Raw genomic sequence first — 57671 nt, forward strand, 5'->3', positions numbered from 1 at the left:
CTGGGAGGAGGGCAAGGAGTCCGCGAAGAACTGGGACCAGACCTTCACCGAGTCCCTCCGCGACGGCCTCGGCTCCCGTGCCGGTGGCGCGGCACGGCACCACATCGACAACGCGGCCGGCCACGGCGGCTCCGGCAGTTCCGGTGACTCCGGCGGCTCCGGTGACTCCGGAAACCCGAGTGGCTCGGGAGACTCCGGAAGCACGGGCAACTCGGGCGGTTCGGGGAGCACGGGCAACTCGGGTGGTTCGGGGAGCACGGGCAACTCGGGTGGTTCGGGCGGCTCGGGGAGTACGGGTGGTTCGGGTGACTCCGGCAGGTCGGGAAGCTCGGGCAACGGAGGGGGCGGCGACACCTCGGGGTCCTCCTCCAACGGCTCGACGTCCAACGGGTCTGCATCCAACGGCTCGGGGGCGAGCGGTTCCTCGGACTCGCCGACACCCACACCGACGCCGTCGGCCTCGGTGCCGCGGCCCGCCTCCGCAGGCGACGGCGGTTCGGGTTCCGACTCGGGCTCGGGCCAGGGCGGTCCGTCCGCGGACACCGGGTCAGGGCGTGCCGCCGACGGCTCGGGTACGGGTGACTCCGGCACGGGCGGCGACCGCGGCGACAGCCGGCCCGCCGCCCAGCAGGCCTCGGACCACCGCAGCGCGGCGCCCCTGGACCCGTTCGGTACACGCCTGACGACGGACTCCACCCCGGCTGCGTCCGGCCCCACGCCGAGCGGCGGCGACGGCCCGGCGCCCGCCTCCCAAACGCCTTCCGCCGACACCGGCACCGACAGCCGTCCGGCGCCCACCGCGGACGCCCCGGCCCACACCGGTACCGATGCCCGCTCGGACCCGGCGTCCGACGCCGGTGCACGGCCGTCCGACGGCGGGCCGCGGTCGGACGCTGCCGCGCCGCCGCCGCACACCACCGGTGACGCGCGCCCGGCCCACACGGTGCCGGATTCGTCGCCCGCACCGACCCACGCGTCCGCCGACGCCGGTCCGCGCCCTACGGGCACGGACGGCCGTACGACGGCCGATTCCTCGCCCGCACCGGCGCACACCGACCATGCGGGTCACGGCGACAGCCGTCCGACCCCGTCGTACGGTCCCGTGCGCGGAGGCGACGACGCGTCCTCCGGCCCGGCGCACACGGCTCCCACGCACACGGCTCCCGCGCATGCCGCGCCCGCCCACGGCGGTGACGGAGGCGGGGGAGACCACGCCGGTTCCACCTCGGGCCCCGCACGGTCGGGTGACGGCGGGTCGGCAGCACCGAGCCACCACGGGGACCGCGGTACGCCGTCGTACGGGCCGGTCCGGGGCACCGAGCAGTCGCCCGCCCCCGCCCATCACGCGGCGGACGCCGGCACCCCGCCCCGGACGGACCCGGACGGGCCCGCCCCCCGGCACGAGTCCGCCCCCCGGCCCGATGCCGCCCCGCAGCAGGAGCGGTCGGCGACGCCCGGTCCGGCCGCCGATCCCGCGCAGCACGGCGGCACGGATTCGCGCACCGTGCCCTCGGGATCGGTGCCGCACGTGCCGGCCTCGGACGGCTCGCGTTCGAGCTCCCCGGACGGACCGCACCGCGCGGGCTCGGTCCAGACGGCCTCGACGGGCGTCGCGGAGGCGCCGCCGGTGCACTCCGCCCCGACCCCGGCGCCCGACGCCACCACGGGGCCCGCCGGCCAGCAGAACACCCCGCCCGCCACCACCGGTCCGGTGCCCGCGGGGGGCGTTCCCACCTCCGCCGCCCCGGGCGGCAGCCCCACCGCGACGCGGCCCGGCGGCGGGCCGGTGCCCAGCAGCGCACCGTCCGACCGGCCCTCGACGGACCGTCCGACCGTGCCGGGCCAGGGCCCTCACCGGGACGCGCCGGACCGCCCGGGCTTCGGCGACCGCCCTGCCCGCGGCACCGACCGACCGGACCCGCGCACCTCGGACCCGCGCACCTCGGACCCGCGCACCTCGGACACCTGCCCGTCCACCGACCGGCCAGGCACGGACCGGCCCGCCGCGACCCCGAACCCGGAGGCCGGTCCCCGGCCCGACCGTCCGACCACGGACGACCGCCCTGCCACGGACGACCGTCCGACCACGGACGACGCCCGGGCCGACGAGCACGCCGGCCCCGCCGCGGACGACCGCCCCGCGGACGACCGTCCTGCCGACGACCGCCCCGCCGACGACTCCCGCCCCGCCGCGGATGACACGCCCGCGCACGAGCGGCCGCTGTCGGAGAGCCGTCCGCACGACACGCCGGGTGGACTGGCCCCGGTCGATCCGCGGCACCAGCAGGAGCTGGAGAGCCGGATCCCGAAGAACCCGGACGGCACCCCGCAGCGCCACCCCGACCCGGCCGGTGACTGGCCGGGCGCGGTGAACGGCGACGGGCACCGCACGCCCGGCCGTGACAACAACTGCCTCGACGTGGCGCTCTCCAGTGCCGACACCTACAGCGGCAACCCCACCGCCGCCGCCCCGCGCACCGACGACGGCACCGGTGACGGCGAACACGGCGGACGCGACCGGGCGGAGCGTCAGCTCGGCGCACCCTTCCGGGATCTCGGCAACGGCGACCAGGCGTTCCACCGGCTGGAGGACCAGCTCCGGCAGTCCGGCCACGGGTCGCAGGCCGTCATCGTCACCCAGGACGCCCACGGCCGCGCCCACGCCTGGAACGTGGTCAACCACAACGGGAAGATCACCTACCTCGACAACCAGACCGGCGCCCGCAGCGACAAGCCGCTCCACAACGGCGACCACGGCGTCTGGGCGATCCCGCTGGACTCCGACCGCCGCCCGCTGACCCCGGACGGCGACGGCACCCCCCACCGCGACGGTGCTGACGGCGCCGACCGCACCGCGGACACCCCGGGAGGTTCCGACCGTCGCCCCGAGGACCCGGCGGGCAAGCGCACCGCCGACGATGCGGACGCGGAGGCCGACGACGCCGGCGAGCCCCAGGCAGGACCGTCCGAGGAGCGACCGCCCAAGCGGCAGAAGCCGAACGACGACGCCATGGACATCAGCAGCTCCGACGGCACGAACGACGGCACGAACGACGCCACCCAGACCGAGCCCCCCGCGACGCAGCACGACGACGCGAGCGACGCGAGCAGTGACCTCACCGAACTCAGCGACACCGAGAGCGAGCTCACCGAACTCGACGACAGCGACGACGACGGCGACGGCGGCGACCCGGACGACAAGCTCGGGTCCACGCCGTACGACCAGGCCCAGGACTCGGACCACACCCACCGCAACATGCTCGGCGACGGCGAGCAGCAGGGGCTCCGGGACCGCCCGAACGCGACCGTCAAGCAGTCCGACCTCGACGTGGCGCACGACTTCCTGCGGGACAGGGCCGACGACAAGTCGCTCGGCGACTTCCTGCAGGACACTGCCGACCGGGTCAAGGAGAACCGGACCGGCGACGAGCCGTTCCAGGTCGGCTTCGACAAGAACGAACTGGAGCAGAGGCTGCCGGGCTTCGCGGACCTGAACCGCGACGAGCAGGGTGCCGTCCTGGCGTCCCTCGGACGCCTGAGCCTCGCCGTGCACTCCGACTACGCGGTCGGTGCGAGCCCCGAGCACCTGCCCGACGCGTACGCGGCCCCGCACGCCGACAGCCAGGACACCGACAGCCAGGACGGTGACGGCCAGGACGGTGACGCCGACGGTCAGGACGGCGACGGCGGCCACGACTCCGACACGGACATGCCCGATGCCGACGGCGGCAGCCAGAGCGGTGACGGTCACGACGGTGACGGTCACGACGGCGACAGCGAGGACAGCGGCACCACCGAGGAGCACACCGAGGGCTCCCGCGGCGTCAACCTCCACGAACGCCACGACTTCTGGGGCGGCGACCGGGGCAACGCCCACAAGGACCCCTCGGAGCTGAAGGAGGGCGAGAAGATCCGGGAGCCGGACCCGGCCCGCCTGGTCCGCGAGCACCTGACGGCGCGCTACCAGGATGAGCACAACGGGATGGCGGAGAAGCAGGCGGAGCGGCTGCTGCGCAAGGAGACGAAGGCGTTCGTCGACGGCGAGCACCGGCCCGACTTCTCGGGCAAGAACTACGCCGTCATCGAGACCGTCGACTCCGACGGCAACGTCCGCTACGTCGTCGACAGTTCGATCCCCGTGAACGGCTTCGGCTGGCAGTCGGAGCACTCCGAGCCGCACCTCGGCAACTGGATCGACCGCGTCAACGCCAACGCCGACACCGACAACTACACCATCAGCCACCTCTGGACGGAGCGCGAGCCCTGCGGCGGCGGGCAGGGCCACGGGCACTGCTCGGCCTACCTCACCAGCTCCATGCCCGACACCGACGTCGGCTACGGCGTCGGCTACCGCAAGGGGCAGATGGCCGAGGGCTTCAACACCCCGGAGGACCGGGCGGCCGCCGCCGAGGGCATGAAGCAGGACATGCAGGACCACCTGAACGATCTCGGCGACCTCTGGTACGACCTGGCGACCTCCGGAGAACTGAGCCCCGGCCGCGCGAGGAACCAGTACCAGGCGGCCGCCGAGTGACAATCGGGACTGCGCCGCACACCGTGGGGCCGCACACCACGATGCCGCCGCGCGACGCCGGCCCGACGCCCTGACGGAGAGATCGCATGACCACCGGATCCGAGCCGACCCACCCCGACCGGCCGTTCGACCCCGCCGACCTGCCCGCGCTCGTCGACGACCCGGTCTTCCTCGCCGAGGTCGGCCGGGCCGGCCTGCTCGCCGGGATGGCCGCCTGCTGGCCGGACGGGGTGCCCCGCGGCACGCTCGCCGAGGACATCCACCACCTCGACCGGCTGGGCGTCAGGCCCGGCCCCGGGCAGCACCCGGAGTGGCTGGCCTGGCTCCACCTGCTGCTCGTCAGCCACGGCCGGGACGCCGACGCCGCGGCCCTCCTCGCGGCCGCGCCCCGGCTGCCCTGGCGCACCGTCTGGTCGCGGTGGGTGCCGCCGGGCGCCCGGTCGGGCCGCCCCGCCCCGGGAGGGCAGGTCGTGGGGCTGCGGGCCGTCGAGCGGGACGGCGAGCCGCTGCTCGCCGTCCACGAGGCCTTCGTGCTCGCCCGGCTGGAGCGCGAGGAACCGGACGACGAGGAGGGGTACGAGGAGTACGCCCTCGCACCGGGGACCGGCCGCGTCGTCGCGGGCCCGAAGCTGTACCGCCCGTACGCGCACGACGAGTACCCGGGCCCGTACGTGCCCGTGGTGGCCGCCGGCCTGCCCGAGGCGGGCAGCCCCGCCCGCAACACGCCGGAGGGCTGGCAGGGTGCCGGCGCCGCCGGCCTGCCGGCCTGCCACGCGCAGGTGACGCACGCCGTCCGGCTCGACCGGCTGGCCGTGCTCGGCGGCGGCTGGGGCTGCTACGCCGTCGAGACCGCGGAGGACCCGGCCCCCGCCGGCCCCGCAGCATGGCCGATGCCCGCCGCGGACACCCTCACGACCGTGCTCGCCCCCGCGGCCCTCCCCGCCGGGGCCGCCGCGCCGGACCGCGCCTGGCTCGCCGCCTGCTTCGGCGAGCAGCACCTGTGGACGCCCGCCCCGGACACGCTGCCCGCCGGTCTCGAACACGGGCCCACCCGGGACTTCCTGACCGGCCCCGGCTTCCCGGCGTTCAGCAGCGCGCTGCTGCAGCTCGGCTCCGATCACCTGCGCACCGACGGCCTGGTCGAGCTCCGCAACGCCGAGCTCTACGCGTCCGACGACCCCGAGGCGCAGGAGCACGGCACCTACTCGTACGTCCTCGCGCGGGACGGGCTGAGCATGTTCGCCGTCGACGGCACCAGCGGCCGGGTCACCCTCTACGACCCGGAACGCTGGGAGGGCGACTACGACTACGGCGTGGTCGCCTCCTCGGCGGAGCGCTTCGCCGCGCTGCTGCGCCTCTACACGACCTACTACTACGGGACGGGCCCGGAGGAACTCGCCGACGCCGGGCGGCTGCTGCGCGACTGGGCGCAGGAGCTCGACCCCGTGACCGCGTCCTCGCTCTTCTGGCAGGAGGTCTTCCAGGACCGCGAGGACTTCGTGTAGCCCGGAGGGCGCCCCGGCGTCCGCCCGCCCCCATTCGCCCGTACCCGAACAGCACCTGCACGTGTCCCACGACCCTGGAGCCCGACCGTGACCGATCAGGCCGACCACCGGCCCCACCCCTACACCGGGGGCCGGGCCGCCGCCCTGCGTGAGCTCGCCGCCTGGCACGCCGGCCTGCCGTCGGCGCCGAAGGTGCTGCTCGTGACCGGTGCGCCGGGCAGCGGCCGCTCCCGGCTGGTGACCGGCTTCCTGATGCTCTGCGACCCGGCGCAGCGCGCCCGGATCGCCGTCGACACGCTCGACCCGGCCACTGTGCCGCCGCCCGGCCTCCCGGCCCCGCTGGTCTTCCCCGCGACCGGGCTGACCGCCGCGCAGCTGCTGTGGTCGGTCGCGGACGAGTTCGGCATGGAGGTGGAGCGCAGTGCGGACGTCCGCCGGCTGCTCCGTGAACTGCCCGGCGAGGGGGTGCCGCTGGTGCCCGTCGTCGTCCCGGACGTCGACCGGGCCGGCGTGCTGCGGGCCGCGGCCGGTGCCGCCGAGGTCGCCGCGGACGTCCTGGTGCCGCTCGCGGAGTGCCCGGCGGTGCGGCTGCTGGCCGACGTGCCGCGGGAGCAGGCCCGGTGGCTCGCCGAGCACCTGCCCGCCGACCGGCTCCGGGTCCTCGACCTGGACGAGGAGCCGTGGACCGACCGGCAGGCGCTTCTGGTGCAGGCCGAGCACCTCCTCGACCGGCCCGACGACGCCGCCCGGCTGGCCGCGCGGGCGGCCGGCCCGCTCGTCGTGCGGCTCGCCGCGTGGTCGCTGCGGTCCGCGCCCGAGGGCGGCACGGCGGCCTTCCCCGCCGACGTCGGCGACGCCCTCGACCTGCACGCCGAGCGGTGCGGCAGCCAGGAGCTGGTGCTGCGCCGGCTGCTGGCGCCGCTGGCGCTGACCGGCACCGGCGCGGCGCTGCCGTCGGCGCTCTGGGCGCCGCTGGCCTCCGCCGTGGCGGGCCGGGACGCCGGTGCGCTGCTCGCCGGCGGCCGCGCCCTGCTCGCCCCGTTCGTCGAGCCGGCCGGGCGCGCCGAGGAGCCGGGTGTGCGCCTGGTGCACCCCGCGGTCGCGGACGAGGTGCGCGAGCGGTTCGGCACGACCGTCCGTGAGGTGCAGCGCCGGATCGCGACCGCGCTGGTCGCGACCCTGCCCGGCACCGACGCGGGCCCCTCCCGGTGGGCGTCCGCCCCGGCGTACGTCCGCGAGCAGCTCGTCGGGCACGCCCTGGAGGGCGGGGTGCTGCCCGAGCTGCTGGCCGACCCGGGGTTCCTCCTCCACACCGACCAGGTGCGGCTGCGGACGGCGGCCGAGCAGCTGGCCGCCGACGGCGTCGCACTGCCTGCCCTGGCCCGTACGTGGCTGCGGCTGGCACCGGTGTTCACCCGCAACCGGCCGGACACCGTGCTGCGGGCCGCGCTGCTGGAACACGCGTGCCGCCAGGACGGCCTGCCCGTGCCGGACTTCGGTCTCGACCTGCCGTGGGAGACGCTCTGGGCGCGGCCGCTGCCCGGTGCGCGGGCGGTGACGTTCGCGTCGACCGCCGACGGCACCCCCGTGGTGGCGGCCGCCGGTGCGGAGCCCGGCCTGGTCGCGTACGACGTCCGCACCGGTGAGCCGGTGGCGGCCGATCCGCAGGCACTGCTGCCGGCGACGGACGAGCAGCGCGCGGCGTGCCCGGTGCGGCTCGGGGTGGGCGGCGACTACGTGCGGATCTGGCCGCGGGACGGCGGCGCCCCGCTCGCCGCGTTCGTGTCCCCGCAACCGCTCGGCGGCGCGGACGTCACCCCGGACGGCCTGCTGCTGCTCGCCGACGCCCGCGGGGTGGCCGCGCTGCGGCTGGCCGTGCCGGTGCCGGGGTGACCGGCCCCGGGGCCGCGCCGGGCACTGCGGCTACTGTGAACCATTCCATCCGGCTCCGAAGGAGAACGAGCGCGTGACGACCCGTGAGCAGGCGATCGAGGCGGCACACCACTGGATCAACGGTGCCCTGCCCGAGGAGCAGTGGCACCGGATCGGCGTGCACGAGTTCGACCTGGGCTGGGTGCTCTGGGCCGAACGGCAGCCCGTCGAGGCGGACCCGGCCGACCCGGACGGCGGCGCCCGGCGGGCACCCGCCGACATCGGCTCGGCGTCCGCGGTGGTCGACCGGGAGACGGGCGAGCTGACCACCTGGCCGTCCGTGCCGGTCGACGAGGTCGTGCAGCTCTACCGGGACAAGCTCGGCGCGGGCTCGTACGACCCCGCGCTGCGGCCCGCCGTCGGGCCGGGCGCGACGGCCGTCCTCACCTACCGGGACGCGCAGGGCGCCGAGCTGAGCCTGTTCCGGATGTCCGCCCCCGGCACCGGCCACCCCGAGGCCGAGGCGTGGCGCGAGCTGCAGGCGCAGGGGGTGCGGCCGGAGGACGTCCTCGCCGTCCACACCGACCTGCGGCCCTGCGAACTGCCCGGCGGCTACTGCGCCGCCCTGCTGCTCGCCGAACTGCCGACGGCGTCGTTCTCGTACGGGCACGACCACGGTCCGCGCTACGACCGGCGGGCCGCCGGGGTGCGGGCGCTCACGGAACAGGCGGAGAAGCTGTACCGCGACGCGGGCCGGCCGGCGCCGCCGCGACCCAACCGGGTGCCGTTCCCGCGGGCCGTGCCGGCCGCCGCGCCGGAACGCGACGCGGCGCTGGGCCGCCGCCTGGCCGAGCAGTTCGGCCCGGACGGTGTGCACCGGGTCGACGCGGACGACGCAGCGCGCGCCCCGCTCCCGGAGGCTGCCCGCGGCACCCTCGTGTGGGCGGGCGTGCCGGCGCACGTCGACGGCTTCTTCACGGCACTGCCGGGTCTGACCGACGTCGCCGCGCACCTCGCGGCGACCGGCCGCGGCACCCGGGTGGGCGAACAGGCCCGCGGCGTCCTCGCGGAGTACGTGCTGCTGGGCACGGACGGCCACGCGCTGGTCGCCGTGCAGTGCGGTGACGGCGGCACGGGCACCGGCGCGGGCGTCGGCCGGATCTGGGCCGTCGACCCCGACAACGGCACCGGCCGCTACCTGAACGCCGACCTCGCCTCGTACGTCCGCTGCCTGGCTCTGCTCGCCGCGCGCCGACCGGCCCTGCGGGGCCTCGACCCGTACGCGGCGGCGGTCGCCGTCGACGCGTTCCAGCAGGAACTCGCCGCGCTGGACGGCACGGTGTTCGAGGACCCGGAGAACTGGTGGGCGGTCGTCGTCGAGCAGCTCTGGGACGGCATGCTCTGAGGCATCCGCGGCGCGGACGGGCGGCCCGGAGGGGGCGGCCCGTCCGCGGCCGGGACGGCGTGCTCGGGACGGCGCGGCCGGGATGGCGCGGCCGGGATGGCGCGGCCGGGACGGCGTGCGCGGGTGCCGGTCGCCCGCTGTGCCCTGTCGCACCGGCGCGCCGCCCGGCGCGCCGTCGGGGCCGTCCGCGGCTAACCTCGGCTCAGGTCATGTTCCGCCGGCGAGAGGATCCGCGACGTGTTCGTCCCCGGCGAGGAACCACTGCCCGACCGGTACGCGGACCGCGCCGGCCTGAAGCCCCCGGTCGGCACCCGGGACGCGGTCGTCCTCGACGGCGTGTCCCGGCCCGGCGGGCACCCGCTCTTCCAGGACGGGCCGCGCCTGGTGGTCGAGTGGGACGGCCGGACGTGGCAGCCCGTGGCGGTCGCGGACACCTACGTCGCGGCCTGTCAGATGATCACCGCTGACGGCAGGCCGCCGCTCTTCCCGCAGGCCCAGCCGCCGACGGCGCCGCTCCGGCGCGACACGGACCGCCCCGGGCAGCACTGAGCCGCCCAGGTCCGAGCGGCGGCGGGGGGCACGGGGACGCCGTGGCCGTCGCGCCCCCGCCCGGCCGGGGCAGGGGCGCACCGTACAACCGGCCCGGTGTCAGCAGCCGTTGAGCACGCCGGTGAGGGCGTTCTTCTCCGCGGTGTCGACGGCCAGGCCGTAGTAGTACTTGACCTGCACCCAGGCGCGGACGTACGTGCAGCGGTAACTGCTCACCGAGGGCAGCCAGGTGGCCGGGTCCTGGTCGCCCTTGGACTGGTTGACGTTGTCGGTCACCGCGATGAGCTGCGGGCGGGTGAGGTCGTTGGCGAACTGCTGCCGCTTGGCGCTCGTCCAGGCGGAGGCGCCGGAGTCCCAGGCCTCGGCGAGCGGCACCATGTGGTCGATGTCGAGGTCCGACGCGTTCGTCCAGGTCGCACCGTCGTACGGGGAGTACCAGGAGCCGGAGGTGGCCGAACACGAGGAGTTGGTGACGACGTTGGAGCCGTCGCGCTTCAGCACGGTCTCGCGGGTGTCGCAGGAGCCGGAGATGGTGATCCAGTGGGTGAACAGGTCGCGGCTGTAGCCGGTGCGGTTCTCGGTCTTGACGGCCAGCGAGGCGAGGTAGGTACGGGCGGTCGCGGCGGAGACCGGGGTGGGGAGGGCCGCGTGCGCGGTGCCGGTGGTGGCGGTGAGCGCACCGGCGGCGAGGGCGGCGGTGGCGAGGGTGCTGGCGATGCGGCGTATGGTTCCGGGCATGACAGATCGCTCCTGCGGCAGGGGGAGTCGGACGGGGCGAGCAGTGCCGGACCAGGATGGGGCTCGCAGGGTCTATGCGGGTAGATGTCTGCGCGTGAATTGTTCATGACCCGCGCGTTTCCAGCGGTCGCCCCGGCGCCCGGAGACCGGCCGAAGGTGCAGAACCGGTCGCTCCGGGGCGAATCGGGCGAACGCCGGCGCGGTGCGGCCCGCGGCAGGGCGCCGACTGCCGTCGGCAGAAAGGGAGTTGCCCGGGCCGCGGGCAAGTCGGCGGTCAGGAAGGGCTGTTCACCTACCCCCGGCCGACGTGCAACGGCCGCGCCCGGCAGAAACCCCCGGGCGCGGCACCCGCCCGCGCGTTAGCCTCACCGCATGGAAGCAGGGGACCGACTGCCGCCTCCGGACGGGGTGGAGCGCACGCCCGTCGTGATGATGTGCGGCCTGCCCGGCTCGGGCAAGAGCACCTACGCGCAGGCACTCGAACGCCGCGGCTACACCCGGCTGTCGATCGACGAGGCGGTCTGGGCACGCATCGGCCGCGACGCGGCCGAGCTCGACCCGGAGGAGTACGACCACCTCAAGTCCGCCGTCGAGCAGGAGCTCTGGGGCGAACTGATCCGCCTGATGACGGCGGGGCAGCCTGTCGTCATCGACTACAGCTTCTGGAGCCGTGCCACCCGGGACCGGTACAAGGCCGTGATCGAGCAGCACGGATGCAGGTGGCAGCTGATCCGCCTCAAGGCCGACCGCGAGACCCTGCGACGCCGGCTGGCCCACCGCAACCGGCAGACCGGAGCGAACAGCGTCACCGTCTCCGACGAACTCCTGGAACGCTACGCCGCCGCCTTCGAGGAACCCGTCGGCGAGGGCGAGCACGTCGTCGTGCAGGAGTAGGCCCGCCGGCCGGCCGTGCCGTCAGGGGCCGATCCCCAGGGTGCCCGGCGGGGAGGGCAGGGGGCGGCCGTCGAGGATCGCCGCCGCGAACTCCGCCGTCAGGCGGTGCCAGTGGCGGGCGCCGCGCAGCATCGTGTGGCCGCCGCGGGGCATGGCGACGGCCCGCACCCGGGCCCCCGCCCCGGCGGCGCGGGCGCCGAACACCCAGGTGGCGCGTGCGTCGGTGACCCGGTCGTGTTCGTCGTGGAGCAGGGCGAGCGCCCGGCCGTGCAGGTGCGCCGTGTCGTCGTCCGGCCGGCACCAGGGGGCGAGCGCGACGACGCCGGCCACGAGCGGGTGCCCCGCGGCGGCGAGTGCCGCCCGGCCGCCCATGGAGTGGCCGACGAGCACGACGGGGGCGCCGCCGAGCAGGGGCGCCAGCTCGTCCAGCGCCGCCCGGGCGTCCGCGGCGGCGTGCGCGTGCCTGCCGTTCCACCCGCGGTGCCGGTAGCGCACGGACGCGGAGACCACCGGCCGGTCGCCGAGCCCCCGCCGGACCGCGGCGCGGAACGGCCGCATCCGCAGCGCGGGCAGGCCGACCCGGGGTGGCGGAGCAAGGCCGTCGGCCCGGCCCCCGTGGAGGAAGAGCACCGCCCCGCACGGCTCCCCGGGTGCCCGGTGCACGTCGAGCCGGCCGCTCCCCGCCCGTACGGACCCGGTCCCCGCCGCCATCGCCATGCTCTCCTCCGTGGTCGCGGACGGCCCGTGCGGCCGCCCCCGAAGGATCCGGAGCGGACGGCCCGGCGGATTGGCCCGGAACGGCAGCGGCGCGGCAGGGCGGCGAGGCGGCGAGACGGGGCGGTGGGGCGATGGGACGGCGGGGGCGGGGGCCGGTCCCGCCGACGGGCGGGCGTCACCCGTGTGGACCTACCCTGAGGAGCGGTGCACGATCGGCCGCGGCCCCGCCCGTACCGCGCGCGGCGGGCGTTCGCGCGAGGACGGCGGTGGGACGCATGTGTCGATGGCTGGCCTATTCGGGAACCCCGATCCTGCTGGAGGAACTGCTCTACAAGCCGGCCCACTCGCTGATCGACCAGAGCCGCCACTCCCGGATGGGCGTCGAGACGACCAACGGGGACGGCTTCGGCATCGGCTGGTACCCCGACGAACGGCGCGGGCCGCACGGCCCCGGCGAGCCGGCGGTGTTCCGCGGGGTCGGCCCGGCGTGGAGCGACCGCAACCTGCACGAGCTGGCGCACTGCGTGCGCTCCCCGCTGTTCGTCGCGCACATCCGTGCGTCGACGGGCACGGCGGTGCAGCAGACGAACTGCCATCCGTTCCGGCACGGCATCCGGCTGTGGCAGCACAACGGGGCCGTGCACGGCTTCTCCGAGCTCAAGCGCGACCTGATGCTCGCCGTCGACGCCTCGCTCTTCCCGTCGATCGAGGGGTCGACCGACTCGGAGCTGATGTTCCACCTGGCCCTCACGTTCGGGCTGGAGGACGACGTGCCGGGGGCGGTCGAGCGCATGATCGGCTTCATCGAGGCGACCGCCGACCGGCACGGTGTGCCCGACGTCCTGCAGATGACCGTCGCCGTCTCCGACGGTGACCAGCTGTGGGCCTTCCGCTACTCGACCGAGCGGCACTCGCGCTCGCTGTTCTTCAGTTCCAGCGTCCATGCGCTGCGCGCCCTGCACCCCGACAACCCGGTGCTGCAGGAGGTGTCGGAGGAGACCCGGGTCATCGTCTCCGAACCGCTCGGCGATCTCCCCGGGGCGTGGAACCCGGTGCCCGAGTCCTCGTACGGCACCGTCCAGGACGGGCAGGACTCGCTGCGTACCCTGCATCCGCGGCGTCCCTGAGCCCGGTAGCGCTGCAGCCCTGGGCCTGGGGAACCCCGGGCCCGGCCCGGGCCGGCGCCCAGGTGCCGTCCCCAGCCCTGCCCCGGCCCCGCCCCGCCCCCGGAGGCGGCTGCCGGTGGTGCGCGATCCGTCCCGTTCGGGGAAAGCAGGCCGGGCTGGCTAGAATTGCCCTTCGGCCCGATAATCGACGGCCCGGCCCGGCAGGTGCGGAGCGGCGTCACCGGCCCGATGCCCGCCTACCCGAGGAACACGTGAGCAGCGAACAGTCGATCCCCGTCCTGCAGGTCCTCAACGAAGCCGGCCGCCGCCGGACCTTCGCCGTGATCAGCCACCCGGACGCCGGCAAGTCCACCCTCACCGAGGCGCTGGCGCTGCACGCCCGCGCGATCACCTCGGCCGGCGCGGTGCACGCCAAGGGCGGGCGGCGCGGCGTGACGAGCGACTGGATGGAGCTGGAGCGCGAGCGCGGCATCTCGGTGACCTCGGCCGCCCTGCAGTTCGGCCACCGCGGCCACGTGATGAACCTCGTCGACACCCCCGGCCACGCGGACTTCTCCGAGGACACCTACCGGGTGCTCGCCGCCGTCGACTGCGCGATCATGCTGGTCGACGCCGCCAAGGGCCTGGAGGAGCAGACCCGCAAGCTCTTCGCGGTCTGCCGCCACCGCGGCGTCCCGGTGATCACCTTCATCAACAAGTGGGACCGCCGCGGCCGCGAGGCGCTCACCCTGCTGGAGGACATCGAGACGCACCTCGGCATCACCCCCGTGCCGGTGGTCTGGCCGGTCGGCAACGCGGGCAACCTCCGCGGGCTCGTCGAGGCCGAGAACACCGACCAGATGCTGCGCTACACCAAGGTGCCGGCTGGTACGCACGCCGCGATCGAGGAGAAGCTCACCGCGGAGCAGGCCACCGAGCAGGAGGGCGAGGACTGGCAGACCGCGCTGGAGGAGCTGGAGCTCGTGCTCTCCTCCGGTCCCGGCTACGACCGCGAGGCGTTCGAGTCCGGCAAGATCACGCCGGTCTTCTTCGGTGCGGCGCTCACCAACATCGGTGTGAAGCTGCTGCTCGACGCCGTGGTCGACCTCGCGCCGGCCCCCGGCCCGCGTCCGCTGGCCAAGGGCGGCGACCGCGAGGTCGGCGAGGACTTCTCCGGCCTCGTCTTCAAGATCCAGGCGAACATGGACCCGGCCCACCGCGACCGGATCGCCTTCGTCCGGGTCGTCTCCGGCGTCTTCGAGCGCGGCATGAACGTCACCCGTGCCGCGAGCGGCCGCTCCCTCACCACCAAGTACGCGCACACCGTCTTCGGTGCCGAGCGCACCGTCGTCGACACCGCCTACCCCGGCGACGTCGTCGGCCTGATCAACGCGGCCGCACTGCGCGTCGGCGACACCCTCTACTCCGGCCGGAAGGCCGAGTTCCCCGGGCTGCCGGCCTTCGCCCCGGAGTACTTCGCGGTCGCCCGGCCGAAGGACATCAGCCGCTCCAAGCAGTTCCGCAAGGGTGTCTCGCAGCTCGACGAGGAGGGCGTCGTCCAGGTGCTGACCTCCGACCGGCGCGGCGACCAGGCGCCCGTCATGGCGGCCGTCGGCCCGATGCAGTTCGACGTCGTGCTGCACCGCATGGAGCACGAGTTCTCCTCGCCGATCACCCTCGACCACCTGCCGTACCGGCTCGCGCGGGTCACCGACCCGAAGGGCGCCGAGGTGCTCGGCAAGGACCGCCTCACCCAGGCCGAGGTGCTCACCCGCCGCTCCGACGACGTGCTGCTCGCCGTCTTCGCCGACAAGTGGCACCTCAACTCCTTCCAGCGCGCCAAGCCCGACGTGATGCTCGAACCGCTGATCGCCACCGCGGACTGACCCCCGCCCGGCCGTCCACGGGTGCCCCGTCCCGCGCTCCTGCGGGCCGGGGCACCCGTGCGTGCACCTAGCGGGCCGGCACCGCGCCCGGGGCCGGGGCGTAGCCGGTGGCCCGGGTCGTGAACGTGCCGCGCCCCTGCGTACGGCTGCGCAGACGCGTCGCGTAGCCGAACAGCTCGGCCAGCGGCACGGTGGCGGTGACCACCGCCGTGCCGCCCCGCGCCGTCGAGCCCGACACCCGGCCGCGCCGGGCCGCCAGGTCGCCGAGCACGCCGCCCACGGCGTCGTCCGGCACGGTGGCCGTCACCTCGACGACCGGCTCCAGGAGCTGCATCGCGCACGCCCGCAGCGCCTCGCGCAGCGCGAGCCGCCCGGCCGTGCGGAACGCCATCTCCGAGGAGTCCTTGCTGTGCGTGGCGCCGTCGGTCAGCGTCACCCGCAGCCCGGTCACCGGGTGGCCGCCCAGCGGACCCTCCGCCAGCGCGTCCCGGCAGCCCGCCTCCACCGCCTGCACGTACTCCTTCGGCACCCGGCCGCCGACGACGACGGACGCGAAGGCGAACCGTTCCCGGCCCTCGTCCGCGCCGGCGCCCTCCGCCGCCGCCATCGGCTCGACGTCGAGCACCACGTGGGCGAACTGCCCGGCGCCGCCGTCCTGCTTGACGTGCCGGTAGACCAGGCCCGACACGCCCCGGGCGACCGTCTCCCGGTACGAGACCTGCGGCCGGCCCACCCCGACCTCCAGCCCGTGGGCGCGGCGGATCTTCTCCACCGCGACCTCCAGGTGCAGTTCGCCCATGCCGGACAGCACGGTCTGGCCCGTCTCGCGGTCCGTCCGGACCGACAGCGACGGATCCTCCTCCACCAGCCGGGCCAGCGCGGACGCCAGCCGGTCGGTGTCGGTGCTCCGCGCCGCCTCCACCGCGACGGAGACCACCGGGTCGGCCACCGAAGGCGGTTCGAGCACCAGCGGTGCGGCCGGGGCGCAGAGCGTCGCGCCGGCCCGGGCCGCCTTCAGCCCGATCACCGCGACGATGTCGCCCGCCACGGCGGCGTCCACCTCGGCGTGCCGGTCGGCCTGCACCCGCAGGATCCGCCCGATGCGCTCGGTGCGCCGTGCCACGGCGTCCAGCACCACGTCCCCCTTCCGGACGGTCCCGGCGTACACCCGGACGTACGTCAGCCGGCCGGTGGCCGTCGAGTTGACCTTGAACACCAGCCCGGCGAACGGTGCCGCCGGGTCGGCGGCGCGCTCCTGCACCGCACCGCCCGGGGTGCCGTCGGCGGTGCCGCGCACCGGCGGCACGTCCCGGGGCGACGGCAGGTAGGCCACGACGGCCTCCAGCAGCGGCTCGATCCCGCGGTTGCGGTAGGCGGAGCCGCAGAGCACGACCACGGCCTCGCCCGTGCGGGTGAGGTCGCGCAGCGCCCCGGCCAGGGTGCCCGCGGAGAGCGTCCCCCGGGTGCAGAACTCCTCCAGCGCGAGCGGGTGCAGCTCGGCCGCGGCCTCCTCCAGCACGCGGCGGCGCCGGACGGCCTCCTCGCGCAGCCCGTCGGGCACCTCGCCCTCGGTGTACGTGTCCAGGCCGTCCGCCCAGACCAGGGCCCGCATGCGCAGCAGGTCGACGACGCCGGTGAAGCCGTCCTCGCTGCCGATCGGCAGCTGCACCGCGAGCGGCACCGGGTGCAGGCGCTCCCGGATCGAGGCGACGGCCGCGTCGAGGTCGGCACCCGCACGGTCGAGCTTGTTGACGAACGCGATCCGCGGCACGCCGTGCCGGTCGGCCTGGCGCCACACCGACTCGCTCTGCGGCTCGACGCCGGCCACGGCGTCGAACACCGCCACCGCGCCGTCGAGCACGCGCAGCGAGCGCTCCACCTCGTCGGAGAAGTCGACGTGGCCCGGGGTGTCGATCAGGTTGATCCGGTGGCCGTCCCAGCTGCAGCTGACGGCCGCGGCGAAGATGGTGATGCCGCGGTCGCGCTCCTGCGGGTCGAAGTCGGTGACGGTCGTGCCGTCGTGCACCTCGCCGCGCTTGTGGGTGGCACCCGTGAGGTAGAGGATCCGCTCGGTGACGGTCGTCTTGCCGGCGTCCACGTGGGCGAGGATGCCCAGGTTGCGGACGGTGCTCGCAGCAGCAGTGGCAGTGGTGGTGGTGAGCTGGCGGTGAAGGTCGGTGCGCACGGCCCGTGGCCTTTCGGGGGATCCGGGAAAGGGGCGGCGCGATTGCCGGACGGAACGGCGCGGCCCTGCCGCGCGGGGACGTGCCCCTGCTCGGGAGAGGGCGCGGTCGGAGGCCTGCCGGGGACCTCGCGGGACCTCGCGGGACCTCCGGTCCCGAAGGGCTCCCGGTGCGGTCCCCGGTGGGGCCGACGGGCCTCAGGCGTTCGTCACGGACATCCGGTGCAGGCCGCGCAGCGTGCACCGGGCGGACGGAGACACCAGGATCACCTCGTGGCGCGACAGCGAGGCGACGGCGGCGATGCGGTCCTGCACGGCACGTCCCTCCTCGGCTGGGTCACGGTGCGCGCCGCGGTCCTGGGCGGTGCGGTGCGCTCTGCCGGTGAGTGTAGGGACGGGCGAAGGGCGGCCGCACCCGGTTTTCGTGACGGCCCGTCCGCCGGCGGTGACCGACGGACGGGCCGTCACGACCACCGACCCTGTGCACCCGCATGTTCGCCGTACGGCCGGGCAGGCGCTGCCCCGAACCCGGTACCCGGCGCGCCCGGCCGGGGCGCACCGTACGCACACCCGACCGCGGAGGACGAACACCGATGGACCCCGTCTCGCGCCTGCCCGGAGCCTTCGAGCACCACTGGAACTGGCAGCTCCACGCGGCCTGCCGCTCGCTCGACAGCAGCCTCTTCTTCCACCCGTCCGGGGAACGCGGCCGTGCCCACGACGGCCGTGAACGGGCGGCGAAGGCGGTGTGCGGGGGCTGCCCCGTCCGCGAGGCGTGCCTGGCGCACGCGCTGCACGTCAAGGAGCGCTACGGGGTGTGGGGCGGTCTCACCGAGGACGAGCGCCAGGACCTCGTCGGCCCGGCCCGGCGCGCACCGCGGCGGCGCAGGGTGCCCGCCGGACGGTGAGGCGGCCGCGTGCACCTGCGCCCCCGGCGTTCCGGTGCCCCGGCGTTCCGCGCGGCATTGTCGGTGCCGGTTGCGATGCTGACCGGCATGGACGAGGAACTTCTGCGCGGCCGCGTGTACGGCGCCGACTACGACGACCCCAACCCGAGGCCCGGGCACGTCTACCGCGAGCTCGTGGCGGGCCCGCTCGACGGCCTCTTCCTCGACGTGACGGGCCGGAGCCCCGCCGAACTGGCCCAGGGGGCGGCCCTGCGCACCGAACTCGGCGCCCACGGCCCCGGCGGCCGGGCCCGCTACGCCCCGCGGGACGGCGACCCGCTGCGGTGGGACTGGCAGGGCGACATCCGCTGACCGGCGGCCGCGCCACCGTGAGCCCGCCGAGGCGGCGCCCGGGTGGCACGATGGCCGGATGCACATCCGCGCCGCACGCCCGGCCGACCTGCCGCTGCTCCAGGACATCGAGCGGGCGGCGGGTGAGGCGTTCCGTGCCATCGGCATGCCGGAGATCGCGGACGACGAGCCGTTCACCGTCGCGGAGTTGTCCCGGTACGCGCAGGCCGGGGCGGCCTGGGTCGCCGCGGACGACGCGGACACGCCGGTCGCCTACCTCCTCGCGGAGACCGTCGACGGCTGCCTCCACGTGGAGCAGGTCTCGGTGCACCCGTCGGCAGCGCGCCGGGGGGTCGGCCGGGCGCTGCTGGACCGTCTCGCCGGCCTGGCGGCCGCCGACGGCCTGCCCGCGCTGACCCTCACCACGTTCGCCGAAGTCCCGTGGAACGCACCGTACTACGAGCGCTGCGGCTTCCGCCTGCTTGCCGACGCCGAACTCGGACCCGACCTGCGGGAGGTCCGCCGACGGGAGGCGGACCACGGCCTGGACCGCTGGCCACGCGTCTGCATGCGCCGCGACGTCCGCCCGCCCGGGCACCCGTAGCGGAGGGTGCCCGGGCGGGCCGCCGTCAGACCGTCGTCGGCGTCGTCCTGACGGCGGCCGGCTGCCCCCGTCGGGCCATGCGGGTGTCGAGGTGGGCGAGCACCCCGCTGTGGAAGCGCTCGACCGCGGCGTCGACGCTGCGGATGAAGCCGGTCTCGGCGTTGCCCCGGCTGCTCCCCGTGCTCTTGGAGAGCGAGAGCCGGAAGCCCGTGATCTGCGCGGCATCCTTCGGGAGGAGATCGCCGGGCTCGGGCCGGAGCCGCTCCAGGGTGCCCCGCGGCCCGGGCCCCGGGCCGTCCGTCAGTGTCTCGACGTGCAGGTCGGCCGGGGCCTCCGCGAGCTGCCGGACGAGTCGTTTGGCCCAGGACAGCGGGTAGCCCTGCTCCGGGGCCGGGATCTCGACGGACGTCCGCAGGCGCCCCACCCGCAGGTCCGCGGTGATGGCGACGGTGCCGACCGAGTCGTCGATCTTGATCTCGGCCTGCAGCCGGCCGTCCTCGCAGAGCCCGTCGGCGAGGGCCGCCCGTCGGAGTCCCGGGTCCTCGCCGCGCCGTGACCGCTGGACGGGCAGCACCTTGACGCCGAGTTCCCCGCCGAGCTGGAGGCAGACCTGTCGGATGAGCCGTTCCCAGCTCTCCACGACCTGCCTGGCGCGGTCGTCGCCGCGGCACAGTGTCTCGTCGTCGATGCCCTTGCGTACAGGCACCCAGGCCGGGCCCATGTTCTGGAAGCCGTGGCAGCCGGAGTTCTCGTGCTGGAGGTAGTGCAGGAGCTCCTGCAGCAGCCATGCGTGGGCGGGGTTGCCCACGCCCTCGTGGCGGATCAGCATCTTCGCCTGGTAGGCGACCTCGGCCCAGGACAGGTGCCGGAGAGCCACTTTGTGCCGTCGGCGCCCGTCGATCTTCACCGGGACGAGCGGACTGCCCTCCAGGGCCACGTCGTTGGAGATCGTCAGGACCACCTCGTAGCCGCGGCGTGCTGCGATGTCCATGTAGTCCTGGACCTGTTCGGTGCGCAGCGGGTTGCCGTTGGTCTTGCTCTCCACCAGGGCCGTCCAGAGCCGCCCGGCCCGCTCCACGCGGATGACGCCGTCCGGCCGCCGGGGCGTGTCGCCGTGGGGCAGCGTCACCTCGGTGAAGGTCTCCATCCGTCCGGCCGGCGCTCCGAAGGCCGCGGTGAGCCGGCGGCCGAACTCCGGCACCTGTGCCATGACCGACAGGAGGACGGAGGTCGCGCGGAGCTCGCGCTCCCGGTCGCTCTTGAGCGTCGTGGCGGGGAAGAGGCGTGCCGAACGCCAGCCGTCGTTCTCGGCGAGGGAGGGCTTCTGCACCTTCGGCAGCGTCACCTTCTTCCTCGCCGTGCGCAGCCGCTTGGGCGCCGGTGGTGGGGCGGTGGCGTCCACCGGGGTCTGGGCCTGGGCCGGTTCCGGTGCCTGCGGCAGGGCGGGTGGGGCCGAGGCCTCCGCCGGGACGACGGCCCCGGCGGGTGCGTCGGCCGGGGCCGTCGGGGCGTCGGATCCCCTGGGCTCCGGGGCCGTGGCATCCGCCTCGGCTTCGGCGTCCGCGTCGTCCTCGTCGATGTCGATGCCGAAGTCGGTGGCGAGCCCGGCGAGTCCGGTGTCGTAGCCCTGGCCGACGGCCCGGAACTTCCACTCCGCGTTCCGCCGGTAGATCTCCCCGAACACGAAGGCGCTCTCGCGCCCGGCATCGGTGATGGAGAAGCCGAGGAGCGACTCGCCGCCGCCGTCGGCGAGTTGCAGTCGCAGATCCTCCAGCTGGCCGAATTCTCCGCGCTGGTGCCGGCTGGCTGCGACCACGAGGCGCTCGATCCCGTCGGGCACGGCCGTGAGGTCGAGCCGGATGCGGTCCTCCGTGCCGTGTTCGGTCGGCGTCTGGCCGAGCAGCTCCACACTTCCGTCGGCCGCGGTGGGGTTGTTGTAGAAGTAGAAGTCGGCGTTGCTCCGCACCTTGCCGTCCGCGGTGAGGAGGAGGACCGAGACGTCTGCGTCCCCGTCCCCGCCGGGACTGTTCCAACCCAGGCTCACCACGAGGGAGTCGGTGTTCCCACCCAGTGCGGCCAGTCCCACGTTGGAACCCTTGACCATGTCCTGCACGGATGTCCCCCACTGTGCCGGGCCGATTCCGGAGCCGGGATCCGGGCGCCGTCGGCCGCTCTGCGGCCGCTGATGCAGGCCGCAGGCCCCGCGATGCCGGGGTGCACGAAGCCTAGTGCCCCCGAGCGCACACGGAACGTGCACAGTAAAGATTTTGTGAGTGCGATCGCTTCCGGCTCGGCGGCGGCCCGGGCCGGCAGAGGCGCGGAGCCGGTCCGTCGCTTCCCGGGCTTGGCCGGGGTGCAGGCGCTGTGCCGCGGGTGTCGGTCGCGGACGTACCGCCGGGTGGCGGGTGGGCCGCAGGTCACCGCGGTGCGGCCGGTGTCGCGGTGCGGGGGCGGCCCTGTGTGATCATGGCGAAAACGAACTGTGCGCGATGTCTGGTCAGTCGATCACTCCGCCCCTACGCTGAGCGCCCTACCGAGGAGGGCCTGATGGCTGGCTTGGAGATGACGGCGGATCGGGCGGTGTCGCGGTCCAGGAACAAGGTGGTGTACGCCGTGGTCGGCGGGCTGCTGGTCGCGGGCGGCGTGGGCTGGTGGGCGCTGGGCGGTGAGGAGCACAGCCGGGAGGTCTCGGCGTCCACGGTGTCGCCGTGGCCGTTCACGGTGACGTCGGGCACGCTGAACTGCCGTACGGGAGGTCTGCTGACCTTCGAGTCGGGCGGTACCGAGTACGGCCTGAACGGGCCTGCGCAGGACGCCGGTTATCCGGCGCCGCTGCCGGTGTGGGCGGACGCCCAGGGCGGCGGCGGTCTGCACATGGACCTGCTGCCGGCCCTGGACGCGGCCCAGGCGCTCTGCTGACCGGAGCCCCCGGGCCCGGGTCGGCCGCCGACCGGGACCGTCCGGCCCGGCCGCCGGCGCACACCGGACGGGCGCCCTGACCCTGCGCGCCCGGGCGGCGCCCCGCTCAGCCGCGCGCCGCGGTGGCGGACGCCGCGGCCCCGGTGGGCACCGGCGGCGCCTTCGGCGGCAGCGGTACGGCGGAGGGGTGGCGCTTCTGGACGGCGTCGAGCAGGGGGCCCGTCATGACGGTGGTGACCAGGGCCATGATCACCATCGCGGTGAACATCCGCCGGTCGATGACGTGCAGCGACAGGCCGACGTTGAGGATGATGAGCTCGGTCAGGCCGCGGGCGTTGAGAAGCACGCCCAGCCGCAGCGCGTCGCCCCGGTCGAAGCCGGTGAGCCGGGCCGAGACGGTCGCCCCGGCGAACTTGCCGACGCAGGCCACGACGATGATCGCCCCCAGGGCGACGGCACCGTGCACGCCGAGCCCGCTGAAGTCGACCGACAGGCCGGTGAGGGTGAAGAAGACCGGCAGGAGCAGCGAACCGGTCTGGTCGATGCGCTCGGGCACCTGCGGGGCGATCGCCTCCAGACGGCCGCGCGGCACCACCGCGCCGAAGGCGAACGCGCCGAGCACCGCGTGCAGCCCGATCACCGAGGTGCACCAGGCGCTGAGCAGCAGACCGGCCATCAGCACCGGGTACGCGGCGGCCGCGCCGCCCGACCACCGGTCGGTGGACGACAGCAGCCGCTCCAGCAGCGGCCGGACGGCGTAGCGCAGCACCAGCACGAAGGCCGCGGCCTCGGCGGCGAGGACGAGCAGCGACTGCGGCCGGTCGGCGGTGACCACGGCCACCGCCGCGGCGAGCAGGCACCAGGCGAGGGCGTCCTGCAGGGAGGCGCAGGTCAGGGCGATGCCGCCGAGCCGTTCGCGGTGCATGCCGCGGTCGTTGATGATCCGGGCCAGCACGGGGAACGCGGTGATCGACATCGCGGCACCGAGGAACACCGCGGGCCCGAGCGGCCCGGTGGAGTGCAGGAAGCCGTGGTCGTACCAGGGGTAGAGCAGGTAGGCGAGGCCCGCGCCGAGCACGAACGGCAGCGCCACCGAGCTGAGCGAGACGAGGGTGATCTGCCGGCCGCTGCCGCGGACGTGCGAGGCCTCCAGCCGGTAGCCGATGCCGAACATGAAGAGCACCAGGCCGAACTGCGCCAGCACGTGCAGGAACGGCCTGACGTGCACCGGGAAGAGCACGTCCGTCGGGTTGCCCGGCAGCAGCCCGAGCAGACTGGGTCCGAGGGCGAGTCCGGCGACGATCTCGCCGACGACCGGGGGCTGGCGCAGGCGGCGGGCGAGCCGGCCGAAGAGGTGCGCCACTCCGATGATCAGGGCCACGTCCGCGAGGACGACGGCGGTGGTGCTCTCCAGACTGGGAACGGTCATGGTCCGTGGGCCTTTCTGTGAGGGGGGCGGGGGCTGGTGCCCGTGCCGTCGGCGGGGGCGGGGGTGGGGTCGGGGTCGTCAGTGGGCCCTGCGCCGGCCGCGGTAGGCGGCGGCGGAGGCCCGGTCGGTGCACTGGTCGCAGCAGTAGCGCCGGTTGCCCGGGCGGGTGCGGTCGACGAAGACGCAGGCGCAGGGGCCGGCTGCGCAGCGGCCCAGCCGGCGGACACCCTGTGCCGTGACGAACTCCACGAGCGCGCCCGGCAGTCGGGCCGCCACCGCGGGGTAGCCGGAGCGGTCGGCCCCCCAGGCGAGGCGGGCCGTGCCGTCGGCGGCGGTGGTGAGCTGCGGGACGGCCGCCGCCTCGCGGAGCAGGCCGTTGAGCAGCAGGGCGGCCTCGGTGGCGGTGCCGGCGCCGAACACTCCGCGCAGGCGGTCGCGGAGCAGGCGCAGCGACGGCAGGTCGTGCGCCGTGGTCTCCTGCGCCAGCCGGTGCTCGCCGAGTTCGGTGAACCGCTGCCGCAGGTGCGAGAGGTCGGCCAGCCGGTCCGCGGGGTCGGCCAGCGGGCAGGCGCTGTTGACCAGTTCGACGGCCAGGTCGAGGTCCTCGACCGGCCGGGCGGTGCTCATGGCCGTCCCTGCGGGCGGCCTCCCCGACCGCGACAGCGGCGTTCCACGGGCCGGACGGGCCGGACGGGCGGGGTGGGCCGGACAGGCGAGGGGGGCACTGCGGGGAGCGCGTGCGCCGTGCGCGTCCCTGCACGGCGGGCGCTCACACCAGGCCCCGTTCGGTCATCAGGTGCAGCAGGGCCGCGGCCGCTGCGGGGGTGTCCTGCCCGGCGACGTCGACGTGGGCCGCGGGGCCGGCGGCGGGGGCCGTGCCGCGGCCGACCTGCACCTCCAGGTACGGCACGTCGGCGGCGTCGTGGCGGGCCCGCACGGGGTCGGCGCCGTGCGGGTGCGGTCCCGGGGCGAGGGCCAGCACGGTGACGTCGTTGCGGGCGAGGGTCTCGGCGGCGAGGCCGATCCGCAGGCGGTCGGCGTCGGCGTCGGCGGTGCGGGGTGCCGGTCCGGCGAGCGGCAGGTGCGGCGGCTCGTCGCCGTACAGCACCTCGACGCGCCGTCCGCGGCCGCGGAGTTCGTCGCGGACGGCGCGGGCGAGGGCGGCCTTGCGCGGGCCGGGCGGGCCGGTCAGCCAGACCGTGGCGCCGGAGCGGCAGGTGCAGCGGAGGGTGCCGCCGGGTGGCGGCGGGGCGGGGGCGGGCCCGGCGGTGCGTGCGGTGGTGGCCATCGGTCTCCTCCTTCAGGTGAGGTGGCGGCGGAGCCGCCGTACGGCCTCGTCGAGGGTCTCCTGCCGTTTGCAGACGGCGAAGCGGACGGTGGTGGCCATGGCGGCCGGCGGGTCGGCGTAGAAGACGGACATCGGCAGGGCGGCGACCCGGGCCTCGGCGATGGTGCGGTCGCACCAGCGTTCGGCGTCCTCGCCGACGTCGGCGAGGACGAAGAAGCCGTTGCCGGGTGCGGTGGCGGGCAGGCCCATCGCGCGGAGGTCGGCGACGAAGCCGTCCACCCGGGCCCGCAGGTCGCGGGCCCTGCGCTCCAGGACGGCCGGGGTGCCGGGCGCCTCCAGCACCGCGGCGACGGCGATCTGCAGCGGGGTGGGCGGGCAGAAGGTGACGAACTGGTGGACGGCGCGGATGCGCCGGGTCAGTTCCGGGCCGGCCACGGCCCAGCCGATCCGCCAGCCGGTCGCGGCGAAGCTCTTGGAGACGGAGGAGATCTTCACCCGCAGTTCGGGGTCGGCGACCGCGGCGAGCACGCCGGTGTGCGGGGTGCCGTCGAGGTTGAGGTGCTCGTAGGTCTCGTCGGAGACGATCACGATGCCGCGGCGGGTGAGGTCGGCGACGGCCCGCCACTCGTCGGCGTCGAGGCTGCGGCCGAGCGGGTTCCACGGGGTGTTCACGATCACCGCGCGGGTGGCCGGGGTGACCACCCGGGCGAGGGCACCGGCGTCGATGCGGTCGTCGGGGCCGGCGAGCCGCAGCGCCCGGGTGGTGCCGCCCGCGGAGTGCACGGCGGGGGCGTACTGCTCGTAGGCGGGTTCGACGAGGACGACCTCGTCGCCCGGTGAGACGAGTGCGCCGATCACGCAGTGCAGGGCCTCGGTGGCGCCGACGGTGACGGTGACCTCGGTGTCCGGGTCGACGGGCGTGCCCTCGTGCAGGCGCAGGTACCCGGCGAGGGCGGCGCGCAGCAGCGGGTGCCCGGCGCTGGGCGCGTACTGGTGCTCGGTGCCGTCGCCGAGGGCGGCGAGGGCGTCGAGCAGGGCCCGGTCGGGGCCGTGGTCGAACACGCCCTGCGCGAGGTTGACGGCGCCGTACTTCGCGGCGAGGGCGGGGATGCGGACGAAGACGGACTCTGCGGCGGGGGCGGGAGCGGGAGGCGTGGCGGGGGCCGTGGCGGCCGTGGTCGGGGTCATCGGGGGCTTCCTTCCGGGCCGTGCCCGTGGGCGTCGACGGGTTCCGGTGCGGCGGTGCCGGCGGGTTCCGGTGCGGTGGTGCCGGTGGTGCGGGCGGCCCGGCGGCGCTGCACCACCTGGACGCCGAGTGCTGCGAGCAGTGCCAGCACGCCGTACAGCGCCTGCCAGCGGGACTGCACCAGGCTGACCGCGATGACGACCAGCAGCAGCAGGTTGAGCCCCGAACGGACGGTCAGGCCGCGCACCCGCAGGTAGGAGATGATGCTCAGGACGTACAGCAGCATGAAGATCGCGCTGGCCGTCGCGGTGGTGTCGATGACGAGGGCGGGCCGCAGGCTCAGCAGCACCGAGGTCGCCGAGAACAGCGCCACGAGCAGGGCGAGGGCGCGGCGCGGGGTGCCGCGGCCGTCGAGGACGGCGAAGGCCCGCGGCAGCATGCCGTTGTCGGCGGCGTCCCGCACCATCTGGGAGGCGCCCCAGACCCAGGCGACGGCGTTGAGCAGCATCGCGCTGCACGCGATGAAGGTGACCGCCCAGATGATGATCTTGCCGTAGCCGACCACCGAGGCGAGCTGCAGCAGCCCCACCACCTGGTCGACGTCGGCGCGCGGCACCGTCACCGCGATCGCGACCGTCAGCAGGATGGTGAACACCCCGTACACCGCCAGCGCCACCGCACTGACCGGCAGGAAGTCGCGCTCCGGGTTGCGGAACTCCCGGGCGAGGAAGGTCAGGTTCTCGAAGCCCGCGAAGGCCCAGAAGGCGAGGATCACCCCCGGCAGCACCACCCCGAGCTGCTGGGTGCCCGGCGCCACCGTGTGCAGGCCCTCCCGGGCCGACGGCACCGCCGACACCAGCAGCACGGTCGCCACCAGCACCAGCCCCCAGGTGGCGGCCGTCTGCACCCGGGTGCTGGCCCGCCCGCCCGCCAGGTTGACCAGCACCGCGGCGAGCAGCACCGCGATCGCGACCACGACGGTCACCGTCCGGCCGACCTCGAAGGTGCGCGCCACGTACCGGCCCGCGACGAACGCCCCGGACGGCAGGCCCACGATCACCAGCGCGATGAACATCACCGGCACGCAGCGGCCGAACATGTCGCCCAGCCCGGCCCGGATGAACGCCTCGATGCCGCGGCCGTCCGGGTTGCTGCGCACCATGTCGTCGAACATCAGCAGCATCGGCAGGCACAGCAGCGTCGACAGCGCCCACACCAGCAGGCTGTTGTGGCCCGCCCGGGCGTACACCGCCGACGGCAGGAAGAGGATGCCGGAGCCGGCGATCGACCCGATCGCCAGCGGGATCGCCTGCCAGCGGGTCAGCCCGCGGCGGCCCGTGCCGGACTCCGGGGCGGTCTCGGCGGTCGTCATCGTGCCGCCTCCGTGTCCCACGGCAGGACCCGGCCGCGGTTGAGGACACCGCGCGGGTCGAGGGCCGCCTTCAGGGTGCGCATCAGCTCCAGCTCGCCCGCGGACCGGGTGTAGCCGAGGTACTCGCGCTTCTCGAAGCCGATGCCGTGCTCGGCCGAGATGGAGCCGCCGCACGCCGACACCGCCGCGTAGACGATGTGCTCCACCTCGGGCTTGCGCTCCCGGGTCCTCTCGCCGGTGGCGACCGCGATGTGCACGTTGTCGTCGCCGAGGTGGCCGAAGACCAGCAGGCGCACCTGCGGCCACTCGGCGCGCAGCCGCTCGCCGACGGTCTCCAGGCACGCCGTCAGCTCCCGGGCGGGCACGCTCACGTCGAAGCCGAACAGCGGCTGCATCCGCAGCACCTCGGACGGGATCCGCTCGCGGGCCTGCCAGAACGCCTTGAGGTCGGCGGCGGAGGAGGCGACCGCCGAGTCGACGAGCTCGTCGGCGAGGTCGTCCAGGCACTCCAGGAAGGCCGCCTCGTCGTCGGGCCGGGTGGTGCGGCACTCCGCCAGCACGTACAGCGGGTGGCCGAGCGGCAGCGGCAGCCGCACGCCGGTGCCGTCGAGCACCGCGTACGCGTCGGCCCAGACGACCTCGAAGGCGGTGAGCGCCCCGGGCAGCCGGCTGCGCAGCGCGCCGAGCAGGCGCAGCGCGGCGTCCACGTCGGCGACCGCGCAGAACGCGCCGGTGCGGCCGGTGGGTGCCGGGAGCAGCGCGAGGGTCGCGGAGACGACGACCCCGAGGGTGCCCTCGCTGCCGACGAAGAGCTGCTTGAGGTCGTACCCGGCGTTGTCCTTGACCAGGTCGGTGGAGAGGTCGAGCAGGGTGCCGTCGGCGAGGGCGACGCGCAGCGAGCGGACGTGCCGGCGGGTCATGCCGTAGCCGACGACGTTGACGCCGCCGGCGTTGGTGGCCACGCAGCCGCCGATGGTCGCGCTGTCCTTGGACGCGATGTCGATCGGCACCATCAGGCCGTGCGCGGCGGCGTGCTCCTGGAGGGCGGCGAGGGTGACGCCGGCGCCGGCGGAGACGGTGCCGGAGGCCTCGTCGACCGGGCCGACGGCGGTCAGCCGCTCGGTGGAGAGCACGACCTCGTCGGCGGCGGGCACGCCGCCGGAGACCAGGCCGGTCATGCCGCCCTGCACGACGACCGGCTGGTGGTGGTCGTGGCAGTAGCGCAGGACCAGGGCCACCTCCTCGGCGGTGCCGGGCCGGACGACCACACCGGCCACCCCGACGCGGTCGCTGCCCCACAGGTCCTGCGTGTAGCGCAGGGGCAGGTCGGGGCCGGTGAGGACGTGGCGGTCGCCGACGATCAGGCGCAGCACGTCGGCGTGCGCGGCGACACCCTGCGGGGCCCCGGCGGATGCCGTGCCCTCCCGGACGAGAGGCGGTCGTGTGGTCATCGGACTTCTCCTAACAGTCGGACGGCAGGTCGAAGTTGGCGTGCACGGCCTGCAGGCTGGTGCGGACGTGCAGGAGATACCCGGCACGGGAGGCCAGGGCCCGGCGGACGGCCGGATCGGCCTGGTGCGGCTCGGTCACGCGCTCGGCCGGGATGCCGAACGAGCGCGCCCAGCGCACCAGGTCGGGGGTGTGCAGGGCGGTCGCGCAGTCGGTGGCGGCGCCGCGGCGGGCGGCGTGCGCCCGGATCGTGCCGTAGCTGCCGTTGTCCGCGACGATCACCACCGGCCGCCGGCCGGCGTGCGCGGAGGCGAGCTCGTTGCCGGTCATCAGCACACCGCCGTCGCCGACCACGGCCACCGCCACCCGGTCGGGGTGGCGCAGCGCGGCGGCGGCCGCCGCGGGCACGCCGAACCCCATCGAGCCGCCCGCGAGGGCGAGCAGCCGCTGCCCGGGGCGCAGCCGTACGTGCCGGTGGATCCAGCTGCTGAAGTTGCCGGCGTCGAGGGTGAGCACGGCGTCGTCCGGCAGGCGCCGGTCGAGGGCCTCGGCGACGAGGGCGAAGTCCAGGCCGTCCGGGCGGGGGCGGGGGGCGGCCGTGGCGAGCCCGGCCTCCAGGGTGCGCCAGCCGGTCAGCCAGGCCCGGCGGTCGCCGTCGGGCCGCCCGTCCTCCCCGGGGGCCTCGGCGGCGAGTTCGGCGAGCACCTCGGCGGGGTCGGCGGCGAGGAGCTCGCCGGGCCCGCGCGGGTCCGGGTGCACGGTGACCAGGCGCTGCCGGCCGTCGTACCAGCCGGTCAGGTGCACCTCGTCGGGCAGCTCGCCGAGCAGGACGACGAGGTCGGCCCCGGCGAGGCGGGCGCGGGTGACGGCGGGGGTGCCGAGGTGCAGGTGCCCGGCGTAGTGCGGGTGGTGGTTGTCCAGCAGGTCCTGCTGCTTGTTGCCGAGCAGCACCGGCAGGACGGCGGCGTGGGCGAGCCGGCCGAGGGCGGGCCCGGGCTCGGGGGAGCCGCCGGTGCGCAGCAGCCGTCCGGCGACGAGCACCGGCCGGTCGGCCCCGGCGAGGAGGTCGCGGATGCATCCGGCGGCGGCCTGCGCGGCCCGGAGCGGCTGCCGGGCCTGCCCGGCGGGGCGCAGGGCGGCGGACCGCCGGGGCGCGGCGGGCCCGTTCTCGCCGGAGGGCTCGTCCCACAGGTCCTCCGGCACGACCAGCACGGCCGGGCCGGGCACCGGCCCGCCGAGGGCCTGGGCGATCCGGGCGCAGGCGGCCGGCAGGTCGTCCGGCCCGTCCAGGACGACGACCGGGGCGATCCCGCCGAGCAGGGCGGCGATGTCGGTGCCCTGGAACCCGAGCACGGGGTCGGTGCCGCGGTCGGCGCCGCCGACGACCAGCAGCAGGGGCGTCGGGTCGGCGGTGGCCGCGTCGAGGGCGATCGACGCGTTGGTCGCGCCGGGGGAGCGGTTGACGGCGACGACGGCCGGCCGGCCCGTCAGCCGGGCGTCGGCGAGGGCGCCGAAGGCGGCGCCGCCCTCGTGGCGGGAGGTGACGACGGTCAGGCCGTCGTCGCCCGCGGCGTCGAGGAGCGGCAGGAACGCCTCGCCGGGCACGGTGAACAGCCGGTCGCACCCCAGGGTGTCGCGCAGGAAGTGCAGCACGGCGCCGGCGACGGTGCGGGTGCCGTCCGTGGCGGTGGCGGCCGTGCCGGTGGGGGCCGTGCCGGGGGCGGCGGCGACGGTCATCGCGTCACCCCCGTGGAGGGGTCGAGGTAGTCGCCGGTCACCGACTCCGGCGGCCACACCACGACCGCGTCCTGGGCGCTGTCGCCGGTGTGCCGGTAGTGCATGAGGACGATCTCCGGGGTGTCGTGGTGCCCGGTGTCCTCCGTCCACCGGAACGACACCGGGCCGCGCCATGTCTCGAACGTGCCCTCCTCCAGGGCCTGCTGGAGATCGGCGCGACCGGTGGAGGCGGCCTTCGCGGCGGCCTGGGCGAGCACCACGACGTCGGTGAACGCGTTGAGCGCGTTGTCCGGCGGGGCGCTGCCGAACTCGCTCTCGTACCGGTCGACGAACCAGCGCCCGACCGGGGCGAGGCCGGGCCAGTCCGGGCTGAAGCGGGTGGCGGGCCACACGACGCCCGCACCGGCCTCCCCGGCGAGGCCCCAGTAGTCCTGCGAGCGCATCGGGAAGGGGAAGCACGCCATCATCGGCACGCCCGGCAGCACGCCGGTGGCCACCGCGGAGGCGATCACCATGTAGTTGGTGCGGACGACGGCCGCGTTGAGCAGCAGGTCGGGGGCGAACGCCGCGACCTCCCCGAGCTGGGCGTCGAGGTCGCTGACGCCGTCCTGCGCGAAGTCGATGCGCAGCACCTCCACCCCCTCGACCGTCTTGTGGAGGGTCTGCTCCAGGGTGTCGGCGAGCATCTGCCCGAAGACGGTGTCGGCGGCGACCAGCGCGATGCGCTTCCAGCCGCGCTCGCGGATGAACCCGGCCATCAGCGGCGCCCGGTCGGCGATGGAGAAGTACGTCCGGAAGATGTGCCGGCGGCCGAGGTTGACGGTGTTGTGGCCGTTCTCGACGAACGTCGGCAGGCCGATCTCCTCGGCCATCGCGGCGACCGACGGCGTGGTGCGCAGGTGCCACTGGCCGATCAGGGCGCTGACCCGGTCGATGAACGCGAGCTTGGCGAGGCCGCCGACCGCGGTGCGCGACATGTGCTCCAGGTCGGCGCCGACCTGGTCGTTGGCGAGGAACAGCCGCACCCCCGGGCCGAGCCCGTGCTCGGCGGCGTAGCGGGCGCCGAGCACGGCACCGCGCACGCACAGCTCGCCGGCGACCGGGTCGCCGGGCAGGGTGAGCGGGGTCAGCACGCCGACCGGCAGGGCGTGCTGCCCGGCGCTGCGGTTCTGCCGTTCGATCAGTTCCGCGGCCCGTATGACGGCCTCTTGCGACTGGGACACGATCAGCTCCTTGGGGGTGTCGCTCGGGTGGCCGCCCCGGCGGGGACGGCCGGCGGGATCAGACGCCGAACCGCCGGCGGTAGGCCTCGGTGGCGCGGGTGACGGCCTCGGCGGACAGGCCGAACTCCTCCAGGCTGTAGACGTGCCGGCCGTGCTTCGCGGCGGGCCGCCAGCCGAGGTGGTCGTCGACCGCGGCCGCGAAGCCCGCGGTGTACGGCACGCCGAGGAACGCGCAGATCCGCCGCATGGCGTCCTGCGGGTCGCCGACGAGCTGTCCGTACGGCAGGTCGAGCACCGGGCGGCCGGCGATCAGGCCGTCGCGGTCGTCGGCGAGCTGCTGCGACAGGCCGGTGATCCGGGTGAACCACTGGTCGCCGATCTCGGCGAGGTCGACGTCGTCGCTGCGGGCGCCGCGCAGGGTGCGGCAGAGGCTGGCGGTGGAACCGACGACCTCGACCGGGTCGCGGTGCAGGTGGATGAAGCGGGCGTCGGGGTACGCCTGCACCAGGTCGTCGAGGAACCACGTGTGGAACGGGCACTTGAGCACGGGCACCGGCGTGGTGCCGTCGACCCGCTGGTGCAGGCTCATGAGGGTCTGCAGCTGCCGCCGGTGCCAGCCGTACGGCTCCGCGAGGTCCTGGCGGTGCAGCCACTCGCCGTACGAGGGCACCCGGTAGCGCATCTCCAGCACCATGCTGTGGAAGGTGTTGGCGAGCAGCCGGTGGCACTCGTCGGGGCGGCCGGAGTCGATGAAGTGGATGCCGGGCAGGTCCGGCGCCTTGCGGTAGTAGTCGTCGACGTACTCCTGCGCCTCGGCGCGGAGCCGGTCGTGGGCGGCGGGCAGCCGCACGGCGTCGGTGTGGCTGGTGAGCTCCCACAGCAGGGGGCTGTGCAGGTGCTCGTGCAGGCCGAGCAGGTTGTGCAGCAGGGTGCTGCCGGTCCGCAGGAAGCCGATGACGAAGACGGGCCCGCCGAGGTCGATCCGGCCGAGGTCGGGGCGGCTGCGGTGCAGGGCGGCCGTGTCGGCCAGCACCTCCTGCGAGCGCAGCACCGAACGCCAGACGGGCTGGACGTCCTCCGGCCGGAGCCGGGCCTCCGCCCGCAGGGCGTCGGCGAACCGGTGCAGTCCCTCGGTGAAGGGCGCCGGGCCGTCCGGCAGCGCCGTGGCCGGCGCGTTCGCGGGTGCGGCTGTGGTGGTCATGTCGCGTTCCTCTCGCTGGGCCGGGGGGTGGGGCCGGGAGTGGTCGGGTCGGGAGTGGTCGGGTCGCCGGGGCGGCGGCCGGTCAGGTCGCGGGGGGCGAGGCCCGCACGGAGGTCGTCGAGGTTCGCCAGGAAGGTCCGGGCGACCTCGCCGGGTTCGCCGGGGAAGGCGAACGCGCGGTGCGGGGAGACGACCAGCCGGGGCACGGTGTGCACCGGGTCGCCGTCGGGCAGCGGCTCCGTCTCGTGGACGTCCACGAACGCCCCGCGCAGGGCGCCCGCGCGCAGCAGTGCGTGCAGGGCCCGGTTGTCGACGGTGTCGGCGCGTCCGACGTTGACGACGGCCGCGTGCGCCGGGAGCGCCGCCAGCACGTCCCGGCCGATCAGTCCGCGGGTGCCGTCGCTGCCCGGCAGGCAGGCGACCAGGTGGTCGAGGTGCGGTGCCTCCGCGGCGAGCCGGTCCGCCGCGACGGTGCGCACCGCACCGGGCACCGGCACGTCGCCGCGGCGGGTGACCGCCACGGGGTGGGCGCCGAGCGCGGCGAGCAGGCCGACCACGGCGCGGCCGATGCGGCCGGCGCCCGCCACGGCGACGGTGCTGCCGGCGAGCATCACCGCACCCGAGCGGTACCAGGGCGCGTCCTGCCGGCCCACCAGCTCGGGCAGGTCCTTCAGCAGCATGAGCAGCCCGGAGACGGCGTACTCGGCGACGGCCGTCACGGGCACGGCGGCCGAGTTGGTGACGAGCACGCCGGGACGCAGGCCCGCGGCGGCGAGGTGGTCGGTGCCGGTGCCGGTCAGGTGGAGCCAGCGCAGCCGCTCCAGACCGGCGAGGCTGCCGGGCGGGAACTGGAAGCCGACGAGGACGTCGGCGTCGTCGGCGGTCACCGTCTCGGAGACGTGCAGCCTTACGCCGGGGGTGCCGTCGAGCACCGGCAGCAGCTGCGGCGCCATCTTGCTGTGGGCGAGGCGCACGTCGAGGTCGTGCCATCCGGCGGGGCCGGCGCCGGGCCGGCGGTCGGTGGAGGTCGTCATCGGTCAGGCCGCCTTCCTGCGGTGGGCGAGGAGGGCGGGCACGGGGTCGGCCGCGCCGTCCGTGCCGATCTCCAGGACGTCGAGGGTGTTGCGGTGCACGAGTGCCTCGACGCGGTCGAAGAGCCACTGCACGAGTCCGTCGGCGGTCAGCCCCGCGGGTGCGGCGCCGGTGAGCAGCGAGCCGACGGCGGCCGCGGCGCCGACGTTGGCGACGACGTCCGGGACGAGGGCGATGCCGCGTGCGGAGAGTGCCGCCGCGGCCTCGGGCGTGCAGCAGAGGTTGCCGCCCTCGACGACCACGGACGCGCGGACGCGCTGCACGTTGTCGGTGCGCAGGGCGTCGCCGGTGGCGGCGAGCACGAGCACGTCGGCGTCGGTGTCGAGCCACGCCTCCGGGCCGTCCGCGGTGGTCGTGCCGTCGGGGAGGCCGGCGCGGCCGATGCTGCCGGCGCTGTCGGTGGCGGCCGCGAGGCGGGCCACGGGCAGGCCCCGCGGGTCGTGGAGGGTGCCGTGCGCGTCGGCGACGGCGACCACGCGGTGCCCGCGGTCGGCGAGGGCCCCGGCCACCGCCCGGCCCACCGTGCCGAAGCCCTGGACGGCGACCCGGCAGGGGGCGCCGCCGAGGCGGGCCGTGGCGGCGGTGCGGGCCGCGACGGCGACCCCGAAGCCCGTGATGTCGACGAACCGGGCGCACAGGGTCGTCCAGTCGGCGGGCAGCCGGGGGGTGCGGGTGTCGCGCTCCACGTCGTAGCGGGCGGCGGCGAAGAAGAGGTCGCGGTCGGCGTGCGTGGTGCCGAGGTCGCAGCCGAGGTAGACGCCGCCGTGCAGGAGCGGGCCGGCCGACCGGCCGAACGCCTGCAGGACGGGCTCGCGGCGGCCGGGCACCGCGCGGATGCCGGCCTTGGCGCCGCCGACGGGCAGTCCGGCGAGGGCGAGCTTCACGCTCATGGCGCGGGCGAGGCGGGCGACCTCGGCCTCGGTGACGGACCCGGTCATCCGGGTGCCGCCCATCGCGATGCCGTCGACCAGCGAGTCCACCACGACCCAGCCGGTGAGCGCGTCGGCGGGGGAGCTGACGGTGGTCGCCAGCAGGGGCGCGGGGTGTGCGGTCACGGGTGCTCCTCTCCCGGCCGGGCCGGCCCCCCGCCGAGGAGGAGGGGGCCGCCTGGTCGTCATGACCAAAGCTTGATTAGCCACGTATGACGTTAGGGCGATGATGACGATGCGTCAAGAAGCACTGGTGGCTGAGCAGTTGTGATCGGAATACTTGATGGGATGTTTCGGTGGGTGGTTCGGGTCAAAGCCGTGTTTGATCCGTACCGGCCCGGCGTGACCTCGCTGGACCACCCCGCCCCGGACAGGACCGGGGCGGGGCGGGGCCGCACGTCGGGGCGGGCGGCACCGCCCCGGCGCTCAGCCGCCGGCGACGGCCGGGATGATCGAGAGCAGCGCGCCCGGCCGGGTGCCGGTGGCCAGGCCGTCGAGCATGCGGATGTCGTCCTCGTCCACGTAGAGGTTGACGAAGCGGCGCAGCGCGCCCCGCTCGTCGAGGACCCGGCCGCAGATGCCGGGGAAGTCGCCGTCGAGCGCCGACAGCACGTCGGAGACCGTGGCGCCGGCCGGCGCCACGCTCACCTCGCCGACGCCGCCGGTGTAGGTCCGCAGGATGGTTGGGATGCGTACGGTGACGGTCACGGGGGGCTCCTCGGGGCAGGGGGGCTGGCGGGGGGGTCCGGCGGGGGTGCGCGGCGGCAGGGGGTCGGCCGGGGTCGGAGGCCGGGGTCAGAGGCCGGCGGCGCGGAACGCCGCGAGGGTCGGGTCGATCACCGCGGTCGGGCCGACCAGCGAGGAGACGGTGTCGAGCGTCTTGAGGCCGTCACCGGTCTTCAGCAGCACCGTGGTCGCGCCGGGGTCGATCAGGCCCTCGCGGAGCAGCTTGCGGAGGGTCGCGACGGTGACGCCGCCGGCGGTCTCGGCGAACATGCCCTCGGTGCGGCCCAGCAGGCGGATCGCGTCGAGCACCTCCTCGTCGGTGACGCTCTCGACGGCCCCGCCGGTGCGGCGGCACACGTCGAGCGCGTAGAGGCCGTCCGCCGGGTTGCCGATCGCCAGCGACTTCGCGATGGTGTCGGGGCGCACCGGCCGGATGGCGTCGTGCCCGCCCTTGAACGCCGTCGCGACCGGCGAGCAGCCCGCCGCCTGGGCGCCGTAGACCTTGACGGTGCGCTCCTCCACGAGGCCGAGTGCCGTCAGCTCGCCGAACGCCTTGTCGACCTTCGTGAGCTGGGAGCCGGAGGCGATCGGCACGACGACCTGCTCCGGCAGTCGCCAGCCCAGCTGCTCGGCGACCTCGTAGCCGAGCGTCTTCGAGCCCTCGGCGTAGTACGGGCGGACGTTGACGTTGACGAACGCCCAGTCCTCCTCGCCGGCCAGCTCGGAGGCGAGCCGGTTGACGTCGTCGTAGTCGCCCCTGACCGCCAGCAGCGTGCCGCCGTAGACCGCGGTCGAGACGATCTTCGGCGCCTCCAGGTTCGCCGGGATCAGCACCACCGAGCGGATCCCCGCCCGTGCGGCGGCGGAGGCGACGGCGTTCGCCAGGTTGCCGGTCGACGGGCAGGCCAGCACGTCGAAGCCGAGCTCCTGCGCCGCGGCCAGCGCGACGGCGACGACGCGGTCCTTGAAGGAGTGCGTCGGGTTGCCGGAGTCGTCCTTGATCCAGAGCTCGCGCATGCCCAGCTCGCGCGCCAGGTTGTCGGCCCGGATCAGCCGGGTCCACCCCGGCTCGGTGTTGCGGGTCGTCATGACGTCCGCGGGCACCGGCAGCAGGCCGCGGTAGCGCCAGATGTTCGCGGGCCCGGCCTCGATCGACCGCCGGCTGACCCCGCGGAACTCGTACGCCACCTCCAGCGGGCCGAAACACTCACCGCACACGTAGAGCGCGTCCAGCGGATACGTGCTGCCGCACTCCCGGCACTTCAACGCGGTGGCGGGGCCGAGGTCGGGGGTACGGCCGGGGGTGCGGCCGGGGGCCTTCGGGTCGGCGGGCTTCGGGCCCAGGTCCAGGATGCTCACGGGCTCTTCCTCACTTCTGCGGGTCGGGACCGGTGCCCGCGGCGCGCACACCGGCGGGCTGTCAGCTGCCGAGGCCTCCGCCGACCACCAGCTGCGTGCCGGTGACGTACGAGGCCTCGTCCGAGGCGAGGTACAGGACGGCGGCGGCCACGTCGTCCGTGCTGCCGAGCGTCCCCAGCGGGACGCGTGCGAGGTAGCCGGCCAGGGCGGTCCCCCGGTCGGGGTGGAAGTGGCCGAGGATGCGGTCGTGGAGGTCCGTCTCCACCAGCGCCGGGTGCACCGAGTTGCAGCGGATCGCGTAGCCGCTGCGGGCGCAGTGCAGCGCGACCGACCGGGTCAGGTGGGCGACGCCGGCCTTGGCCGCGCCGTACGCGGCGAAGGCCGGCGTGCCGGCCAGCCCGGCGGTGGAGGAGAGGTTGACGATCGCGCCGCCGCGTTCGCGCAGCGCCCGGATCGCGGCCCGGCAGCCGAGGAAGGCGCTGTCGAGGTTGGCCGCCATCAGGTGCCGCCACTCGGTCAGCGACAGGTGTTCCGGGTCCTGGCGTTCGGCGGAGCCGGCGGTGCCCGCGTTGTTGACGACGACGTCCAGCGGGCCGCACGCGGCCTCGGCCTCCTTGACGACCTCCGCCCACCGGTCCTCGTCGGTGACGTCCTGCGGCAGGTAGCAGGCCCGCCCGCCGAGCCGCCGGACCGCCTCGGCGCCCCGGTCTCGGTCGCGCCCGGTGACCACGACGGCCCGCGCGCCCTCCGCCAGCGCCCGCTCGGCGGTGCGCAGCCCGATGCCGGCGGTGCCGCCGGTGATGAGCAGTGCCTTGTCGGTGAAGCGCACGGTTCTCTCCCTGGGTTCGTGGGGGCTGGGGCGCCGGGAGGGGGCGGCCGTCACCGCGGGGCCGCCGTCCCCTCCCGGCCGCTGCCGGACCGGCCCGGCCCCCGGTCGGACCGGGGGCCGGGCCGGGCGCCGGTCAGACCAGGCTGGGCCGGGTGGTCCGCCCGGCCAGGCGGTCGGCGGCGAGTTCGGCGGCGGCGTCCATGAGGCGGCTGCCGTTCGCCTCGGCGAGCGCGAGGAGGTCGTCGACGCTGCGGCGGATGCGCCGGCCGACCTCGCGGTAGAGCCAGGCGGTGAGGGCGTCGGCGTCGGCCAGCGCCTCGGCGGGGGCCTGGCCGGTCAGGAGCAGGCCGGTGACGGCGGCACCGCCGGTGTTGACGACGATGTCGGGCAGCACCTTCACGCCGCGCGCGTCGAGCGCGTCCTGGGCGCCCGGCGTGCAGGTGCAGTTGCCGCCCTCGGCGAGGAGCTTCGCCCGCACCCGGTGCGCGTTGGCCTCGGTGACCGCGTCGCCGCCCGCGGCGAGCACGAGGATGTCGGCGTCGACGTCGAGCCAGGCGTCCGGTGCGGAGTCGAGGCGCAGGCCCTCGGGCAGACGGCTGCGGTCGATGGTGCCAGCGCTGTCGGTCGCGGCGAGCAGGGCCTCCAGCGGCAGGCCCTCCGGCGCGCTGACGGTGCCCTCGCGGTCGGCGACGGCGACGACGGTGAAGCCGCGCGCCGTCAGGCCGGCGGCGACGGCGCTGCCGACGCAGCCGAAGCCCTGGATCGCGACCGTGCGGCACTCGCCGCGGATGCCGAGGCTGTCGACGCCCTGGTCGATGCCCTCGCAGACGCCGAAGCCCGTGACGTCCGAACACTTCTTCCACAACTCGGCCCAGCTGCAGGGGAGTCCGTCGTCGGCGGGGGTGGCGAGGGTGGCGTCGAAGCCGGCGGCGTCGAAGAAGACGTCGCGGTCGCGGTGCGAGATGCCCTGGTCGCCGCCGAGGTAGAGCCCGCCGTGCAGCAGCGGCGAGACGGCCTTGCCGAACTCGGCCAGCACCCGGTCGCGTTCGGCGCCGAGCGGGAGGCCGCAGACGATGCCGGCCTTCGCGCCGCCGATGTCGAGCCCCGCGAGCGCCAGCTTCATCGTCATCTTGCGGGCCAGCTCGGCGACCTCGTCGGGGGTGACGCCGGGCGTCATCCGGGTGCCGCCCATCGCGCGCCCCTGGGCGAGGCTGTCCACGATGACGAAGGCGTGCAGGTCGGACTCGTCGTTGTCGACGAACACACGGATCTTCATGAGGTGCTCCTTCGGGAAGGTGGAGGGACGGTCGTGCGGTGCGGGTGGTGCTGCGGTACGCGTCGCGCCGTGCGGGTCGTGCACCACGGGGCCCTGGTACGAGGTCGTGGTGCGGGTCGTGGTGCGGGGTCGTGGCGGGCGGGGACGGCCGGTCAGCCGTTGCGGGTGAGGAAGCCGAGCACGTCGTGCCGGGTGAGGATGTCGCTGGACCGGCCCTCGTCGGCGACGATGACCGCCGGGTGGCGGGTCAGCGCGCCGATGGCGGTGGCGACGGGCTCGGCCGCGCCGACGAACGGCATCGGCCCCGACATGTGCGCCCGCACCGGGTCGCCGGAGGAGATCCGGCCGCTGGAGAGCCCGTCGAAGAGGTCGAGCTCGGTGACCGAGCCGACCACCTCGGCGATGTTGGCCGGGTGCCGGTCGAGGAGGACGGGCAGCTGGGAGATGCCGTGCCGGCGCATCTGGGCGATCGAGTCGCCGACGGTCTGCTGGGGGCGGGCGAAGACCAGCAGCGGCAGGGCGTCGCGCTTGGCCTGCAGGATGTCCTGGACGCAGAAGTCCCCGGTGGGGGTCTCGACGCCGAAGCCGTGGGCGTCCATCCAGGAGTCGTTGAAGATGCGGGAGAGGTAGCCGCGGCCGCCGTCGGGCAGCAGCACGACCATCACGTCGTCGGGGCCGAGGCCGCGGGCGGCACGGGCCGCCGCGGCGACCGCGAGGCCGGAGGAACCGCCGACCAGCAGGCCCTCCGTACGGGCCAGGGCCCGGGTGGTGGCGAACGCCTCGTGGTCGCTGACCGCGAGGATGTCGTCGCACACCGCCGGGTCGAAGTTGCCGGGCCAGATGTCCTCGCCGACGCCCTCCACCAGGTAGGGACGGCCGTCGCCGCCGGAGTACACCGAGCCGACCGGGTCGGCGCCGATCACCCGGACCGCGCCGCCGGAGGCCTCCTTGAGGAAGCGCCCGGTGCCGGTGATGGTGCCGCCGGTGCCGACGCCCGCGACGAAGTGCGTGATGCGGCCGCCGGTCTGCCGCCAGATCTCGGGCCCGGTGGAGTCGAAGTGGGCCTGCGGGTTGGCGGGGTTGGCGTACTGGTCGGGCTTCCAGGCGCCGGGGATCTCGCGGGCGAGACGGTCGGAGACGCGGTAGTAGCTCTCGGGGTGGTCGGGCGGTACGGCGGTCGGGCAGACCACCACCCGGGCACCGTAGGCGCGGAGGACCGCCTGCTTGTCCTCGTTGACCTTGTCGGGGACGACGAAGACGCACTGGTAGCCGCGCTGCTGGGCGGCCATGGCCAGGCCGATCCCGGTGTTGCCCGAGGTCGGTTCGACGATGGTGCCGCCGGGCCGGATCGCGCCGGACTTCTCGGCGGCGTCCAGCATGGCGAGGCCGATGCGGTCCTTCACGGAGCCGCCGGGGTTGACGTACTCGACCTTGGCGAGCACGAGGGCCTGGGTGTCGACGACGTTTCTGAGGCGGACCAGCGGTGTGTCACCGATCGCGTCGAGTATCGAATCAGCGAACTGCATGTCATGGCTCCCGGACTGGTCTGTGGCCTTGCGGGACGACGGACTGCGCACCTGACGGGGGCCGGCCGCGCCGCGCCGACACCCCGAGGGCGTGGACGGGCCGGGTGGTGGGCGAGGGCCGGTGCCGAGGTGTCCGGTCCGGCGGGTGGGCGACGCACGGGCCCATCCGGCCGGGACACGTTCGGGGTGGCGATGCCGAGTCACGTGCTATCGAGCCTTAGATACTTCCCGGAATCAGTTTTCTTTCGAATCTGACCGGAATGCGTTCCTTGCTAAGTGCGTCTAGCTGATGATGCGGTCGACTGTAGGTTGCCCGTCGCGCTCAGGTCAAGGCACTCCCATCGGCATCACCGATGGATGGCGGTGGCACCGTCACGGGCCGGTCGTGGGCCCGACGCGGGCCGACCAGCGCCGACATGACGATCCGTCGGACGCGGCCGGCACCCGGACCCGCCCGCCCGCGCGCTCGGGCCTGGTCGTGGCCGCCGGGGCCCGGCTACTGTTCCCGCACACCCCGAAACGCCACCTCCCGAAACGCCATCTCCCCGAACGTCACCTCCCCGCGCGGCATCCGCCCGCGCCGGGCCGCCGGACCGTGCGCGCCGCCCTTCCTCCGCGGCCCCGCCGCGGCCCCCGCCGCCCGGACCGGTGCCCCGGCCGGGCCCCCACCGACCGTCACGGAGGCGTCCATGCCCAGCAGCTCCGCACCGTCCCGCCCGTCGCCGACCCGCCCGCCGTCGCTGTCGTCGTTGCCGTCGTCCGAGGCCGGCCACCCCGGCGGTCCGGGCCCGCGCGACCCCCGGCCGCTCCGCCTGCTCCCCTTCCGCGGGGTGCGCCCCGACCCGCGGACCGCCGGACCGCTGGAGCGCGTCGTGGCGCCGCCGGTCCGCGGACTCCGCCCCGACCAGGCGCAGCGCCACCGCGCCGAGGGCGAGCACAGCGTCCTGCGGCTGATCCTCCCCGAGGACGGGACGGGCGCCCCGGCAGCCGGGTACGGTCCGGCGTCCGCACGGTTCCGCAGCTGGCTCGCCACCGGGGCGCTGCGGCCCGACCGGGCGCCCGCGCTGTACGTGCACGAGCAGGACGGACCGTCAGGGCGGGTCCGCGGCCTGGTCGGAGCCCTGCCGCTGCCCGCCGGGCCGACCGCGGTCGCCCTGCCCGCCGGGGAGGCCGACCCGGCCCGGGTGGAGGAGGAGCTGTCCCGGATGCGGGTGGTCGGCATCCAGGCGGAGCCGGTCGTGCTGGGCTACGACGGCGGCGGGCCGGCCACCCGGGTGGTCGACGCGGCGGCCGCCGGGCCGCCGCTCGCGGACGTCCGGACGTCCGACGGCGTGCGCCACCGGATCTGGGCGATCCGCGGTGCCGCGCAGTGGGCGGCCGTGGACGCCGACCTGGCACGGCGCCGGGCCGCCGTCCTGGACGGCCACCACCGCTACCTCGCCTACCACCGTCTGCGGGACGGCCGGGTGCCGGGCGGCGGCGCCGGTCTCGTCATGCTCGTCGACCGCACCCGCCACCCGTGTCCGCCGCCGCCCGCGGCGGGCCTGGTGATCCGGTCGGTGCACCGGGTGTGACACGGTGCCCGCCGCGCGGCGGGCCCGGCGCGCGGCGTGCCCGGGGCGCCGGGGGTGCCGGGGGTGCCGGGGTCCGTGGCCGGAGGCCCTCAGCCCACCCGGCGGCGGCCGCGGTAGGCGGCCGCGGCGGCGCGGTCGTTGCACGCCTCGCAGCAGAAGCGGCGGTTGCCCGGCCGGGTCCGGTCGACGAAGACGCACTCGCAGGGCGCGGCCGCGCAGATCCCCAGCCGGCCGACGCCCTTCTCGGTGACGAAGGTCATCAGCGCGCCGGGCAGCCGGGCGGCGAGCGCCGAGTAGCCGTAGCGGTCGCTGCCCCAGTCGAGGGTGAGCACGCCGTGGGCGTCCGGCAGCAGCTGCGGCACCGCGTTCGCCTCCCGTACGAGGGAGTTGACCAGCGGGGCGGCCTCCGCGTCGGTGCGCGTGTGGAAGACGCCGCGCAGCCGTTCGCGCAGCACGCGCAGCGGCTGGAGGTCGGAGGGGGTCAACTGCGCGGCGAGCGCGGCCGCGTCGAGCCGGACGAGCTCGTCCTGGTAGAACGCGACGTCGGTGAGACGGTCGGGCGGGTCGGCCAGCGCGTAGACCGTGTTGACCAGTTTGACGGCCAGTTCGAGATCGTCCACCGGCTCCGTCCGCTGATCGCCCTGTGCACCGGAACGGGGTGCGGCACCCCGGCCCGCCACTGTATCAGGGGAGTTCGGCGCCACCACCGGGGCGGACGCCGTCCGTCCCGCCCTCGGCCGTGCACACCACCCCGACGGCCTGCGGCAGGTTGTTGCCGAACCCGCCGCTGTTCCACGGCGGCCGGGACGGCTGGCCGTTGCCGTCCGCATCGGTCGCGCGGACGGTCAGCAGGTGCCGCCCCGGGACCGCCGTCCACGGGTGGTGCCAGCGGCGCCACGCCCACGGGTGCGCGCCCTCCGGCTCGACCACGGCGTTCTCCCAGTGCGTGCCGCCGTCGGTGCTGACCTCCACCGCCGTGACCGGCGCCCGCCCGGACCACGCCCGGCCCTCCAGCCGGACCGGCCCCGGGCGGACCACCCGCGTGCGCGACAGGAAGTCGGGGAAGCCGGGCGGCACCAGCAGGGCACGCGGGGCGATCAGGGTCACCGGCTCCCCGGGGTCGTCCGCCGACTGCCGGTAGCGGTAGGAGACGGCCTGCTGGTAGCCGGCGAACGCGGTGTCGGTCAGGGTGATCCCGCACAGCCACTTCACGCTCGCCATGCCGTACCAGCCGGGCACGACCAGCCGCAGCGGCCGGCCGTGCTGCGGCGGCAGCGGCGCGCCGTTCATCGTGTGCGCGACCAGCACCGGGCGGGCCGGGTCGAGGGCGACGGCCATCGGCAGGCTCCGCCGGTAGTCCTGCTCGACGCCGCGCTCCACCCCGTGGTCGGCCCCCGTGAACACCGCCTCCACCGCCTCCGGAGCGGGCCCGGCGCGGTGCAGCAGGTCGCGCAGCAGCACACCCGTCCAGTCGGCCGTGCCGACGCCGCCGTCCAGCCACGGCTGGCTGACCGGCCGCGGGTCGAGCCCGGCCCGGCCGTTGCCCGCGCACTCCAGCGTCACGCGCACCGTGGTCGATGGCATGGCCCGCAGCTCGGCCGTGCCGATCGACAGCCGGCTGCGCACCAGACCGCCGACGGACAGCCGCCAGCGGTGGTCGTCGGCGGGCGGGATGTCGTAATGGGTGAGCACGTAGTGCAGGCCGGGCGGGGTCACGTCGTCGCGCAGCGCCTCCAGCGGCAGCGCGTGGTTGCGGGAGGCGAGCAGGAGCTCCTCCGTGCCGATCCCCTCGCCCGGCCGCGCCACCCGGGCGGGGGCGCTGACGGCGGCGAGCTCCGGGCCCGCGGGGGCGGATTCCATGCCTCCATTGTCGACCCGGGATCCACGGCGGTCATCCGGGGCCGGGTGCGGCCGGGGCGGGGCCGGGGCGGGCCCGCCGGGCGCGGGGCCGCGGCCCGACCGGCGGCCGGCCGGGTACGGGGCAGCCGTTCTCACGCGGGCAGCGGCAGCTCCGCCCAGATCGTCTTCCCGGACGGGCCGTACCGGCTGCCCCACCGGCTGCTGAGCTGCGCCACCAGGAACAGGCCCCGCCCGCCCTCGTCGGTGCTGCGGGCCCGCCGCAGCCGCGGCTGGGTGTTGCTCGGGTCGGTCACCTCGCACACGAGCACGCGGTCACGGATGAGCCGCAGCCCGACCGGCCCGCCGGCGTAGCGGACGGCGTTGGTCACCAGCTCGCTCACGATGAGCTCCACGCCGAACGCCGACTCCGCCATCCCCCAGTCCTCCAGCCGCCGCGCCGCCGCCGCCCGGGCCGGGGCGACCGCGGACGGCTCCGCCGGGAACTCCCACTGCGCGGTCGCCTCCGGCGGCAGCGCACGGACCCGGGCCAGCAGCAGCGCGATGTCGTCGCGGGCCGGCAGCACGGCCTCGGCGAGCATGCCCCGGCCGACGGACTGCAGCGAGCCGCGCGGCAGCGACGCGGCCAGCCTGTCGCGCAGGCGGCGCACCGCCGCGTCGAGGTCGTGGTCGGGCCGGTCGAGCAGCCCGTCCGTGTACAGCGCGAGCACGCTGCCCGGCGCCAGCCGGACGGTCGCCGTCTCGAACGGCAGCCCGCCCACGCCGAGCGGCGGCCCCGGGCTCAGCGGCACCGCGCGGACGGTGCCGTCCGCGTCCGCGAGCAGCGGCGGCGGGTGACCGGCGCTGGCCATGGCGCACTGGCCGCTCACCGGGTCGTGCAGCGCGAACAGGCAGGTGGCGCCCACACCGTCGCTGTCCTCCGGGCGCGCCTCGGCGCCGAGCCGCGCCACCAGGTCGTCGAGGTGGGCGAGGAGTTCGTCGGGCGCCAGCTCCAGGTCGGCGAGGGTCTGCACCGCCGTCCGCAGCCGGCCCATGGTGGCGGTGGCGTGCAGCCCGTGGCCGATGACGTCGCCCACGACCAGCGCCACCCGCAGCGAGGGCAGCTCGATGACGTCGAACCAGTCGCCGCCGATCTCGGCGCCGCCCGCGGCCGGCAGGTAGCTGCCCGCGGTCTCCACCGTCGAGGTGCGCACCCCGGCCCGCGGCAGCAGCCGCTGCTGCAGGGCGGCCGCCGCCCGGTGCTCGCGGGTGTAGCGCCGGGCGTTGTCGACGCTCAGCGCGGCGTGCGCCGCGATCTCGGTCAGCAGGTCGGTGTCGGCCCGGTCGAAGGGCTCCGGACGGGTGGTGCGCCAGACCGCGACCATGCCGAGCACCAGTCCCCGGGCGAACAGCGGCGCCACCGCGAGCGCATGCCCGCCCTCGGGGACGGCCGCCCGGATGTGCGCCGGCGCGACCAGGCCGCGCTCCACCGCCGCCCGGTCCAGGGCCACCGCCCGGCCCCCCTGGATCGCCCGGACGAACGGCACGTCCGGGAACGGCGGGATGACCCCGCCGGGCCGGATCATCCCGTCCGGCCACCGGCCGTCCGACGGGCTCACCGCCTGCCGCCGCAGGTGCAGGTCGCCGCCGCCCAGGTGCCGCGGCGGCTCGTCACCCACGAGGACGGCCTCCGCGAGGTCGACCCACGCCAGGTCGCCGAAGGCCGGCACCAGCACCTCGGCGAGGTCCTGCGCGGTGCGGTGCACCCGCAGCGACCCGCCGACCCGGGAGAAGGCGAGGTGGCGCAGCTCCAGCCGGTCACGGGCCCGGGCCTGCTCGGTGGCGTCGGTCCGCAGGACGGCCAGCCCGGTGGGCCGCCCCAGCGCGTCCTCCAGCCGGACGGCAGAGAGCGAGGCGGACCGCTCCGCCGCCCCCGGCCGGGCGGCCCGGAGCCGGTGCTCCAGGCCCACCAGGGGTCGGCCGGTCTCCAGGACGTGCCGCAGGGCCGCCTCGGTGGCGGCCGCGTCGTCCTCGGCCAGCAGGTCGTCGAGGTGGCCCCCGACCGGCAGGGCGGGCGCGGCGGCGGTGCCGTGGCCGGTGTTGGCGCGGGCCACGCTGAGGTCGGGGCGGTGGATGCTGACACCGATCCGGTCCTGGGTGAGCAGTGCCCGCAGCAGGGCGGTGCCGTCGTCGGACTCCCCGGCGGGGCCGTCCGGCACCATGAGCACCAGCCGCTCGTCACTGCCGTCGAACGCCACGGCGCGGAGCGTCACCGGGATCTCCGCGCCCGACCGGTGCCGCAGCAGCGCCTGCCGCACCTCGCCGCCGTCCGCGGTGGGGGTGCCGGGTGCGAGCGCCGCCCGCACCGGCACCGGCGCGGTGCGGTCGCCGGGGGCCGGGCCGATGCCGGTGCCGCCGGGCGCCGGGGCGAGGAGGTCGGTCAGCGGGCGGCCGCAGACCTCGCCGGCCGTCCGGCCCAGCAGTGCCGCGGCGCCGGTCGACCACCGCAGCACCGTCCCGTCGGCGGCGGTGACCGCTGTCGCGAGGCCGGTCGGGGTGTGCGAGGCCGGCGAGTCCGTGCGGCGGTGCCCCTCGACGGCGTCCATCCCGCTCCTCGACGCTAGGCCGGCCCCCGATCGCCCGTCCATTATCCGCCCGATGGGCGGTCGGGGCCGTGGCGTACGGCGCCGGCGGCCGGACACGGCCGGGCGCACCGGTCGGGCACGCCGGTCGGGCACACCCGTCAGGCACACCGGTCGGGTACACCGGTCGGGGCGCCCCTCCGGAGGCCGCCGTGGGACCGGTCCGGTGCGGGCCCGGACGCGGCACCGCCACGGCAGCGGGCCGCCGGAGGGCGGGCCCGCTGCCGCGGCCGGTGCGTCAGGTGGTCACGGGCGTCAGGCCGTCACGAGCGTCAGGCGGTCACGAGCGTCAGCCCGTACCGCGAGAGGATCTCGTTGACGGGCTGGAACCACGTCTGCCCGCCCGAGCTGCAGTTGCCCCAGCCGCCCGAGGTGACACCCTGCGCCTGGTCACCGGTGATGAACGAGCCGCCGGAGTCGCCGGGTTCGGCGCAGACGCTGGTGCGGGTCAGCTGCTGGACGGCGCCCTGGCTGTAGTTGACCGTCTCGTTGAGACCCTGCACGACACCGCAGTGCCAGTGCGTCGTCGAGCCGGAGCGGCACACCGACGAGCCGACCGGGGCCTGCCAGGAACCGTGCACCAGCGCGTCGCTGACGGTGCCCCAGCCGAGCACCACCGGCACCGTCCACCAGCCGTTCGCGATGCGGATCCAGGAGTAGTCGTTGCCGGGGAACGACGAGCCCGCGAAGGTGCCCATCGCGGAGCCGTCCCAGCCCACCACGCTGCTCCCGGTGCCGCCGCAGTGCCCGGCGCTGACGAAGCCGCCCTGCACGGCGAAGCCGATCGAGCAGCGGGTGTTGCCGTTGATGTAGTACGGGTCGCCGCCGACGACACCCGCGGAGAAGGTGCGCGGGGCCTGCGCGGCGCCCTCCTCGACGGTGACCGCCGCGGTGGTGCCCGCGGACCGCAGGAACGCGGCGACCGCGGCGTCCCGGCGGCTGCCGGGGGCGACGGTGACCACGACGCTGTTGCGCTGCGGGTCGACCCGCCAGCCCGCCACGGCGGCGGGAGCGGGCGTGGTGCGGGCGGCCGTGTCGAGGGCGGTCTTCGCCCGGTCGAGGGACTGCTCGGTGCGGGCGACCGTGGTGGTCGCCGCGCCGGCCGCGCGGATCTCCGCCGCCTTGGCCTGGTCGGTGAGGGCGACCACGAGCTTGCCCTGTGACGGGTCGAACCACGAGCCGCCGTACGCGGCGCCGGCCGTCGTGCGGAGCTGCGGCAGCAGCCGCGCCGCGGTGGCCTCCTGGCCGAGGCGGGCCTCGGCCTGGCCGGCCGTCAGGCCGAGGTCGCGCTGGAGGGCGTCGGCCAGGCCGGGGCTGAGCGGGGAGGCCACGGCGGGTGCCGGGGCCGGGCCGGGTGCCGCGGTCGCGGTGGTCAGGCCGAGCCCGAGGGTGCTGAGGGTGAGCAGGGCGGAGAGGGCCGCCTGTATGCCGGTGGTGCGCCGCATCGCTGGTTCTCCTCGTGTGGGGGGCAGGGGTCACCTGCAGGGGAGAGAGCGCTCTCAAAGCAACGGGTCTAGACCGCTGCAGCGAGTTTTACAGCGTTGAATGTCCGCGTCAATAACGCCAACCTGGCAAATTTGAGCAGAAGTTGACTGTCCGTACGGCTGGTGGCGCCACCCTCGGACGCCACCGGCCGGGCCGGTCTCGGTGGCCGCGTCGTCCTGACCGGCGGGCCGGCCGGTGGCCCCCCTGCCCCGTCGCGCTGCCGGGTCGGGGGTGCTGACCTGCACCGACCTGCACCGACCTGCACCGACATGCGTGGACGCGCTGCCGTCGACCTCCGGAGCGGCCGGGCGGGCGCGGTGACGGACTGTGAGAGCGCTTCCATTGCTGGTGCACGTCGGTGCGCACCTGTACGCACCTGTACGCGCCGGACCGCCCCGGCCGTGAGGCAGGGCAACCTCGGAATGGGTACAACGGCCGGGGCGGAGTCGTAGGGCCGGCGTCGGGCGCGGGCGGGTGCGGGTGCGGGCGGGTGCGGGCGCGGTGTCTCGGGGCGGCGGAGGGTCGGGCGGCCCGCTCAGGAGACGAAGCGCTGCCGCAGTTCGCCGATGCCCTCGATCGTGCTGACCAGTTCCTCGCCGGCGGCGAGCCACCGCTGGGGGGTGCGGCCGAGGCCCACCCCGGCCGGGGTGCCGGTGAAGATCACGTCGCCGGGGAGGAGCGGGGTGACCGCGGAGAGGCCGGCGATCAGGGCGGGCACGGAGAAGATGAGGTCGCGGGTGCGGCCCTTCTGGACCTCCTCCCCGTCGATGGTGCACCGGAGTTCGAGGTCGTCCGGGTCCTCGAACTCGTCGGGGGTGACCAGCCACGGGCCGATCGGGGCGAAGCCGGGGTAGGACTTGCCGAGGCTGAACTGCGGTATGGGCCCGGCGAGCTGGGTGATCCGCTCGGAGATGTCCTGGCCGGCGGCGAGTCCGGCGACATGGCCCCAGGCGGCGGCCTCGGAAACGTGCTCGGCCCGCTCGCCGATGACGACGACGAGTTCCACCTCCCAGTCGGTGTGGCCGCCGTGGGGGAGGGTGACCTCGCTGACCGGGCCGGTGATGCTGGTGGCGAACTTCGTGAAGACCGGCGGCAGGCCGTCGGGGGCGGTGAAGCCGGATTCGGCGGCGTGGTCGCGGTAGTTGAGGCCGATGGCGAGCAACTGGCGCGGGGCCGGGGCGGGGGAGCCGAGGTCGGCGGGGTCGAATGCGACGCCGGTCGGCAGGTCGGCCTGCGCCGCCCAGCTGCGGAACTCGTCCCAGCGCTCGTAGACGGCCTGGGGGTCGGCGGAGAAGCGGCCGGTGCTGGCACGCTCGACGTCGACGGCGAGGCCGTCGGCGACGAGGACGAGTCGGCCGCTCAGGTTGGCGATGCGCAAGGGGTGCTCCTGGGGAGGGGCGCGGGGTGGCGGCCGGGCTGCGCACCGGCTTCCACCAATTCAGCATGATGATTATATCGATATTGCGTTGCCGTGGACGCGACGTCAAGGGGTGTGGGCCGGTAACCTGCATGATGAATTCATCGAACCTGAGGGGAGTGGTCGTGGCCGCCATCCAGGACGGCGTGCCGGGCACGCCTCGCAAGGCAACCGCGGGCCCGGCCCGCTCCGTCGCCGCCAGCCGCGCCGAACACGCCGCCGACCGGATCGCCGGACTCGCCGCCACCGCCGCACCCGGCACCCGGCTCGGCACCAAGGAGGAGCTCCGCACGCTCTGCGGGGTCTCCGTCGGCACCTTCAACGAGACCCTGCGACTCCTCCAGTCCCGCGGTCTCGTGACCGTCCGCCCCGGACCGGGTGGCGGCCTCTTCAGCGCCGAACCCTCCCCGATGGTCCGGCTCGGCAACTCGGTGCTCGCCCTCGACACCCAGGAGGCGGACGTCGCCAACGCGGTCCGCATCCGCGACGCCCTCGACCCGCTGCTCGTCGAGGACGCCCTGTGGCACGCCTCCCCGGCCGACATCGCGGACCTCCGCCACCACATCGACGCGATGGCCCGGGCCACCGACGCCGGCGACCCGGTCGCCTTCGTCCACGCCAACTGGCGCCTGCACGGCCGGATAGCCGCCATCAGCCCGAACGCGCTGCTCCGCTCGCTCTACAGCAACCTGCTCGACCTCATCGAGTCGCACACGCTCTCCGTACTGCCCCACGGCGACCAGCCCCTCGCCGAGTACATCGCCGAACGCCACCGCCTCCACAGCGACCTGGTCGACGCCATCGACCGGCGCGACCGTGACGCGGCGCTGCGCCTGATCGCGGCCCACCGCACCAGCACGGACGACCGGGACGCCCCCGGCGGCGCCCTGCTCTGAGGCCCCGCCGGGGGCCCGGCGCCGGGCGTCCCGGACCATCCAGTGGCACGGGAGTCGAGTCAAAGCCCTACTTTCGAAACAGGCAGGGTTTCGAAACAGGCAGGGGCCGGACGAAAACGGTGCCGTGCACATGGGCACCTGCCGAGCCCGCCGCCCCGGGCAGCCGTGATCCAGCGCGCGTCCACCACCTGCGCGTCCACCACCCGCACGGCCTGCCGCCGCGCGGTCGTGGCCGGAAGAAGAAGGACCGCTGTGGCACCCCCACCGAGGGCTCCCCTGCGGGAAACGCGACCACCGCACCGACCGGACGATCCGGGACGGACCCGGCCGCCGTGCCGGGCCGCCTGACTTCAGCCGGCGGTTCAGCCGGCGGTTCGGTCGGCGGTCCGGTCGGCGGTCGGAGCGCCGGCCGCAGGCTCGTCCTCGGCGCAGGTGATCAGCAGCTGCGCCGTGTGCGCGATGTGATCGCGGATCAGCTCCACCGCCCGGTCGGTCTCGCGGTCGACCGCCGCCTCCAGCAGGTCGCGGTGCTCGGCCGCGAGGTCGCGGTGCTGCTCCTGCCCGTACGGGGCCGACCACTGCCGGTACAGCTCCGCCTCCTCGCGCAGGCCGAGGGCGACGTCCAGCAGCCGCCGGTTGGTGCAGCCGGCCAGCAGCGCGAGGTGGAACTCCGCGTGCGCGGCGGCCCAGTCGTCGCTCGGGTGGTCCGGGCTGTCGGGGCCCAGGAAGGGGGTGCGCCGCAGCACGTGGTGCGCGGCGACCGCCCGCGCCTCCCACCGGGTGTCGCCCTCCTCCACCGACAGCCGCAGCACCAGCGACTCCATCTCGACCCGTGCCTTCGTCAGCTCGCGGAGGTCGTCGTACGAGAGCGGCGTGACCGTGTAGCCCTGGTGCGCCTGCGTCCGGACCAGGCCCTCCGCGGTGAGCCGCACCAGGGCCTCCCGTGCGGCGCCGACACTGGTGCCGTACTGCCGGCACAGATCCGGGAACTTCAGGCGCTGCCCGGGTGTGAGGCGCCCGCCCAGGATGTCCTCCCGGAGCCGCCGGTAGGTGCCGTGGGTGCGGGTGTCCTTGCTGCTGGGCTGCGACATGCCGACACCCTACGGTTCTGCGGTTCGGAGGGACAGTGTTTCGAAAGTCCACCGGATCGACGAAGGGCGGACCGACGAAGGCGGACCGACGAAGGCGGACCGCCGCGGCGGTCCGGAGGCGGCCCGGTCGCCCGTGGGGAGGAAGCATGACCACGAAGTCCTCGGCACCCGAACCCGGCGGGGTCAGCGGAGTCCGGCACGGCGGGCGAGCTCGGCGGCGTCGCCCGGTGCGCCTGCGAAGGGTTCCCCGTGGCCGGGCAGCAGCAGGGTCGCGGGCAGGGCCGCGATGCGGTCGAGCGAGGCGTGGGAGGCCGCGCCGTCGTGGGTGAAGGCGCGGCAGACGAGGGTGGGGCCGGTGTGTCCGGTCAGGCCGTCGTGCGTCACGAGGGCGTCGCCGGTGAAGAGCAGGCCGCGGTCGGCGAAGAGGTAGCCGGTGCTGCCGGGGGTGTGGCCGGGCAGAGGGACGGCCAGTGGGCTGCCGGGTACGCCGGTGGGCTGTGCGTTGCCGTCGAAGGTGTGCACCCCGGGGACGGGCTTCGCGGTGAAGGCGCCCTTGCGGGCCATGTGCAGCGGGGTGCCGAGGGCGGCGGGGCGGCGCAGCAGGTACGGCAGGAGGGAGCGTTCGGGCCGGGCGTGGCGCATGGCGCTGCGGGGTCCGTCGGCGAGGGTGGCGGCGTCGGCGCGGTGGATCCACACGGTGGCTCCGGCGCGGGTGAGCGGTCCGGCGAGGCCGGTGTGGTCGGGGTGGGCGTGGGTGAGGAGCACGGCGGAGATGTCGCGGGTGCCGCGGCCGGTGTCCGCCAGGTGGGTCTCCAGCTGCCGGAGGTGGCCGGGGAGCCCGGCGTCGACGAGCACGAGGCCGTCGGCGCACTCGACGAGGAAGAAGCCGACCACGTCGTCGCCGAGGCGGTGCACGCCGGGGGCGACCTCGCGGGCCGGGGCGCTGCGGGTGGGTTGGGGCACGGGATCCTCCGGGCGTGGGGCGCCCCGTTCGGGGGCGGTGCGGGACACGCGAAATTCGATACAGCCGACTGTATCCAATTATTGCGAGAATGCTTCCCGTGACCACACCGAAGCCGGCTCCCCGCCGCCCGTACGACTCCAGCCGCCGCCTGGCCGCCGCCCGGCGCAGTCGCGCCGCGGTGCTCGACGCCGCCCGCGAGCTGGTGTTCCGCGACGGGTACGCCGCCACCACCGTGCGGGCCGTGGCGGAGCGGGCCGGGGTCTCGCCGGAGACCGTCTACAAGGGCTTCGGCGGCAAGCCGGGCCTGATGAAGGCGCTGTGGGACACCACCCTCGCCGGGGACGACGCGCCGCTCGCCATGGCCGAGCGGCCCGAGCTGCAGGAGGTCTTCCGCGCCGCCGACCCGGCGGCGGCGCTGCGGCGCTACGCCGCGTTCGTGCGCGGCGTGCACGAGCGGCTCGCCCCGCTGTCCGCCGTCCTCGGCGCGGCGGGCCCGGAGGTGGCCGACCTGCTGGCGGTGACCGAGGAGGAGCGCCTGGCCGGTGTCACCGCGTTCGTCGGCCGCCTCGCCGGGCGCGGGCAGTGCACGGCCGCCGACCTCGGCGCGGTGGCGGACGCCTGCTGGGTGCTTACGGGCCCGCAGGTGTACACCCGCCTCACCGTGGACCGGGGCTGGAGCGCCGATGCGTACGAGGGCTGGCTGGCCGGGATGCTCGCGGCAGCCCTGTCCGCGACCTGATCCTGCGTCAGGGCGGGCCGCCCGTGGCCGTCATCGGTCATGGGAGCGCTCCCAAAATTCTGTCGGAACCGTTGACACCGGGCCGTCGAGGATCAAAGCTCCCGTGTGGCGCTGGGTGCACCGCCGACCGGTGCGGCCCCTCCCCAGCCGAGCCGTCCGAAAGGCCGACCCGTGCCCCCAACCCGCCCCACCCGCCCCAGGGCAGCGCTCGCCACCGGCGTCCTGCTGCCCCTGCTGCTCGCCCTCGCGCCCGCCTCGGTGGCGGCGGCCGACACCCCGGCCCCCGCCGCCCCGGCCGTCTACGAGGCCGAGGACGGGCAGCTCAACGGTGTCCAGGCCGCCGCGGCCGAGCCCGGCTACTCCGGCACCGGCTACGTCGAGGGCTTCGACACCGGCGACGACAACGTCACCATCACCGTGCCGAACAGCCCCGGCGGCCTCTACGACCTGACGGTCCGCTACCGCGCGCCCTACGGCTTCAAGAAGACCGCCCTCCAGCTCAACGGCGCCGGCGCCGGCGAGGTCTCCCTCGACGAGACGACCTCGTGGTCCGACGCGTCCGCCGGCCGGGTGCTGCTCAAGGCCGGCACCAACACCATCGCCCTGCAGAACGACTGGGGCTGGTACCAGATCGACGCCATCACCCTCGCCCCGGCGCCGCCCCCGCCGCCGCACCGGCTGACCGGCACGACCGTCGACCCGGCCGCCACCCCCGAGGCCCGCTCCCTGCTCCGCTACCTCGGCGACTCCTACGGCAAGCGGATCCTCAGCGGCCAGCAGGACACCGCCTCCGTGAAGTGGCTGGAGGACACCACCGGCCGCGCCCCGGCCGTCGAGGGCCTCGACCTCATCGACTACTCGCCCAGCCGGGTCGAACGCGGCACCACCTCCCAGGAGATCGAGAACGCCCTCGCCTGGGACGCCCGCGGCGGCATCACCACCTTCGTCTGGCACTGGAACGCCCCCAGCCACCTCGTCGACCAGCCCGGCAAGGAGTGGTGGCGCGGCTTCTACACCGACGCCACCACCTTCGACCTCGCCGCCGCGCTCGCCGACCCGTCCTCCGACGACCACCGGCTGCTGATCCGCGACATCGACGCGATCTCCGTGCAGCTGGCCCGCCTCCAGGACGCCGGCGTGCCCGTGCTCTGGCGGCCCCTGCACGAGGCCGAGGGCGGCTGGTTCTGGTGGGGCGCCAAGGGCCCCGGCCCGGCCAAGGAGCTGTACCGCCTCATGTACGACCGCATGGTGAACCACAACCACCTGCACAACCTGGTGTGGGTGTGGAACTCCGTCGACCCCGCCTGGTACCCCGGTGACGACGTCGTCGACATCGTCAGCACCGACTCCTACCCGCCGGCCGGCGACCACGGCGCCGTCAGCGGCACCTACGACAAGCTCGTCGCCCTCGGCCGGGACACCAAGCCGGTCGCCCTCGGCGAGGTCGGCACCATCCCCGACCCGGACCTCCTGCGCGCCTACCGCGCCGACTGGAGCTGGTTCGTCACCTGGAGCGGCGGCTTCCTCACCGACGGCGCCAGCAACTCCCAGGACTTCCTGAAGCGGGTCTACAACGACCCGTACGTCGTCACCCTCGACGAACTCGGCGACTTCAAGCACAGCGGCGGCTGCCAGGCCGAGATCACCACGCTGGCCAGCTGGAACTCCGGGGCCCAGTACCGCGTGACCGTCCGCAACACCGGCAGCACGCCCACCACCGGCTGGAAGGTCGGCTGGAACCTCCCGGCCGGCGGCACCGTCACCCAGTCGTGGAGCGCCGCCCTCACCACGGCCGGCACCGCCGTCCGCGCCGCCAACCTCGGCTGGAACGCCGTCCTGCAGCCCGGGCAGAGCACCGAGTTCTACCTGATCACCAGCGCCGCGCCGGCCTACACGGTGGCCACCGCCCCCAGCTGCGCCACGGGCTGACCGACCCCCGCCGTGACGGGCGACCACCCGTACGCACCCGCACGCACCCGGACCGCCCCCGGGCGTCAGCCCACCGCCTTCTTCACGAGCGCGCCGATCCGCGCCTCGTCGTCGGCGGTCAGCTCCGTCAGGGCGTAGGAGACCGGCCACATGGCGCCGTCGTCGAAGTTTGCCCGGTCGCTGAAGCCGAACGTCGCGTACCGCGTGCTGAACTTCTCCGCGCTCTGGAAGAAGCAGACGATCTTGCCGTCCTTGGCGTACGAGGGCATCCCGTACCAGAGCTTGGGGGCGAGCTCCGGCGCGCTCGCCGTGATCACGGCGTGCAGCCGCTCGGCCATGACACGGTCCGACTCCTGCATCCCGGCGATCTTGTCGAGCACGGCGGCCACGTCGTCGGCCTTGGAGGCCCGCGATCCGCGGCGCGCCGACGCCTTCACCTCGCGGGCACGCTCCTTGATCGCGTCGCGCTCCGCGGCCGTGAAGCCGTCGGTCGTGGTGTCGGTCGCGGTCGTGGTCGTGGTGGTGGTGCTGGTCATGGTGGTCTCCTTCATGGGTGGTGTGTCCTTCGGTCCGCGGTCCGCGGTCCGCGGTTCGCGGTTCGCGCTGCGTGGTGCGTGGTGCGTGGTGCGTGGTGCGTGATGCGTGGCTCGTGGTGCGTGGTGGTGCACCGTCAGGCGGGGGCCGCCGTCACCCCCATGCGCCGGCGGGCTGGCGGGTCGTCACGTTGAGCCGGTTGAACAGGTTGGTGACGCCGACCATCAGGACGATCGCCGCCAGCTGCTTCTCGTCGAAGTACGTGGCGGCCGCGTCCCACACCTCGTCGCCCACCGGGTCGGGACGGTCGGCCAGCCGCGTCGCGGCCTCGGCCAGTGCGAGCGCCGCCCGCTCCGCCGCCGTGAAGTACGGCGCGTCCCGCCAGGCGGCGACCGCGGCCAGACGCTCCTCGTCCACCCCGGCCCGCCGCGCCGCCCTGGCGCCGCCGTCGACACAGGCGCTGCATCCGTTGATCTGGCTGACCCTCAGGTGCACCAGTTCCAGGGTCTGCGCGTCGACCCCGCCGGCGTGCGCAGCCCTGACGATCTCCTGGACGGGCTGCATCGCGTCGGACAGGACGACGGCTGGGTTCCGCATGCGGGACTGCATCTCGGTCTGCTCCTCTTCGGTCCGCCGCCCCGTGCTCCCCGGGGCATGACCCCATTCCAGCCCGGTCCGCACGGCAGCACCACGGCGATGGGACACCGTGGGACAGCCGCAACGGCCTTGAGCAGCAGCGACCGGGCCCGGTATGTTTCCGGCGGAACGGGACGGGGGGTCTCATGGACGTGGACCTGCGGACGGCGAAGGCCGACCCGCACGACGAACTGGCCGCGCGACTGCGCCTGCTGCAGGACCTCTCCGGGCTCGGCGTACGCGCCCTCGCGCGGGACACCGGCCTCAGCTCGTCGTCGCTCTCGCGCTACCTCACGGGCCGGACGGTGCCGCCCTGGCCCGCGGTGGTCGCCCTCTGCCGCTTCGTCAAACGCGACCCCCGCCCGCTGCGCCCCCTGTGGGAACGCGCCTCCAACCCCCTGCCTGCGCCCCCGCGGAGCAGCCGCCAGGGCCGGCCGAGACCCCGCAACGACCTGCCGCGCGACGTACCCGACTTCACCGGCCGCGAGACCCAGCTCGCCGCGGTGCTGGCCGCCGCGGACGGCCACCGGGTGGTCGCCGTCGACGGCATGGCCGGCGTCGGCAAGACCTGCCTCGCCGTGCACGCCGCGCACCGCCTCGCGGCCGACTACCCGGACGCCCAGCTCTACGTCGACCTGCACGGGTTCACCGAGGGCCGCGGGCCGGTCGATCCCGACTCCGCGCTGCGGATGCTGCTCGCCGCGCTCGACGTGCCGTCCGAGCGGGTGCCGCAGGAGGGCGTCGAACAGCTCGCCGCCTGCTGGCGGTCCGAACTGGCCGGCCGGCGGGCCGTCGTGATCCTCGACAACGCCGCCGACGCGGACCAGGTCCGCCCGCTGCTGCCCGGCGCCGGCCCCTCCGTCGTCCTGATCACCAGCCGCAACCGGCTGGTGGGCCTGGACGAGGTGCCCCCGGTCTCGCTGGACGTGCTGAGCCCCGGGGAGAGCGCCGCCCTGCTGGCCCGTGCCAGCGGTGACCCCGGCGGCCCCGACGGCCGGCTGGCCCGCGACCCGGAGTCCGCCGCCGAGGTGCTGCGGCTCTGCGGTCACCTGCCGCTGGCCCTGCGGCTGGCCGCCGCCCGGCTGCGGCACCGGCCGGGCTGGACGGTCGGCATCCTCGTCGAGCGGATGGCGCAGGGCGCGGACGAGTTCGACACC

Annotated in this window: 46 protein-coding genes (1 of these 46 running past the window's edge); 17 read left to right on the top strand and 29 right to left on the bottom strand. The window is 75.5% G+C overall.

The window, feature by feature from the left end:
- Positions 1–1504: 1504 nt before the first annotated feature.
- From SNE206_RS32845 to SNE206_RS32865, 5 genes are all read left to right on the top strand, one after another.
- Positions 1505–4534, top strand: coding sequence for a toxin glutamine deamidase domain-containing protein (locus tag SNE206_RS32845; RefSeq protein ID WP_407917192.1), 3030 nt, complete (start codon positions 1505–1507; stop codon positions 4532–4534).
- An 86-nt stretch (positions 4535–4620) separates the two neighbouring features.
- The gene (locus SNE206_RS32850) at positions 4621–6039 is read left to right on the top strand and encodes an SUKH-4 family immunity protein (RefSeq protein WP_407917193.1); all 1419 of its coding nucleotides are present in this window, start codon (positions 4621–4623) and stop codon (positions 6037–6039) included.
- Between the two features lie 87 nt (positions 6040–6126).
- Positions 6127–7932 (top strand): ATP-binding protein, encoded by a 1806-nt coding sequence (locus SNE206_RS32855; RefSeq protein ID WP_407917194.1) that lies wholly within the window; start codon positions 6127–6129, stop codon positions 7930–7932.
- 73 nt (positions 7933–8005) lie between these two features.
- The gene (locus tag SNE206_RS32860) at positions 8006–9316 is read left to right on the top strand and encodes an SUKH-4 family immunity protein (protein ID WP_407917195.1); all 1311 of its coding nucleotides are present in this window, start codon (positions 8006–8008) and stop codon (positions 9314–9316) included.
- A gap of 237 nt (positions 9317–9553) precedes the next feature.
- Positions 9554–9865, top strand: coding sequence for a DUF6087 family protein (locus SNE206_RS32865; RefSeq protein ID WP_407917196.1), 312 nt, complete (start codon positions 9554–9556; stop codon positions 9863–9865).
- 99 nt (positions 9866–9964) lie between these two features.
- On the opposite strand, the gene SNE206_RS32870 is transcribed toward SNE206_RS32865, so the two are convergent.
- Entirely contained in the window at positions 9965–10603 is a 639-nt protein-coding gene (locus SNE206_RS32870) for an HNH endonuclease family protein (RefSeq protein ID WP_405014639.1), read from the bottom strand.
- Positions 10604–10975: 372 nt separating this feature from the next.
- On the opposite strand from SNE206_RS32870, the gene SNE206_RS32875 reads away from it, so the two are divergent.
- On the top strand, positions 10976–11497 hold the full coding sequence (locus SNE206_RS32875) for an AAA family ATPase (RefSeq protein WP_407917197.1): 522 nt from the start codon (positions 10976–10978) through the stop codon (positions 11495–11497).
- Positions 11498–11518: 21 nt separating this feature from the next.
- On the opposite strand, the gene SNE206_RS32880 is transcribed toward SNE206_RS32875, so the two are convergent.
- Positions 11519–12208, bottom strand: a complete 690-nt coding sequence (locus tag SNE206_RS32880) for an alpha/beta fold hydrolase (protein ID WP_407917198.1) — start codon at positions 12206–12208, stop codon at positions 11519–11521.
- Between the two features lie 281 nt (positions 12209–12489).
- Between SNE206_RS32880 and SNE206_RS32885 the strand changes: the two genes are divergently transcribed.
- A complete protein-coding gene (locus SNE206_RS32885) occupies positions 12490–13341 on the top strand; it encodes a class II glutamine amidotransferase (RefSeq protein ID WP_407917199.1) in 852 nt (283 codons plus the stop codon).
- Positions 13342–13592: 251 nt separating this feature from the next.
- Complete coding sequence (locus SNE206_RS32890) at positions 13593–15206, top strand: peptide chain release factor 3 (RefSeq protein ID WP_407917200.1); 1614 nt, start codon at positions 13593–13595, stop codon at positions 15204–15206.
- A 67-nt stretch (positions 15207–15273) separates the two neighbouring features.
- Here SNE206_RS32890 and fusA read toward each other — a convergent pair whose 3' ends face one another.
- A complete protein-coding gene (gene fusA, locus SNE206_RS32895) occupies positions 15274–17391 on the bottom strand; it encodes an elongation factor G (protein ID WP_407917201.1) in 2118 nt (705 codons plus the stop codon).
- A gap of 590 nt (positions 17392–17981) precedes the next feature.
- Here fusA and SNE206_RS32900 point away from each other — a divergent pair.
- From SNE206_RS32900 to SNE206_RS32910, 3 genes are all read left to right on the top strand, one after another.
- Positions 17982–18296, top strand: a complete 315-nt coding sequence (locus SNE206_RS32900) for a WhiB family transcriptional regulator (RefSeq protein WP_407917202.1) — start codon at positions 17982–17984, stop codon at positions 18294–18296.
- 87 nt (positions 18297–18383) lie between these two features.
- Positions 18384–18647, top strand: a complete 264-nt coding sequence (locus SNE206_RS32905) for a hypothetical protein (RefSeq protein WP_407917203.1) — start codon at positions 18384–18386, stop codon at positions 18645–18647.
- 58 nt (positions 18648–18705) lie between these two features.
- Entirely contained in the window at positions 18706–19230 is a 525-nt protein-coding gene (locus tag SNE206_RS32910; protein ID WP_407917204.1) for a GNAT family N-acetyltransferase, read from the top strand.
- Positions 19231–19255: 25 nt separating this feature from the next.
- Here the strand turns inward: SNE206_RS32910 and SNE206_RS32915 are convergent, their stop codons facing one another.
- Positions 19256–21334 carry a TerD family protein gene (locus tag SNE206_RS32915; protein ID WP_407917239.1) on the bottom strand — a complete coding sequence of 693 codons (2079 nt, stop codon included), beginning with the start codon at positions 21332–21334 and terminating at the stop codon, positions 19256–19258.
- Between the two features lie 443 nt (positions 21335–21777).
- Here SNE206_RS32915 and SNE206_RS32920 point away from each other — a divergent pair, with 443 nt between their 5' ends.
- Positions 21778–22149 carry a hypothetical protein gene (locus tag SNE206_RS32920; RefSeq protein WP_407917205.1) on the top strand — a complete coding sequence of 124 codons (372 nt, stop codon included), beginning with the start codon at positions 21778–21780 and terminating at the stop codon, positions 22147–22149.
- A gap of 106 nt (positions 22150–22255) precedes the next feature.
- Here SNE206_RS32920 and SNE206_RS32925 read toward each other — a convergent pair whose 3' ends face one another.
- The 16 genes from SNE206_RS32925 to SNE206_RS33000 form a co-directional block, all read right to left on the bottom strand.
- Entirely contained in the window at positions 22256–23578 is a 1323-nt protein-coding gene (locus tag SNE206_RS32925) for a cation:proton antiporter (protein ID WP_407917206.1), read from the bottom strand.
- A 78-nt stretch (positions 23579–23656) separates the two neighbouring features.
- Complete coding sequence (locus tag SNE206_RS32930; RefSeq protein WP_407917207.1) at positions 23657–24205, bottom strand: CGNR zinc finger domain-containing protein; 549 nt, start codon at positions 24203–24205, stop codon at positions 23657–23659.
- 142 nt (positions 24206–24347) lie between these two features.
- Positions 24348–24866 (bottom strand): adenylyl-sulfate kinase, encoded by a 519-nt coding sequence (locus SNE206_RS32935; RefSeq protein ID WP_407917208.1) that lies wholly within the window; start codon positions 24864–24866, stop codon positions 24348–24350.
- 12 nt (positions 24867–24878) lie between these two features.
- The gene (locus SNE206_RS32940) at positions 24879–26054 is read right to left on the bottom strand and encodes a pyridoxal phosphate-dependent aminotransferase (RefSeq protein WP_407917209.1); all 1176 of its coding nucleotides are present in this window, start codon (positions 26052–26054) and stop codon (positions 24879–24881) included.
- On the bottom strand, positions 26051–27424 hold the full coding sequence (locus SNE206_RS32945; protein WP_407917210.1) for an APC family permease: 1374 nt from the start codon (positions 27422–27424) through the stop codon (positions 26051–26053). The genes SNE206_RS32940 and SNE206_RS32945 overlap by 4 nt, the downstream gene beginning before the upstream one ends.
- Positions 27421–28875, bottom strand: a complete 1455-nt coding sequence (locus SNE206_RS32950) for an FAD-binding oxidoreductase (protein ID WP_407917211.1) — start codon at positions 28873–28875, stop codon at positions 27421–27423. The genes SNE206_RS32945 and SNE206_RS32950 overlap by 4 nt, the downstream gene beginning before the upstream one ends.
- 10 nt (positions 28876–28885) lie before the next feature.
- Complete coding sequence (locus SNE206_RS32955) at positions 28886–30610, bottom strand: thiamine pyrophosphate-dependent enzyme (protein WP_407917212.1); 1725 nt, start codon at positions 30608–30610, stop codon at positions 28886–28888.
- A complete protein-coding gene (locus tag SNE206_RS32960; protein ID WP_407917213.1) occupies positions 30607–31833 on the bottom strand; it encodes an ABC transporter substrate-binding protein in 1227 nt (408 codons plus the stop codon). Before SNE206_RS32960 ends, SNE206_RS32955 begins: the two co-directional genes overlap by 4 nt.
- Positions 31834–31891: 58 nt before the next feature.
- Positions 31892–33034, bottom strand: a complete 1143-nt coding sequence (locus SNE206_RS32965) for a sulfotransferase family protein (protein WP_407917214.1) — start codon at positions 33032–33034, stop codon at positions 31892–31894.
- Complete coding sequence (locus SNE206_RS32970) at positions 33031–34068, bottom strand: NAD(P)-dependent oxidoreductase (protein WP_407917215.1); 1038 nt, start codon at positions 34066–34068, stop codon at positions 33031–33033. The genes SNE206_RS32965 and SNE206_RS32970 overlap by 4 nt, the downstream gene beginning before the upstream one ends.
- Before the next feature lie 3 nt (positions 34069–34071).
- The gene (locus SNE206_RS32975; protein ID WP_407917216.1) at positions 34072–35181 is read right to left on the bottom strand and encodes a Glu/Leu/Phe/Val dehydrogenase dimerization domain-containing protein; all 1110 of its coding nucleotides are present in this window, start codon (positions 35179–35181) and stop codon (positions 34072–34074) included.
- Positions 35182–35481: 300 nt separating this feature from the next.
- Positions 35482–35763 carry a MoaD/ThiS family protein gene (locus SNE206_RS32980; protein WP_407917217.1) on the bottom strand — a complete coding sequence of 94 codons (282 nt, stop codon included), beginning with the start codon at positions 35761–35763 and terminating at the stop codon, positions 35482–35484.
- Positions 35764–35850: 87 nt separating this feature from the next.
- Positions 35851–37125, bottom strand: a complete 1275-nt coding sequence (gene thrC, locus SNE206_RS32985; RefSeq protein WP_407917240.1) for a threonine synthase — start codon at positions 37123–37125, stop codon at positions 35851–35853.
- Between the two features lie 76 nt (positions 37126–37201).
- Positions 37202–37969, bottom strand: coding sequence for an SDR family oxidoreductase (locus tag SNE206_RS32990; protein WP_405014661.1), 768 nt, complete (start codon positions 37967–37969; stop codon positions 37202–37204).
- Positions 37970–38102: 133 nt separating this feature from the next.
- Positions 38103–39245: a Glu/Leu/Phe/Val dehydrogenase dimerization domain-containing protein gene (locus tag SNE206_RS32995; RefSeq protein WP_407917218.1), complete on the bottom strand. Its 1143-nt coding sequence runs from the start codon at positions 39243–39245 to the stop codon at positions 38103–38105.
- A gap of 152 nt (positions 39246–39397) precedes the next feature.
- Positions 39398–40771: a cystathionine beta-synthase gene (locus SNE206_RS33000; protein WP_407917219.1), complete on the bottom strand. Its 1374-nt coding sequence runs from the start codon at positions 40769–40771 to the stop codon at positions 39398–39400.
- A gap of 689 nt (positions 40772–41460) precedes the next feature.
- Between SNE206_RS33000 and SNE206_RS33005 the strand changes: the two genes are divergently transcribed.
- Positions 41461–42345, top strand: coding sequence for a DUF1015 family protein (locus SNE206_RS33005; RefSeq protein ID WP_407917220.1), 885 nt, complete (start codon positions 41461–41463; stop codon positions 42343–42345).
- Between the two features lie 89 nt (positions 42346–42434).
- Here SNE206_RS33005 and SNE206_RS33010 read toward each other — a convergent pair whose 3' ends face one another.
- The 5 genes from SNE206_RS33010 to SNE206_RS33030 all read right to left on the bottom strand — a co-directional run bounded on the left by SNE206_RS33010 (position 42435) and on the right by SNE206_RS33030 (position 49686).
- Positions 42435–42965, bottom strand: coding sequence for a CGNR zinc finger domain-containing protein (locus SNE206_RS33010; protein ID WP_407917221.1), 531 nt, complete (start codon positions 42963–42965; stop codon positions 42435–42437).
- Between the two features lie 64 nt (positions 42966–43029).
- A complete protein-coding gene (locus SNE206_RS33015) occupies positions 43030–44205 on the bottom strand; it encodes a sulfite oxidase (protein ID WP_407917222.1) in 1176 nt (391 codons plus the stop codon).
- Between the two features lie 131 nt (positions 44206–44336).
- A complete protein-coding gene (locus SNE206_RS33020) occupies positions 44337–46787 on the bottom strand; it encodes a SpoIIE family protein phosphatase (RefSeq protein ID WP_407917223.1) in 2451 nt (816 codons plus the stop codon).
- A gap of 308 nt (positions 46788–47095) precedes the next feature.
- The gene (locus SNE206_RS33025) at positions 47096–48268 is read right to left on the bottom strand and encodes a S1 family peptidase (RefSeq protein ID WP_407917224.1); all 1173 of its coding nucleotides are present in this window, start codon (positions 48266–48268) and stop codon (positions 47096–47098) included.
- A gap of 575 nt (positions 48269–48843) precedes the next feature.
- Positions 48844–49686 carry a fumarylacetoacetate hydrolase family protein gene (locus SNE206_RS33030; RefSeq protein ID WP_407917225.1) on the bottom strand — a complete coding sequence of 281 codons (843 nt, stop codon included), beginning with the start codon at positions 49684–49686 and terminating at the stop codon, positions 48844–48846.
- 164 nt (positions 49687–49850) lie between these two features.
- Between SNE206_RS33030 and SNE206_RS33035 the strand changes: the two genes are divergently transcribed.
- On the top strand, positions 49851–50621 hold the full coding sequence (locus SNE206_RS33035; protein WP_407917226.1) for a FadR/GntR family transcriptional regulator: 771 nt from the start codon (positions 49851–49853) through the stop codon (positions 50619–50621).
- Between the two features lie 362 nt (positions 50622–50983).
- Here the strand turns inward: SNE206_RS33035 and SNE206_RS33040 are convergent, their stop codons facing one another.
- Together SNE206_RS33040 and SNE206_RS33045 are read right to left on the bottom strand one after the other, a co-directional pair.
- Positions 50984–51712 carry a GntR family transcriptional regulator gene (locus SNE206_RS33040; RefSeq protein ID WP_407917227.1) on the bottom strand — a complete coding sequence of 243 codons (729 nt, stop codon included), beginning with the start codon at positions 51710–51712 and terminating at the stop codon, positions 50984–50986.
- A 183-nt stretch (positions 51713–51895) separates the two neighbouring features.
- Positions 51896–52675 (bottom strand): MBL fold metallo-hydrolase, encoded by a 780-nt coding sequence (locus tag SNE206_RS33045; RefSeq protein ID WP_407917228.1) that lies wholly within the window; start codon positions 52673–52675, stop codon positions 51896–51898.
- Positions 52676–52773: 98 nt separating this feature from the next.
- On the opposite strand from SNE206_RS33045, the gene SNE206_RS33050 reads away from it, so the two are divergent.
- Positions 52774–53415 carry a TetR/AcrR family transcriptional regulator gene (locus SNE206_RS33050; RefSeq protein ID WP_407917229.1) on the top strand — a complete coding sequence of 214 codons (642 nt, stop codon included), beginning with the start codon at positions 52774–52776 and terminating at the stop codon, positions 53413–53415.
- 171 nt (positions 53416–53586) lie between these two features.
- The gene (locus SNE206_RS33055) at positions 53587–55344 is read left to right on the top strand and encodes a glycosyl hydrolase (RefSeq protein ID WP_407917230.1); all 1758 of its coding nucleotides are present in this window, start codon (positions 53587–53589) and stop codon (positions 55342–55344) included.
- A gap of 65 nt (positions 55345–55409) precedes the next feature.
- Here the strand turns inward: SNE206_RS33055 and SNE206_RS33060 are convergent, their stop codons facing one another.
- Positions 55410–55880 carry an iron chaperone gene (locus SNE206_RS33060; RefSeq protein ID WP_407917231.1) on the bottom strand — a complete coding sequence of 157 codons (471 nt, stop codon included), beginning with the start codon at positions 55878–55880 and terminating at the stop codon, positions 55410–55412.
- Between the two features lie 151 nt (positions 55881–56031).
- Positions 56032–56475 carry a carboxymuconolactone decarboxylase family protein gene (locus SNE206_RS33065; RefSeq protein WP_407917232.1) on the bottom strand — a complete coding sequence of 148 codons (444 nt, stop codon included), beginning with the start codon at positions 56473–56475 and terminating at the stop codon, positions 56032–56034.
- 185 nt (positions 56476–56660) lie between these two features.
- On the opposite strand from SNE206_RS33065, the gene SNE206_RS33070 reads away from it, so the two are divergent.
- Positions 56661–57671: the 5' end (the start) of an ATP-binding protein gene (locus SNE206_RS33070; RefSeq protein ID WP_407917233.1), read on the top strand. The gene runs 1446 nt beyond the window's last position; only the first 1011 of its 2457 coding nucleotides appear in the window; its start codon is at positions 56661–56663; its stop codon lies off the right edge, out of view.

The sequence above is a fragment of the Kitasatospora sp. NE20-6 genome (genome assembly GCF_045862635.1).

Bases quoted from the DNA above. Each gene is read 5' to 3' on its own strand.
- SNE206_RS33060 (WP_407917231.1), bottom strand. From the start codon at position 55,880: ATGACCAGCACCACCACCACGACCACGACCGCGACCGACACCACGACC.
- SNE206_RS32910 (WP_407917204.1), top strand. From the start codon at position 18,706: ATGCACATCCGCGCCGCACGCCCGGCCGACCTGCCGCTGCTCCAGGAC.
- SNE206_RS32935 (WP_407917208.1), bottom strand. From the start codon at position 24,866: ATGGCCACCACCGCACGCACCGCCGGGCCCGCCCCCGCCCCGCCGCCA.
- SNE206_RS33040 (WP_407917227.1), bottom strand. From the start codon at position 51,712: ATGTCGCAGCCCAGCAGCAAGGACACCCGCACCCACGGCACCTACCGG.
- SNE206_RS33025 (WP_407917224.1), bottom strand. From the start codon at position 48,268: ATGCGGCGCACCACCGGCATACAGGCGGCCCTCTCCGCCCTGCTCACC.
- SNE206_RS32940 (WP_407917209.1), bottom strand. From the start codon at position 26,054: ATGACCCCGACCACGGCCGCCACGGCCCCCGCCACGCCTCCCGCTCCC.
- SNE206_RS32880 (WP_407917198.1), bottom strand. From the start codon at position 12,208: ATGGCGGCGGGGACCGGGTCCGTACGGGCGGGGAGCGGCCGGCTCGAC.
- SNE206_RS32885 (WP_407917199.1), top strand. From the start codon at position 12,490: ATGTGTCGATGGCTGGCCTATTCGGGAACCCCGATCCTGCTGGAGGAA.
- SNE206_RS32970 (WP_407917215.1), bottom strand. From the start codon at position 34,068: ATGACGACCTCCACCGACCGCCGGCCCGGCGCCGGCCCCGCCGGATGG.
- SNE206_RS33020 (WP_407917223.1), bottom strand. From the start codon at position 46,787: ATGGACGCCGTCGAGGGGCACCGCCGCACGGACTCGCCGGCCTCGCAC.
- SNE206_RS32950 (WP_407917211.1), bottom strand. From the start codon at position 28,875: ATGACCACACGACCGCCTCTCGTCCGGGAGGGCACGGCATCCGCCGGG.
- SNE206_RS32965 (WP_407917214.1), bottom strand. From the start codon at position 33,034: ATGACCACCACAGCCGCACCCGCGAACGCGCCGGCCACGGCGCTGCCG.
- SNE206_RS33005 (WP_407917220.1), top strand. From the start codon at position 41,461: ATGCCCAGCAGCTCCGCACCGTCCCGCCCGTCGCCGACCCGCCCGCCG.
- SNE206_RS32955 (WP_407917212.1), bottom strand. From the start codon at position 30,610: ATGACCGTCGCCGCCGCCCCCGGCACGGCCCCCACCGGCACGGCCGCC.
- SNE206_RS33015 (WP_407917222.1), bottom strand. From the start codon at position 44,205: ATGGAATCCGCCCCCGCGGGCCCGGAGCTCGCCGCCGTCAGCGCCCCC.
- SNE206_RS32875 (WP_407917197.1), top strand. From the start codon at position 10,976: ATGGAAGCAGGGGACCGACTGCCGCCTCCGGACGGGGTGGAGCGCACG.
- SNE206_RS32850 (WP_407917193.1), top strand. From the start codon at position 4,621: ATGACCACCGGATCCGAGCCGACCCACCCCGACCGGCCGTTCGACCCC.
- SNE206_RS32905 (WP_407917203.1), top strand. From the start codon at position 18,384: ATGGACGAGGAACTTCTGCGCGGCCGCGTGTACGGCGCCGACTACGAC.
- SNE206_RS33065 (WP_407917232.1), bottom strand. From the start codon at position 56,475: ATGCGGAACCCAGCCGTCGTCCTGTCCGACGCGATGCAGCCCGTCCAG.
- SNE206_RS32915 (WP_407917239.1), bottom strand. From the start codon at position 21,334: ATGGTCAAGGGTTCCAACGTGGGACTGGCCGCACTGGGTGGGAACACC.
- SNE206_RS32925 (WP_407917206.1), bottom strand. From the start codon at position 23,578: ATGACCGTTCCCAGTCTGGAGAGCACCACCGCCGTCGTCCTCGCGGAC.
- SNE206_RS32945 (WP_407917210.1), bottom strand. From the start codon at position 27,424: ATGACGACCGCCGAGACCGCCCCGGAGTCCGGCACGGGCCGCCGCGGG.
- SNE206_RS32900 (WP_407917202.1), top strand. From the start codon at position 17,982: ATGGACCCCGTCTCGCGCCTGCCCGGAGCCTTCGAGCACCACTGGAAC.
- SNE206_RS32995 (WP_407917218.1), bottom strand. From the start codon at position 39,245: ATGAAGATCCGTGTGTTCGTCGACAACGACGAGTCCGACCTGCACGCC.
- SNE206_RS33000 (WP_407917219.1), bottom strand. From the start codon at position 40,771: ATGCAGTTCGCTGATTCGATACTCGACGCGATCGGTGACACACCGCTG.
- SNE206_RS32930 (WP_407917207.1), bottom strand. From the start codon at position 24,205: ATGAGCACCGCCCGGCCGGTCGAGGACCTCGACCTGGCCGTCGAACTG.
- SNE206_RS32870 (WP_405014639.1), bottom strand. From the start codon at position 10,603: ATGCCCGGAACCATACGCCGCATCGCCAGCACCCTCGCCACCGCCGCC.
- SNE206_RS32920 (WP_407917205.1), top strand. From the start codon at position 21,778: ATGGCTGGCTTGGAGATGACGGCGGATCGGGCGGTGTCGCGGTCCAGG.